At 53.0% G+C, this 56389-nt stretch carries 59 protein-coding genes (2 of these 59 cut by a window edge); 38 read left to right on the forward strand and 21 right to left on the reverse strand.

Annotation, left to right across the window (positions count from 1 at the left end; translation table 11 throughout):
* From IBT47_RS10670 to IBT47_RS10755, 18 genes are all read left to right on the forward strand, one after another.
* Positions 1 to 601 carry the 3' portion of a head maturation protease, ClpP-related gene (locus tag IBT47_RS10670; RefSeq protein ID WP_105595557.1) on the forward strand. It extends 248 nt beyond the left edge of the window, so only the last 601 of its 849 coding nucleotides appear in the window; its start codon lies beyond the left edge, outside the window; it ends in the stop codon at positions 599 to 601.
* A 9-nt stretch (positions 602 to 610) separates the two neighbouring features.
* Complete coding sequence (locus IBT47_RS10675) at positions 611 to 1831, forward strand: phage major capsid protein (protein WP_200560430.1); 1221 nt, start codon at positions 611 to 613, stop codon at positions 1829 to 1831.
* 43 nt (positions 1832 to 1874) lie between these two features.
* Positions 1875 to 2093 (forward strand): hypothetical protein, encoded by a 219-nt coding sequence (locus tag IBT47_RS10680; protein ID WP_200560431.1) that lies wholly within the window; start codon positions 1875 to 1877, stop codon positions 2091 to 2093.
* A 9-nt stretch (positions 2094 to 2102) separates the two neighbouring features.
* On the forward strand, positions 2103 to 2429 hold the full coding sequence (locus tag IBT47_RS10685; RefSeq protein ID WP_200560432.1) for a head-tail connector protein: 327 nt from the start codon (positions 2103 to 2105) through the stop codon (positions 2427 to 2429).
* 63 nt (positions 2430 to 2492) lie between these two features.
* Positions 2493 to 2696 carry a hypothetical protein gene (locus tag IBT47_RS10690; protein WP_200560433.1) on the forward strand — a complete coding sequence of 68 codons (204 nt, stop codon included), beginning with the start codon at positions 2493 to 2495 and terminating at the stop codon, positions 2694 to 2696.
* Between the two features lie 3 nt (positions 2697 to 2699).
* The gene (locus IBT47_RS10695) at positions 2700 to 3032 is read left to right on the forward strand and encodes a phage head closure protein (RefSeq protein WP_200560434.1); all 333 of its coding nucleotides are present in this window, start codon (positions 2700 to 2702) and stop codon (positions 3030 to 3032) included.
* Complete coding sequence (locus IBT47_RS10700) at positions 3025 to 3492, forward strand: HK97-gp10 family putative phage morphogenesis protein (RefSeq protein ID WP_200560435.1); 468 nt, start codon at positions 3025 to 3027, stop codon at positions 3490 to 3492. The genes IBT47_RS10695 and IBT47_RS10700 overlap by 8 nt, the downstream gene beginning before the upstream one ends.
* Before the next feature lies 1 nt (position 3493).
* Complete coding sequence (locus IBT47_RS10705) at positions 3494 to 3859, forward strand: DUF3168 domain-containing protein (protein ID WP_200560436.1); 366 nt, start codon at positions 3494 to 3496, stop codon at positions 3857 to 3859.
* 55 nt (positions 3860 to 3914) lie between these two features.
* Entirely contained in the window at positions 3915 to 4406 is a 492-nt protein-coding gene (locus IBT47_RS10710; RefSeq protein ID WP_200560437.1) for a phage tail tube protein, read from the forward strand.
* A gap of 54 nt (positions 4407 to 4460) precedes the next feature.
* Complete coding sequence (locus IBT47_RS10715; RefSeq protein WP_200560438.1) at positions 4461 to 4844, forward strand: phage tail assembly chaperone family protein, TAC; 384 nt, start codon at positions 4461 to 4463, stop codon at positions 4842 to 4844.
* A 324-nt stretch (positions 4845 to 5168) separates the two neighbouring features.
* Positions 5169 to 5540: an outer membrane protein assembly factor BamE gene (gene bamE / locus IBT47_RS10720; RefSeq protein ID WP_200560439.1), complete on the forward strand. Its 372-nt coding sequence runs from the start codon at positions 5169 to 5171 to the stop codon at positions 5538 to 5540.
* Positions 5541 to 5596: 56 nt separating this feature from the next.
* Positions 5597 to 8029 (forward strand): phage tail tape measure protein, encoded by a 2433-nt coding sequence (locus tag IBT47_RS10725; RefSeq protein ID WP_200560440.1) that lies wholly within the window; start codon positions 5597 to 5599, stop codon positions 8027 to 8029.
* Positions 8029 to 8499 (forward strand): hypothetical protein, encoded by a 471-nt coding sequence (locus IBT47_RS10730; protein WP_200560441.1) that lies wholly within the window; start codon positions 8029 to 8031, stop codon positions 8497 to 8499. The genes IBT47_RS10725 and IBT47_RS10730 overlap by 1 nt, the downstream gene beginning before the upstream one ends.
* Positions 8496 to 8978 (forward strand): DUF1833 family protein, encoded by a 483-nt coding sequence (locus IBT47_RS10735; protein ID WP_200560442.1) that lies wholly within the window; start codon positions 8496 to 8498, stop codon positions 8976 to 8978. The genes IBT47_RS10730 and IBT47_RS10735 overlap by 4 nt, the downstream gene beginning before the upstream one ends.
* Before the next feature lie 9 nt (positions 8979 to 8987).
* On the forward strand, positions 8988 to 9368 hold the full coding sequence (locus tag IBT47_RS10740) for a nitrite transporter (protein WP_200560443.1): 381 nt from the start codon (positions 8988 to 8990) through the stop codon (positions 9366 to 9368).
* A complete protein-coding gene (locus IBT47_RS10745; protein WP_200560444.1) occupies positions 9365 to 12457 on the forward strand; it encodes a host specificity factor TipJ family phage tail protein in 3093 nt (1030 codons plus the stop codon). The genes IBT47_RS10740 and IBT47_RS10745 overlap by 4 nt, the downstream gene beginning before the upstream one ends.
* 53 nt (positions 12458 to 12510) lie before the next feature.
* Positions 12511 to 14715 (forward strand): right-handed parallel beta-helix repeat-containing protein, encoded by a 2205-nt coding sequence (locus IBT47_RS10750; protein ID WP_200560445.1) that lies wholly within the window; start codon positions 12511 to 12513, stop codon positions 14713 to 14715.
* A gap of 1 nt (position 14716) precedes the next feature.
* Positions 14717 to 16063: a hypothetical protein gene (locus tag IBT47_RS10755; RefSeq protein WP_200560446.1), complete on the forward strand. Its 1347-nt coding sequence runs from the start codon at positions 14717 to 14719 to the stop codon at positions 16061 to 16063.
* A gap of 206 nt (positions 16064 to 16269) precedes the next feature.
* On the opposite strand, the gene IBT47_RS10760 is transcribed toward IBT47_RS10755, so the two are convergent.
* Positions 16270 to 16515 carry a DinI family protein gene (locus IBT47_RS10760; protein WP_200547786.1) on the reverse strand — a complete coding sequence of 82 codons (246 nt, stop codon included), beginning with the start codon at positions 16513 to 16515 and terminating at the stop codon, positions 16270 to 16272.
* Positions 16516 to 16586: 71 nt separating this feature from the next.
* Between IBT47_RS10760 and IBT47_RS10765 the strand changes: the two genes are divergently transcribed.
* Positions 16587 to 17006: a translesion error-prone DNA polymerase V autoproteolytic subunit gene (locus IBT47_RS10765; protein WP_105592852.1), complete on the forward strand. Its 420-nt coding sequence runs from the start codon at positions 16587 to 16589 to the stop codon at positions 17004 to 17006.
* A gap of 1 nt (position 17007) precedes the next feature.
* Positions 17008 to 18273 carry a Y-family DNA polymerase gene (locus IBT47_RS10770; protein ID WP_200560447.1) on the forward strand — a complete coding sequence of 422 codons (1266 nt, stop codon included), beginning with the start codon at positions 17008 to 17010 and terminating at the stop codon, positions 18271 to 18273.
* A gap of 518 nt (positions 18274 to 18791) precedes the next feature.
* Here the strand turns inward: IBT47_RS10770 and IBT47_RS10775 are convergent.
* The gene (locus IBT47_RS10775) at positions 18792 to 19052 is read right to left on the reverse strand and encodes a hypothetical protein (RefSeq protein WP_105592869.1); all 261 of its coding nucleotides are present in this window, start codon (positions 19050 to 19052) and stop codon (positions 18792 to 18794) included.
* Positions 19053 to 19367: 315 nt separating this feature from the next.
* Here IBT47_RS10775 and IBT47_RS10780 point away from each other — a divergent pair, with 315 nt between their 5' ends.
* On the forward strand, positions 19368 to 19619 hold the full coding sequence (locus tag IBT47_RS10780; RefSeq protein ID WP_234471835.1) for a hypothetical protein: 252 nt from the start codon (positions 19368 to 19370) through the stop codon (positions 19617 to 19619).
* A gap of 9 nt (positions 19620 to 19628) precedes the next feature.
* Here the strand turns inward: IBT47_RS10780 and IBT47_RS10785 are convergent, their stop codons facing one another.
* From IBT47_RS10785 to ycgZ, 3 genes are all read right to left on the reverse strand, one after another.
* Complete coding sequence (locus tag IBT47_RS10785) at positions 19629 to 19880, reverse strand: biofilm development regulator YmgB/AriR family protein (RefSeq protein ID WP_105592848.1); 252 nt, start codon at positions 19878 to 19880, stop codon at positions 19629 to 19631.
* A gap of 78 nt (positions 19881 to 19958) precedes the next feature.
* Positions 19959 to 20237, reverse strand: a complete 279-nt coding sequence (locus tag IBT47_RS10790) for a hypothetical protein (protein WP_200560448.1) — start codon at positions 20235 to 20237, stop codon at positions 19959 to 19961.
* Between the two features lie 64 nt (positions 20238 to 20301).
* Complete coding sequence (ycgZ, locus tag IBT47_RS10795) at positions 20302 to 20541, reverse strand: regulatory protein YcgZ (RefSeq protein ID WP_200560449.1); 240 nt, start codon at positions 20539 to 20541, stop codon at positions 20302 to 20304.
* A gap of 788 nt (positions 20542 to 21329) precedes the next feature.
* On the opposite strand from ycgZ, the gene IBT47_RS10800 reads away from it, so the two are divergent.
* Entirely contained in the window at positions 21330 to 22043 is a 714-nt protein-coding gene (locus IBT47_RS10800; RefSeq protein ID WP_200560450.1) for a YoaK family protein, read from the forward strand.
* Positions 22044 to 22145: 102 nt separating this feature from the next.
* Here the strand turns inward: IBT47_RS10800 and IBT47_RS10805 are convergent, their stop codons facing one another.
* Positions 22146 to 22730, reverse strand: a complete 585-nt coding sequence (locus tag IBT47_RS10805) for an RraA family protein (protein WP_200560451.1) — start codon at positions 22728 to 22730, stop codon at positions 22146 to 22148.
* Positions 22731 to 22771: 41 nt separating this feature from the next.
* Positions 22772 to 23239: a GNAT family N-acetyltransferase gene (locus tag IBT47_RS10810; RefSeq protein WP_200560452.1), complete on the reverse strand. Its 468-nt coding sequence runs from the start codon at positions 23237 to 23239 to the stop codon at positions 22772 to 22774.
* 154 nt (positions 23240 to 23393) lie between these two features.
* On the opposite strand from IBT47_RS10810, the gene IBT47_RS10815 reads away from it, so the two are divergent.
* Genes IBT47_RS10815 through IBT47_RS10830 form a run of 4 tightly spaced genes read left to right on the forward strand, consistent with a single transcriptional unit; the run spans position 23394 to position 27990 of the window.
* Positions 23394 to 23825: a MarR family winged helix-turn-helix transcriptional regulator gene (locus tag IBT47_RS10815; RefSeq protein WP_200560453.1), complete on the forward strand. Its 432-nt coding sequence runs from the start codon at positions 23394 to 23396 to the stop codon at positions 23823 to 23825.
* 60 nt (positions 23826 to 23885) lie between these two features.
* Positions 23886 to 25523 (forward strand): MFS transporter, encoded by a 1638-nt coding sequence (locus tag IBT47_RS10820; protein ID WP_200560496.1) that lies wholly within the window; start codon positions 23886 to 23888, stop codon positions 25521 to 25523.
* Positions 25523 to 26614, forward strand: a complete 1092-nt coding sequence (locus IBT47_RS10825) for an HlyD family secretion protein (protein ID WP_200560454.1) — start codon at positions 25523 to 25525, stop codon at positions 26612 to 26614. The genes IBT47_RS10820 and IBT47_RS10825 overlap by 1 nt, the downstream gene beginning before the upstream one ends.
* Entirely contained in the window at positions 26614 to 27990 is a 1377-nt protein-coding gene (locus tag IBT47_RS10830) for an efflux transporter outer membrane subunit (RefSeq protein ID WP_200560455.1), read from the forward strand. The genes IBT47_RS10825 and IBT47_RS10830 overlap by 1 nt, the downstream gene beginning before the upstream one ends.
* A 35-nt stretch (positions 27991 to 28025) precedes the next feature.
* Here the strand turns inward: IBT47_RS10830 and IBT47_RS10835 are convergent, their stop codons facing one another.
* Positions 28026 to 30035 (reverse strand): bifunctional diguanylate cyclase/phosphodiesterase, encoded by a 2010-nt coding sequence (locus IBT47_RS10835; protein ID WP_200560456.1) that lies wholly within the window; start codon positions 30033 to 30035, stop codon positions 28026 to 28028.
* Positions 30036 to 30793: 758 nt separating this feature from the next.
* On the opposite strand from IBT47_RS10835, the gene IBT47_RS10840 reads away from it, so the two are divergent.
* Positions 30794 to 30967 carry a hypothetical protein gene (locus tag IBT47_RS10840; protein WP_172606586.1) on the forward strand — a complete coding sequence of 58 codons (174 nt, stop codon included), beginning with the start codon at positions 30794 to 30796 and terminating at the stop codon, positions 30965 to 30967.
* Here IBT47_RS10840 and IBT47_RS10845 read toward each other — a convergent pair.
* Positions 30949 to 32112, reverse strand: coding sequence for a beta-glucosidase (locus IBT47_RS10845; RefSeq protein ID WP_200560457.1), 1164 nt, complete (start codon positions 32110 to 32112; stop codon positions 30949 to 30951). The two genes, IBT47_RS10840 and IBT47_RS10845, sit on opposite strands and share 19 nt — an antisense overlap.
* A 123-nt stretch (positions 32113 to 32235) precedes the next feature.
* Here IBT47_RS10845 and IBT47_RS10850 point away from each other — a divergent pair, with 123 nt between their 5' ends.
* Entirely contained in the window at positions 32236 to 33702 is a 1467-nt protein-coding gene (locus IBT47_RS10850) for a phospholipase D family protein (RefSeq protein ID WP_200560458.1), read from the forward strand.
* Positions 33703 to 33726: 24 nt separating this feature from the next.
* Here the strand turns inward: IBT47_RS10850 and mdoC are convergent, their stop codons facing one another.
* The gene (mdoC, locus tag IBT47_RS10855) at positions 33727 to 34851 is read right to left on the reverse strand and encodes a glucans biosynthesis protein MdoC (RefSeq protein WP_200560459.1); all 1125 of its coding nucleotides are present in this window, start codon (positions 34849 to 34851) and stop codon (positions 33727 to 33729) included.
* A 253-nt stretch (positions 34852 to 35104) separates the two neighbouring features.
* Between mdoC and IBT47_RS10860 the strand changes: the two genes are divergently transcribed.
* From IBT47_RS10860 to IBT47_RS10870, 3 genes are all read left to right on the forward strand, one after another.
* Positions 35105 to 36658: a glucan biosynthesis protein G gene (locus tag IBT47_RS10860; protein WP_234471836.1), complete on the forward strand. Its 1554-nt coding sequence runs from the start codon at positions 35105 to 35107 to the stop codon at positions 36656 to 36658.
* On the forward strand, positions 36651 to 39191 hold the full coding sequence (gene mdoH, locus IBT47_RS10865) for a glucans biosynthesis glucosyltransferase MdoH (RefSeq protein ID WP_200560461.1): 2541 nt from the start codon (positions 36651 to 36653) through the stop codon (positions 39189 to 39191). The genes IBT47_RS10860 and mdoH overlap by 8 nt, the downstream gene beginning before the upstream one ends.
* A gap of 172 nt (positions 39192 to 39363) precedes the next feature.
* Entirely contained in the window at positions 39364 to 39597 is a 234-nt protein-coding gene (locus IBT47_RS10870; RefSeq protein ID WP_105592834.1) for a YceK/YidQ family lipoprotein, read from the forward strand.
* A gap of 26 nt (positions 39598 to 39623) precedes the next feature.
* Here IBT47_RS10870 and IBT47_RS10875 read toward each other — a convergent pair whose 3' ends face one another.
* Positions 39624 to 40022, reverse strand: a complete 399-nt coding sequence (locus IBT47_RS10875) for a MysB family protein (RefSeq protein ID WP_105592833.1) — start codon at positions 40020 to 40022, stop codon at positions 39624 to 39626.
* Between the two features lie 292 nt (positions 40023 to 40314).
* Here IBT47_RS10875 and IBT47_RS10880 point away from each other — a divergent pair, with 292 nt between their 5' ends.
* Positions 40315 to 41664 carry a carbohydrate porin gene (locus tag IBT47_RS10880; protein ID WP_200560462.1) on the forward strand — a complete coding sequence of 450 codons (1350 nt, stop codon included), beginning with the start codon at positions 40315 to 40317 and terminating at the stop codon, positions 41662 to 41664.
* A 65-nt stretch (positions 41665 to 41729) separates the two neighbouring features.
* Here the strand turns inward: IBT47_RS10880 and IBT47_RS10885 are convergent, their stop codons facing one another.
* Complete coding sequence (locus tag IBT47_RS10885; protein ID WP_200546834.1) at positions 41730 to 42650, reverse strand: Kdo(2)-lipid IV(A) acyltransferase; 921 nt, start codon at positions 42648 to 42650, stop codon at positions 41730 to 41732.
* A 444-nt stretch (positions 42651 to 43094) separates the two neighbouring features.
* Between IBT47_RS10885 and IBT47_RS10890 the strand changes: the two genes are divergently transcribed.
* Positions 43095 to 44141 (forward strand): rhodanese-related sulfurtransferase, encoded by a 1047-nt coding sequence (locus tag IBT47_RS10890; protein WP_200560463.1) that lies wholly within the window; start codon positions 43095 to 43097, stop codon positions 44139 to 44141.
* 51 nt (positions 44142 to 44192) lie between these two features.
* Here the strand turns inward: IBT47_RS10890 and IBT47_RS10895 are convergent, their stop codons facing one another.
* The 8 genes from IBT47_RS10895 to IBT47_RS10930 form a co-directional block, all read right to left on the reverse strand.
* Positions 44193 to 44765 (reverse strand): YceI family protein, encoded by a 573-nt coding sequence (locus IBT47_RS10895; RefSeq protein WP_200546887.1) that lies wholly within the window; start codon positions 44763 to 44765, stop codon positions 44193 to 44195.
* 25 nt (positions 44766 to 44790) lie between these two features.
* On the reverse strand, positions 44791 to 45345 hold the full coding sequence (locus IBT47_RS10900; protein WP_200560464.1) for a cytochrome b: 555 nt from the start codon (positions 45343 to 45345) through the stop codon (positions 44791 to 44793).
* Positions 45346 to 45736: 391 nt separating this feature from the next.
* Positions 45737 to 46852 (reverse strand): N-methyl-L-tryptophan oxidase, encoded by a 1116-nt coding sequence (solA, locus tag IBT47_RS10905; protein ID WP_200560465.1) that lies wholly within the window; start codon positions 46850 to 46852, stop codon positions 45737 to 45739.
* A gap of 108 nt (positions 46853 to 46960) precedes the next feature.
* Positions 46961 to 47218, reverse strand: coding sequence for a biofilm formation regulator BssS (bssS, locus tag IBT47_RS10910; protein WP_105592827.1), 258 nt, complete (start codon positions 47216 to 47218; stop codon positions 46961 to 46963).
* Between the two features lie 212 nt (positions 47219 to 47430).
* On the reverse strand, positions 47431 to 47706 hold the full coding sequence (locus IBT47_RS10915; protein WP_105592826.1) for a hypothetical protein: 276 nt from the start codon (positions 47704 to 47706) through the stop codon (positions 47431 to 47433).
* A 121-nt stretch (positions 47707 to 47827) separates the two neighbouring features.
* Positions 47828 to 48073: a DNA damage-inducible protein I gene (dinI, locus tag IBT47_RS10920; protein WP_105592825.1), complete on the reverse strand. Its 246-nt coding sequence runs from the start codon at positions 48071 to 48073 to the stop codon at positions 47828 to 47830.
* A gap of 76 nt (positions 48074 to 48149) precedes the next feature.
* The gene (gene pyrC, locus IBT47_RS10925) at positions 48150 to 49202 is read right to left on the reverse strand and encodes a dihydroorotase (protein ID WP_200560466.1); all 1053 of its coding nucleotides are present in this window, start codon (positions 49200 to 49202) and stop codon (positions 48150 to 48152) included.
* Positions 49203 to 49341: 139 nt separating this feature from the next.
* Positions 49342 to 49905 carry a lipoprotein gene (locus IBT47_RS10930; RefSeq protein ID WP_200560467.1) on the reverse strand — a complete coding sequence of 188 codons (564 nt, stop codon included), beginning with the start codon at positions 49903 to 49905 and terminating at the stop codon, positions 49342 to 49344.
* A gap of 323 nt (positions 49906 to 50228) precedes the next feature.
* Between IBT47_RS10930 and rimJ the strand changes: the two genes are divergently transcribed.
* From rimJ to IBT47_RS10955, 5 genes are all read left to right on the forward strand, one after another.
* A complete protein-coding gene (gene rimJ / locus IBT47_RS10935; protein WP_200560468.1) occupies positions 50229 to 50822 on the forward strand; it encodes a ribosomal protein S5-alanine N-acetyltransferase in 594 nt (197 codons plus the stop codon).
* 7 nt (positions 50823 to 50829) lie between these two features.
* Entirely contained in the window at positions 50830 to 51483 is a 654-nt protein-coding gene (locus IBT47_RS10940; protein WP_200560469.1) for a DUF480 domain-containing protein, read from the forward strand.
* Positions 51484 to 52407, forward strand: coding sequence for a Gfo/Idh/MocA family protein (locus tag IBT47_RS10945; protein ID WP_200560470.1), 924 nt, complete (start codon positions 51484 to 51486; stop codon positions 52405 to 52407). It begins immediately after the preceding gene.
* 147 nt (positions 52408 to 52554) lie between these two features.
* Positions 52555 to 54093, forward strand: a complete 1539-nt coding sequence (gene murJ / locus IBT47_RS10950; protein WP_200546842.1) for a murein biosynthesis integral membrane protein MurJ — start codon at positions 52555 to 52557, stop codon at positions 54091 to 54093.
* A 258-nt stretch (positions 54094 to 54351) separates the two neighbouring features.
* A complete protein-coding gene (locus IBT47_RS10955) occupies positions 54352 to 54552 on the forward strand; it encodes a hypothetical protein (RefSeq protein ID WP_200560471.1) in 201 nt (66 codons plus the stop codon).
* Here IBT47_RS10955 and rne read toward each other — a convergent pair.
* A protein-coding gene (gene rne / locus IBT47_RS10960; protein ID WP_200560472.1) for a ribonuclease E crosses the window boundary here: on the reverse strand, positions 54549 to 56389 show its 3' end. 1921 nt of this gene lie beyond the right edge of the window; the window shows 1841 of its 3762 coding nt (coding positions 1922-3762); its start codon lies beyond the right edge, outside the window — the gene reads right to left on this strand; it ends in the stop codon at positions 54549 to 54551. The two genes, IBT47_RS10955 and rne, sit on opposite strands and share 4 nt — an antisense overlap.

Below are 56389 nucleotides of genomic sequence, written 5' to 3' on the forward strand. Positions count from 1 at the left end.
GGGTGGAGACATGTTTGAAGGCCTGGCGATTTACAACCTGCTGCGTGAGTACGAGGGCAGGGTCACGGTGAAGGTGCTGGGCCTTGCTGCTTCTGCCGCTTCCATCATCGCGATGGCTGGCGATGATATTCAGATTGGCCGGGGTGCCTTCCTGATGATCCACAACTGCTGGGTGTACGCGATGGGTAACCGTCATGACCTGGCGCAGATTGCGGCAGAAATGGAGCCGTTTGATAAAGCAATGGCCGACATCTATTCGCATCGGACCGGGCTGAGTATGGAGGACGTGGCCGCCATGATGGACGGTGAAACCTACATTGGCGGCAGCGATGCCGTTGATAAGGGATTTGCCAATCGCCTGTTGTCTGCTGATGAAATCTCTGACGATGATGACAGCCCGTCTGCAGCGCTTCGCAAGCTTGATGCGTTGCTGGCAAAGACGGGAACGCCACGATCTGAACGTCGAAAACTTCTCAACGCTTTAAAAAGCAGTAAGCCTGGCGCTGCTGCTGATCATGATGGTACGCCGGGCGCTACCGACGAAGTAAACCCTGAAAATATTAAACAACTTGAAGACGCGCTGGCCGCGTTCGGCAAATAAGGAATCGCTATGTCTGAAGTAAATGAAATTCTGAAAAAAGTAACGGCCAGTATCGAAGAGGCCAGCGGTAAGTTCAACGCTAAAGCTGAAGAGGCGCTGAAAGAGGCTAAAAAATCCGGCACTCTCTCAGAAGAAACCAAAGCTGCGGTCGATAAAATGGCGTCAGAGTTTAATGCCCTGCGTGAAGCTGAAAAAACGCTGAAGGCTGCACTGGGCGAGCTGGAACAGCACGTTGCTCAGATGCCGCTAAGTAATGCGGCAAAACTGGTTGAGACCGTCGGCCATCAGGTTATTTCATCCGAAGCACTGAAAGCATTTTCCGCCGGTGTTGAAGGTAATAAACGCCTCAGCATTCCGGTAAGTGCCGCATTGCTGACGGTAGATGTGCCGGGGCAGATTGTGGCACCTGATCGCCTGCCCGGTATCGATGTTCAGCCAAAACAGCGCCTGTTCATTCGCGACCTGATCGCACCTGGCCGTACTGCATCCAACACCATTTACTGGGTGCAGCAGACTGGCTTCACCAACAATGCAAAGGCCGTCGCCGAGAACACCACCAAGCCTTACAGCGATATTCAGTTCGCGGAAAAAATCACCCCGGTACGCACCATTGCTCACCTGTTTAAAGCGGCCAAGCAGATTCTGGACGACATGCCGCAGCTTCAGTCAACGATTGACGCTGAGCTGCGCTACGGCCTGAAGTATGTCGAAGAGCAGGAGATTCTGTTCGGGGACGGAACCGGCGCTCACCTGGAAGGCATCATCCCGCAGGCGTCTGTATATGCAGCCGCGTTTGAAGTGGAACAGCAGAACGGCATTGATGATCTGCGTCTGGCTATGCTGCAGGCGCAGCTGGCGCGTTTCCCTGCTTCAGGCCATGTCCTGCATTTTATTGACTGGGCTAAGATCGAATTGATTAAAGATACGCTGGGCCGCTATATCCTGGCGAATCCAGCCGCGCTGACTGGCCCGACCCTTTGGGGGCTGCCAGTTGTGGCAACTGAAGCGGCGGCGTTCCAGGGTAAATTCCTGACCGGTGCATTCAATGCTGGCGCACAAATCTTCGATCGTGAAGATGCCAACGTGGTGATCTCTACCGAGAACGCCGATGACTTCGAAAAGAACATGATCTCTATTCGTTGTGAAGAGCGTCTTGCGTTGGCGGTCAAGCGCCCTGAGGCTTTCATCTATGGCACCTTCACCCCGCCTGCTGCTGGTGGCGGCGCGTAATTTCTGAGTGGCCTTCGGGCCACTCTTTACCCCGGAGAGACATATGAAACTAACCGCGATTAAGCCTATCAACCATGAAGGCGAGGTGAAAACCGAAGGCACAACCTTTGAAACACTGGAGCAGCACGGGCGGGAATTAATTAAAAAAGGGTATGCAGTGCTGGTGGTTGAAGATAATCCTGCAGAGCAGCCAGAGCAGCCAGAGCAGCCAGAGCAGCCAGAGCAGCCAGAGCAGCCAAAAACAAAGTCTAAAACTAAATAAGGCGGTCCCATGATCGAAATGAGCGTGATTAAGGCTCATTGTCGGCTTGAGCCTGATTTCGTTGAAGACGACACAATTCTGGAAGCTTACAACCGCGCTTCATGGCGGTATATAGAAAAATGGACGCGTCGGAAGCTTTATTCCCTAAATACTGACCCGGGATTTGATACCGACGAGGATCGTTTACTGCTTGATGACGATATCAGGGTTGCCATGCTTCTTCTGATTGGCCACTGGTATGAAAACAGAGAGGGTGTAACTGTCGGCGTTACTGCTACCACAGTTCCCCTTGCCGTTGATGCATTGCTGCAGCCTTATCGTATCTATGGGGTTTAAACATGCCCTGTGCATCCTGCCAACGCCGCCGGGAGTGGCTTAAAAAGTGGATGAAAATAGCCCATGAACGAGCAACTGGTAAACGCGCTGATAGCAGCGCTGACCGCCGAGACGGCGGCGAAGAAAGACCAGACGGCGGCTATAAACCGCCTGGCTGAGTCGAATGAATCGCTGTGCGCGATCCTCATTCAGTCGCTGGCCGAAGATACGGCTGAAGAAGAACAACTCGTCGCTCCGAAATACCTGAGCGGCAAACCAGTGGGGTGATGTATGCAGGCAGGTAAACTTCGGCACCGCGTACGCCTGCAGCAAAAGGTCAGTCAGCAGGACCCGGTAACAGGCGCTGTCGAATCGTCCTGGCTTGATGTGGCAACATTGTGGGCAGAGGTATCACCTTTATCCGTTCGCGAGTTTATTGCCGCGCAGGCGGGGCAGGGAGAAGTAACCACCCGCATTAAAATCCGTTACCGGCCAGGCATTACCCGACACCATCGCATTTTGTATCGTGAGCAGATTTTCAACATCGAAGGTGTTCTGCCCGATCCGAAAAGCGGTCGCGAATACCTGACCCTGCCGTGTTCTGAGGGGGTTAACGATGGCTGATGGTGTTGAATTCTCGCTTACAGGGATGGAGTCACTACTGGCCAAGCTTGAGGTAATCCCTAAAGACCTCAAGAAAAAAGCGGGGCGTGCTGCGCTTCGTAAAGCGGCCAATGTCATTGTTAAAAAGGCCAAAGCAGGAGCGAGAAGGATTGATGATCCGGCCACGGGTCGAAGCATCGCTGACAATATCGCGCTGCGCTGGAACGGGAAACTGTTCAAACGTACTGGAAATTTAGGGTTCAGGATTGGTGTGGTATATGGCGCGAAACTGAAGGACCACCCGGACAAGGCAAAAAACGCACCTACGCCGCACTGGCGCTTAATAGAGTTCGGCACTGAGCACATGGCCGCTCAGCCGTTCATGCGCCCGGCGGCAGAGTCCAGTATTAACGAGGTTGTGGCTACGTTCGGTATTGAGTATGAAAAAGCCATAGACAAGGCTCTGGCGCGGGGTAATTAACATGATGGCACCCATCTTTGAAGTATGTTCCGCCAGTGCCGGGGTTATTGCATTGCTCGGTAATATGCCGGTGCGCCTGTATCCGTTCGGACAGTATGACGGTGAAATAACGTACCCATATGCGGTATGGCAAAACATCGGCGGCGATCCCCCTCAGTATCTGGACCGTGTACCTGATCATGATAACTATTCGCTGCAGGTGGATGTTTACGCGAAAACGGCCAGTGAAGTTCTGGCTGTTACTAAAGCGCTGCGTGATGCGATTGAACCTCACGCATACATAACGCGGTGGGGTGGCCAGACACGCGACACGGAAACTAAAACCTATAGATATTCATTCGACGTTGACTGGATAGTGAAACGTTAGCGCTAATTTCAACAATACCGGCCGAGTGCCGGTTTTTTTATACCCGGAGATAATTATGTCTGTATTAACGCAAGGCACTCAGCTGTACGGTCTCATCAACGGTGCGGTGCATGAAATTGAATGCATTACCGCATTTAACCCCGGCGCTAACCCTGCCGATCAGATTGATGACACCTGTCTTAGCGACAGAAACAGTCGCAAGTATAAAAAGGGCCTGCGCACGCCGGGGCAGGCGTCAGCAACAATTAACGCTGACCCGGAAAATGATTCCCATTATCTGCTATGGCAACTTGCTGAAGAGGATAGTGAAAGCAATGAAGATCAGGCCACTGTTCAGTGGGCGATCGGCTGGGCAGATGGAACAGCAGCGCCGACAGTGGTGAATGGTGGGTTGAGCCTACCGGCAACACGCACATGGTACACCTTCCAGGCTTATGTCAGTGATTTCCCTTTCGACTTCCAGGGCAACACTGTCGTTGCAACCAGCGCGACTATGCAGCGTTCCGGGCCGGGTGTATGGATTCGTAAAGCTCAGGCTGGCGTTTAACCAATTTACGGGGTGTGGTAACACCCCTAACAAAAAACTATAAGCGGGTATTGCATGAAATTAACGATGGATGTTCTTAAAGAATCCGGCGCGTTCACTGGCCGTCCGGTAGAAAAAGAAATCTCCTGGAAGAATAAACTGGGCAAAAAGATTAAAGCGACAGTATTCATTCGCCCAGAGGGTTATCAGACCGCCGTTGGCAACCTTCTGGCGCATAATGCACGAGCTGACGGTGTTGCCGGGCGTATTGCGGCGTCAGTTTGCGACGAAGAAGGGAAGCCCATCTTCACCCCCAAAGATATTACCGGCGAAGCTGATCCGGGACGTGGCGCACTGGATGGCGAACTGACAATCGCATTACTAGTCGCCATCAAAGAAGTGAATGATCTGGGAAAGATGACAGCCTCAGCGCCACCGACGAATTCTGGTGCGAACTAGTCTTGAACGGCATTGGTGGCAGAACAATTGTTGAAGCTCAGGAATTGATAAGCCTAAAGGAATACCGCACCTGGATGAGGTATAGAGCAAAGTATGGCTCGCTAAATCAGATGATGCGAACGGAGTTAGCTGGAGCGACAGTTGCCAGCACTCTTGCGAACATTAATCGGAAAAAAGAAGCACCGCCTTTCACGGTTGCTGATTTCGCCCCTCATATGCACAAGCAGCCGTTAACATTGGAAGAGGCAATGCAGAAGTGGCATTAGACCTTTTATTCGTAAAGATTGACCGTTAGGATGAATCCGAACCATAAAAGGAACTGCGATGAAGAAACTTATTGGTATTATTCTGGGTTGTATTTTGCTGGTCGGATGCGCTAACAAGATTGACTATAACCAAAAATCCATGAGTCTCGCTCTGGGCATGTCAAAGCCACAGGTTTCATCAATCCTCGGTCAGCCACGGCGGACCGATGTTAATGAAGAGCGCGAACGTTGGATTTATTGGAACCCTGTAATGGTGGGCTTTACTCCTGTTGACAATGAGCAACTTGCGGGTGATCGGCTTGTGGTTACCTTTGTTGACGGTAAAGTCTCCCGCTGGGGGCAGCAAACCCTAGCGGATGACATGATGGAAAACACCCAAAAGCTATATAAACAGGGGCTGGATAATGCAAGGCAGGTACAGGCCCAATAATTAAATGAATATCAAACAACCCCGCAATAGCGGGGTTTTTTTTGCCCGGAGTTTATATGGCCAGCAAATCACTCGGAACACTAACCATTGACCTTATAGCAAAAGTTGGTGGCTTTGTTTCAGGAATGGACAGGGCTGAAAGATCGTCTGAAGAATGGCGTCGAAAAGTTGAAGCGAATATGAAAGCCGCTGGGCTGGCTGTAGCTGGAATGGCTGCACTGGCGGCTTCTGCATCGGTTGCTGCGGCTGGTGCCGGTATTTCACTGCTGAAGACAACTTCGGAACAGGTAGTGGAAACCGATCGCTGGGCTAAGTCCCTGAAAATGTCTACTCAAGAGCTTATGGCTTGGCAATATGCTGCTCAACAAGCGGGCCTTACAGGCGATAATATTGCTGACATTTTCAAAGATATTAACGATAAGGTTGGTGATGCTGTCCTGAACAACTCTGGCGAGGCTGCGCAGGCTCTGGATACCTTGAGCTTATCTGCCAAGAAACTGGCAGAGCAATCGCCGGACAAGCAGTTACTGGCGATCAGCAGTGCGCTGGAGAAAATACCTACTCAGGCCGGAAAGACCATGATTCTGGAAAGCCTAGGCAATGACCTGTCAAAATTGCTGCCATTGTTCGACAACAACAATGAAAAACTGAAAAATTTCATCCAGCTTGCAAAAGACTTCGGTGTAGCGCCGCCACAAGAAGATATTGACAATCTTGTTAAAGTGAATCAGTTCTTTCAGGACCTTGAGACACAGGCTAAAGGCCTTAAGATTGAAATTGCATCAGGTCTTGCAAAGGTAGACTTATCTCCGCTGCAGCATGGTCTTGACGACATGAAAGAGGTTTTTACTGATCCAGCGGTTTTAGATGGCCTCACCAAGCTCGTCGGAGGAGTGGCGGAGTTGGTTGGCTGGATGGGCAAAATGGGCTCAGAGACTGGAGCTCTGCTCAGCCGTCTGTCAGAAATACCCGATCGTTTTAGCGCTGGTGGGTGGTATCAGTTTGAACAAAATAAAAAACTGGCTGGGATGGCGAATCTTCTGGCGGGAGATATTAAAGCTGCTACTACACCAAAAAAAGAAGCAAATGTTATCTCAGACTTCACGCTTGGTACTGGTGAAACTAACCAAAAGACCAAGCCTGATGCAGAAGCTAAAAAACTTGAATCTGCTTTTAAGGCAATGGAAACAAGTTATCAGCGTCAGATCGCTTTAATTGATACAACCGGCAAGAAAACAGAAGTTGTTACTGAATTACAAAAACTTCAGTTTGATATGGCGGATGGCAAGCTGGTAGGTATTAATGCTAATCAGAAAAAAAGACTTGAAGGGCTGGCTGAGGAAGTAGACCGTTTAAACGAACTCAAAAAAACCAATCAAGATAATTTAAAAATTTCTGAGTACATTGCTAACCTACATGCAAGTAACGACAATGCCCGAAGTTCTCTCAATTCAGATTTAATAGGCTCGGAGCTTGGTGAGAAAACCCGTAATAGGATGAAGGAACTATCTGACATCCAGCAGGATTACATTAATCAACAAAAGGAATTACAAAAGCAATATCAGTCAGGTGAAATAAAGGATAAGGGCTTTTACGACGCTGAAACTAAGGCTTTGCAGGATGCCTTTAATGAACGAATTGAAATACAGAAAGATTATTATAGTAAAGCTGATGAACTTAAGGATAACTGGTCGGCTGGCATAACTGACTCGTTAGCAGATTTCGCTGAGAGCTCTGGCGACTATTATCAGCAATCAGCCGATGCAATGACTTCTGTCTTGGGTAGTGCGAGTAATTCTGTTTCTGATCATCTTGTAGATTTAATCAATCAGTCCGAATCACTTGGCGATGCTGTGGAAGGTGTTTTCGTCGATCTTGGGCAATCTGTCATAAAGGCTTTAGCAGATATGGCTGCTCAGTGGCTGGTATATCAGGCGGTGCAGTTGTTTGTGGGGAAATCAGCCCAGGCATCTGCCATCTCCGTCATGACAGCTAATGCTCAAGCGATGGCATTGCAAGCTCAAATCGCAGCTTATGCCTCTACGGCAGCGATACCAATTATTGGTCCTGCAATGGCTCCTGCTGCAATGGCGGCTGCGGCGGCTGTAACCGTTCCGCTGGCTACCGCTGTAACTGCAACATCGTTGGCAGGTATGGCTCATGATGGTATCGACGCAGTGCCGGAAACAGGTACCTGGCTTTTACAAAAAGGCGAGCGTGTCACCACGGCTGAAACATCTGCGAAACTGGATGCCACTCTTGACAGAGTAGCCACTCAATCAAATGGAGGTGGTGTTGTCTATGCGCCCAATATTCCCATAACCATTAACGGTAACCCATCTGATGCGACGATCGCGCTCGTGCGCAAAGCGGCAGAAGAAGGTGCAAATAAGGGATATCAAAAGGCGGTCAATTCTGTCGTGACAGGCACCGGTGATTTACACAAAGCTCTATCCACAAAAACGACAGCAGGAAGGAGGAAGGGCTGATGGCTATCACCACAAGCATCAATTATCCGCGTGATTACCTCCCTTTGCCGCTACAGGATGGGTATGGCTTAAAGCCCGTATCACCATTACTCAGAACACCAATGGTGTCTGGTCGTGCCAGACAGCGGCGTCGATATACGTCAACACCCACAGAGGCTTCTGTCAGCTGGTTGTTTACGGATACTCAGGCGCAGGTGTTTGAAGCCTGGTATCGGGATGCGATTAACGATGGCGCATCCTGGTTTAACATGCCGCTTAAAACGCCTGTGGGAACTCGGGATTATGTCTGCAGAGTCCTCGATATCTATGAGGGGCCAACACTTACCGGCGGACGATACTGGCGCTACAGCGCTTCACTTGAACTATGGGAACGCCCGCTGCCACCGCCTGGCTGGGGTAATTATCCTGAGCTTCTGGCTGGCTCTTCGATTATTGATATCGCTATTAACCGGGAGTGGCCAAAAGCATGACGATACTCAACCGGCTTTACGCTTCGAGCGGGTCAGAGGTCATTATCGAAACGCTGCAGATCAATGTTGGCAGCCAGGTCTTTTACCTCTGCCGTGGGTGGGATGATGTGACGGCTAATGATGAGTCGGGAAACTCACTGACCTTCGAGGCGTGTGGCATCGATATCGCTCTGCCGGCGCGTAACGCCGATGGCACGCAGGACCTGAAATTTGCGATCGGGAATATCGACGGCGAGGTTTCAAAAACCATCCGCGACGCCCTCGCTGTTCTCGACCGCGCTTCGCTGACGTTCCGTCATTACGTTTCGACCGACCTTGCCGCGCCCGCATCGTCACCCATTCGCCTGGCTATCAAATCGGGCTACTGGACCGCATCGCAGGTGCAGATTACGGCTGGCTATATGAACATCCTCGACAGCGCATGGCCACGCAAGCGCTACACGCTGAACGAACACCCCGGCCTGCGCTACCTCAGTTAAGGAAATAACATGTTCGATCCTGATAAATACCGTTCAGTCACCTGGCTGAAGGGCGGGAGAGTGTTCCCGCAACTTGACTGTTTTGGCATCGTTAACGAGGTGCGTCGAGACCTGGGTTTAGCTGAATGGCCGGATTTTGCCGGGGTGACAAAAGACGGAGCAGGGCTGAACCGCGAGGCGAAAAAGCTGATGCTGTCACTGCAGCGCTGTGAGCCGGAAGAGGGAGCAGGGGTTGCCTGTTACTCCGGCAGTACAGTGACGCATGTCGGCGTGGTCATTCGCATGGCTGGCCAGCTTTATGTCGCTGAGTGTAATCCCGGAATGAATGTCACCTTTCTTCCTGTTACACGTTTTATCCGGCGTTTTAGCCGCGTGGAGTTCTGGAAATGACAGTCCGAGTTTACCCCTCCCGGTTACCCGGTGAACCGCTTGAAACGCATGAGCATCCGGCGATGACCCTGCACCAGTGGTTTGCAGAAAACGTGAAAGAGTACCGCGGTGATATCGCCTCGCCGGTGGCCGTTGAGCTGAATGGTGTATCAGTACCGTTGAGCGAGTGGCCTCTCTGCCAGTTGCAGGCCGACAGTGATGTAAGGATTTATCCTGTTCCGTATGGCACCGGGCTGGAGATTGCCGCGTGGGCAGCGATTGCCGTTGCTGTAGCGTCAGCAGCCTACTCGCTGATTATGATGTCGCAGATGAAGATGGACGGCAGCTCCACGGCTAACGGCGATACGCTGGACCTGTCACCAACGAAGGCCAACTCGGCAAAACTGGGGAGTCCGATCCGTGAAGTGCTGGGGCGTTACAGAGTGTTCCCGGACTATCTCATGCAGCCGGTCAGCCGCTTTGATAAAGACAACCCGCAAATCTACCGAACCAGCATGTTTCTTTCGCTAAGCGTGGGTAGCTTAGGGTTCAACAATAGCGACATAAAAATTGGCAATACACCAGTTTCGTCGTTCGGGGATGACGTCAGTTTTACGATTTATCCACCGGGTGCGGATGTAAGCGCAGATCCCCGCGCAGATAACTGGTATGCCTCAACAGAGATAGGTGGGACCACATCCGGCACGGCTGGTCTTGACCTGGCATCAACCGGGCCATCGTCTGTCAGCATCTCTGCTGATGCGGTCAGCGTCTCAGGCAACGCCATTTCGATGATCGGCGGAACGTCCAGCGATGAAGATGACGACGATGATTCTGTTATCCCTGAATCGTGGAAAGAGGGCACGGTGATCACAGTGACCGCGCCGGAAACCTTCACTGTGGCCAGTGAAGAAGGGCGATCGGTTATCTACGGTGATATCACTGAGCTGGCTCCCGCAGTTGGCCAGCGTGTTGCACTGACCTGGAATAACACGGATTACGATCTGTATGTGTCGGCGTTTCATGCGGGCACGCCAGCGGTGCCCGGTGTTGGCGGTAATGCTGCGTCCCTAACCGGCAGCGCTGCGCCGGTAACATACGATTTCAGTGAATCACCGGTATCTTTCACACTGAGCTGGGCAGGCGCGAGTTATGTCGTTTCACTGTCTGCAAACTACACGACGATGGCAGGGCTGACGGATGCGATTGAGGACCAGCTGACGGGCAGCGGTCTGTCCGTTTCAGCAGTTGATACCCGTATTCGCATCGGTGAGGCAGACAGCCCCTACAGCGGTAACAGTATTGGTTACTCCCTGCTGCCGGTGGAGCTGTTTGGTGATGATCCTGAAGTTGTGGCTGGTGTGGCATCTTCAGGCGGCACGCCTGCTGTATTGCCGAGCGTGTCACTGGCCTGGAGCAGCGCATCAGGGCAGGCGTTTTCGGGTCTGCCTGTTGGCCAGCAGCGTCTGTCCCTGGCTTTACGCGGACGGCAGTACCGTATCACCGAAATCGACGGCCTGACAATTACCGTGGAACGGCTAATTACGAACAATGATGGCTCTGTGACTACTGATGCCAGCTGGCCGGGATTCACTCCGCGCATTCTGCTTGACGCTGCTGTAACCGGAATGAATGAGGCCAGTGAGTGGATGGGGCCGTTTCTCTGCTGCCCGGCCAGCGAGACAACCACCGAAGTTGAGCTGAACTTTGTTTATCCTCAGGGGCTGGTTGATATCGGCAGTAAAGACGGCGCTATCCACTGGCATGACGTCGAAATCATGGTCCAGTACCGGCTGTCGGGCAGTGAGGCGTGGACCGATTTCAAAATAAAACACGGGAACGATACGGTTAATGAAATCGGCTACACCGAGTCGATCACCTTTCCTGCAGCAGGTAACTACGAAGTCAGAATAAAGCGCATTACGCCCGTCTGGGGCGGCACCACGCGCGATTCTGTCCAGTGGCAGTCTATGCGGGCGAAGCTGTCAGCCCGCCCGGCAAGATATCGGGATATCACCACCATGGCGCTGACGGTGCGTACCGGCAATCGCCTCGCTGCTCAGTCCGATCACCGCGTGAATATCACCGGCACACGGCTGTACGGTAACGGCCTGCAAAATCGCAGTATCTCTGGCGCACTTCATCATGTGCTGACGAGTGCCGGGATGGAGGCAGGGGAAATAGACTCAGCGGCAATCAACGCGATTGAGGCCCAGTACTGGACGCCACGCGGGGAACGGTTCGACTTCTCTGCTGACAGTGACGACATCTCAGTTCTCGATATGGTGCAGAAAATCACGAATGCCGGGATGGGGTACTTCCTGCTCAGCGACGGGCTGGCATCCGCCGGGCGTGAAGGGATTAAGCCGTGGACTGGCATTATCACCCCACAGGAATCAACGGAAGAACTGCAGACGTCATTCACCGCACCGTCGGCAGATGATTATGACGGGGTTGATGTGACCTATATCAACGGCACAACGTGGGCCGAGGAAACCGTGCAGTGCCGGACGAGCGACAATTCGACGCCGGTGAAAATTGAGGATTACAAACTGGACGGCGTTACCGACCCGGACCGTGCATACCGCATCGGGATGCGCCGGTTAATGAAGTACCTGCATCAGCGGCTGGGTCACACGGTCAGCACGGAACTGGACGCACTCTGCTACGACTACGGCGATCGGATTGTGCTGGCCGACGATATCCCCGGCAGCAGCACCATCAGTTGCCTGATTGTGGGCATGAAAACCGCTGGTGGCCTGGTGACGTTAAGCGTCAGTGAACCGCTTGACTGGACCTTCACGAATCCGCGCTGCCTTATCCGGTTCCAGGACGGCAGTGCATCAGCCCTGCTGATACCCACGCGCATTGATGACTACACGCTGACCCTGCCCGAAACGGCAGCGCTCAGGCTTGATGAATGGGAAATGGATGACGGCGCGATTGAGCCACCTCGACTGGTGTTCTGCTCGTCGGAACGAGTGGGCTATGACGCATTGCTGTCTTCGATCGAACCTTCCTCTGACGGCTCGACAGCCGTTAATGCTGTGCAGTATACGCCCCTGCTTTATCAGCACGACGACGCCACGTATCCCGGCGATACCGTTTAACCACATCAATTGACCTTCAACCCGCTCCGGCGGGTTTTTTATGGAGTCCGTAAATGGCGACACCAATGAATAATACCGGGAGCGCGGTGGGTTCTGTCGATCCCCGTGACCTGCTTGATAATGCGCAGGTACTGGATAAATTGCTGAATGGCGATGCTGAAAGCGTCGCAGGAAGGCTTAATAAAGTTCTGAAGTCATGGGCCGGGATAGTCGCTGATGCTACACGGATTATTGAGAGTGCCCGCCAGAATCTTATCCCTCTCAGTCGTCAGTATATGACGCTGGCTGCTGCCCAGGCGGATATCGCCAGTATCCCTGTAGGTTCAACCACATTCGTCAGAAGTCCGGATGATACAGCGCTGGCGCTGGAGTACATCAACGATGGCGGCACGCTCAAGCCTACGGGGCGCAAGATGCCCTCGCAGGAAAGTCTGGATATCGTCAGCGCGTATTATCAAATCTTCGAGAAATACTTCTCTCAGAACGGCAGCGGTAATCTGTACGAGTGGTATGACAAAGAGCAGCAAAACCTGATTGCCTTTATGGACCCGGCAGGGCAGCTTTTCCTCCCCGGCTTCAACAGCCGCCCGGTGCAGGCGCTCCAGTCTGATATTGAGCAGGTTTCCTCTGCCGTAAAGCAGAGCGAAAGTGAAAATCTCCACGAATGGTTTGATAAGGACAAAACTCACCTTGTCGCTTTCCTTGACGCCGCAGGCCAGTTCTATCTGCCGGGCCTGAACAGCCGTCCGGTGCAGTCACTTCAGGACGATATCAGGCAGGTATCTGAAGCAGTCACGCGCGACGCGCCCCCGGCGATATTGCGACTGACGGATGCGCAGAACTCACTGCTGGGGTTTGTTGATGAGATGGGGGAGCACCATATACCAGGCCTCGGCGGAGAAAGCCTGCAGCGGTATATCAGTAAAACCCGCAAAAAGGTTGATGCGCTGTATCAGCACCGGCAGTGTTTCAATGCGGTCACCGATTTTGGTATTGATAACCGCGGGCTTAACGACTGCTCTTCGCGCGTGCAGGCAGCCATCAATTATCTGGCAGGGCTGAAATACGGCGGCGCAGTCTATTTCCCTGACGGCGTGTACCGGTTGCACAACGAAATTGTACCGCGCGATAACGTCACCATCCTGATGGCACCCGGACGCGCCAGGTTCCTCCCCGTCGGCAGCCACGGAGCCATCACCAGGGGGGGCGGGAAGGACAGTTATCTCAAAAATGCGCAGTTTATCGATGTGGAAATTGATGGCTCTGAACAGGCTGTTTATGGCTACTGGGTTAAGGGGTTCTATATCCAGTATTTTACGGACTGCCTTTTCCTGCGCTGCTACACGCATGACATTGCTGCCACCGGCATCGGCATCGACTTCCCGGACAAATCCTTCATCCTGGACTGCCGGACGGATAACTGTGGCCGGTTATCGTCGCTCGGGAGGGCCGGTTCTTCCGGTATCGGTATCGGCACCGGGGCGCGGCAGGATGAATCACTGATTATCAGCCGCACCATCAACCGTGGCAATAAAAACTTCGGCATCTTCTTCGAGCAGCAGACAGCCGACCCGGAACTGATTTACCAGTCGCGTCAGATTATTGTTGCCGACAGCATCATGACGGGCAACGGCTGGGGATTTGGCGACTGCGGCCTGTCTGGTGTCATCCTGAATGCCTGTCAGATTAATGACAATATTCACGAAGGTATTCTCATTGATTCCGGCACGCTCACGGTGAATAACAACCGGCCCCAGTCCGGAAACTACGGTATTGCCACCAACTGTCAGATACAGCGAAACGGCAGCCACGGGATTAACTACTCGTCAACCAAATCACTGGGCGGCGGCGGATATTCTTTTTCCGGAAACAAGGTGAAGGATAACAACGGTAACGGCGTGCATCTTGAAGCAAAAGCCGAATATTCACTGCCTGATATGTGTATTTCAGGTAATGACCTGATTGGTAACGCCGGGGATGCGATAGAAATTAACTCAGGTACATGGACCGACATCGACATTATGAACAACCGGGCAATCCGCAACGGAGGGAATATCAAAATCACCGGCAATATCGATACCGGCAGCATTACGGGAAATAAACTTCGCTCAAAAAATGGCGCACATGCTATCGAGGGGGCGGGCAGTGTGAAGGATATTGATATCACTGAGAATCAGTATACCGACACCAGTTCATCACCGGTCAGCCTGACCGGTACGCAAACCAACGTCACTTACGGCAGAAATCCGGGGTTCTGATATGGCAGTCACGCTTATTTCAAATACGTCTTTCAAGGGCGACGTAAAGTCCTTACCCATTTCGTCCGCGCCAATGCCTGCGGCAGCACTGCTTTACGCTGACTTCATCAACGGCCTTTATATCGACCGGATCGGCGGAACCGTCAGCCGCACAACGGACATTAACTCCCGCATCAATATTTTCCGTGGGTCACATGCGAATTATATTGATGAAAGTGGTGGCCTGGCGGAGGCGAATAACAGCATCTGTGTGATTGACCGGCATCCGCAAACGCTCGCAAAACTGGGGCTCCGTACTGAAAACAGGGTGACGAACTACATGGCGTCGCCGCTGGACTTCACCGCATCGACCTGGGCGAAAACAGGCGTGTCGGCCGCAGCACTTAATGGGTACTGGTACACACTGACGGAGCTGGCGGGTTATTCCCAGCACTGTCTGCGCGACACCACCACGCAGCTTTCCACATCCAATGCGAATGTTATCAGTATTTTCGTGAAGCCGGGCACTGCCGACCGTATCCAGCTGGCGGCCGTGGGGGGCGGAGCCGGAAGCTATGCGAACTTCGACCTGACACGCGGTGCGGTGGTCTTTACGGGAACCGGGCTGCTTTCAGCGCTGATCGAGCCGGGTCATGATAACTCCTGGCGTTGCTCGATTGTTCTGAATAACCCGCCTGCCGCCACGGCGGATTTCCGTGTGTCATTCATTAATTCAGATAACGATGTAATGACGCCGGAGTTTACCGGCACGGGCAGAACGCTGCAGGTGGCGATTGCCCAGGCAGAGCGTGCAATGGTGGTCCCGACCAGCCCGATTACCTTTGTGACCCGATCGCTCGACGTGACAACGCTGCTCCCCGACATCCCGGCGGAGAGTAAGGCTGATTTTTCCCTGTTCATTTCAGGCACCATGCCCGGTTCGCCGCGCGGTGATGATGGCGGCAATAACCTGTTCACGCTGTATAACGCGACCACGAGCGAGTTCGTCTCAGTGGGGCAGGGGTCACGACGGGGTAATTACCGTTACATGCCGCTGATGACGCACAATATCGGCGGAGCATTCACCCCGGTCGGATTTACAGGTAAAGGGTACGAGTCATTCAGACAGTGGCCACTGCTGATTACCGTCAAAGGCGGTACGGTGAAAGTGATGTGTAACGGTGCTGACGGCGTGCAGACGCTGATGACGAATGCCGTAAACGGATTTGAGAAAATCCTGCTGGGGCGCGGGCTGGACTCTGCACTGGCGGCGACAGGCGTATGGGGCGGGTGTATTGCGAAGCTGGCGTTTTTTGACAAGGCGCTGAGTGATACCGAAATGGTCAGCCAGTTCTCCGCTTTATATTAAGTGTTGATCCCTCCCGGATTGATCTATACTGTATTTATATACAGCCATTGTTTGACGGGAGGGCATCATGCCTCGCTACTATGAAGCCCCCGCTGACTCCCCGCGCAAAGTTCAGGCACAAAAAAACCAGCCGTAAGAGGCTGGTTTTCATAACGTCTGTTCGGCATGTGGATCCAAGCGTCGGGGCGCTAAGGCCTGCTGGCTCCTCAGATATCGTTTACCATCCACATATCCGCCTCATCAAACATTTCTTCCAGCATACGATTGAGCTTTTCCTTCTCGGACTTATTGGCATCAGTATTGATACTGCTGTTACCCATCATTGGCTTCACCTTCACCTCTGCGCCTGGAAAAATCCGCTGAACACGCCTTGTCAGCTCATTCAGGATGATTTCGCGAGCACCAGGTAAACCTTCGACATTTCGCTTGTCATAAATCAGTTCAACGAACATTTCCTTGCCCTCTATACTGGATGTAATTACAGTATGCACTGTATAAATAAACAGTGAAAAGGTAAAGAGTAATGGAAATTTACATGCCGACTGAAAGCCCTGAAGCCATGTTGATACCACTATTCAGCGACCTGGTGCCGTGCGGCTTTCCCAGCCCGGCGCAGGACTACGTAGAGCAACGCATCGACCTCAATGAGTTGTTAATAAACCACCCGAGCGCGACGTATTTCGTGAAAGCCGCTGGTGACAGCATGATTGAAGGGGGGATCAGTGAGGGTGATCTTCTTGTCATCGACAGCTCCCGCAAAGCAGATCACGGAGATATTGTTATCGCAGCTGTGGACGGTGAGTTTACCGTGAAAAAATTACAGCTCCGCCCCACTGTGCAGCTGAATCCGATGAACAGCGCTTATTCACCAATCGTCGTTGGCAGCGAAGACACGCTTGATGTGTTCGGTGTCGTGACCTACATCATCAAATCGGCAGGCTGAGATGTTCGCGCTCTGTGATGTGAACTCCTTCTACGCCAGCTGTGAGACGGTGTTTCGTCCTGACCTGAAAGGACGGCCGGTGGTCGTCCTGTCGAACAACGACGGTTGTGTGATTGCGCGCTCTGCTGAAGCAAAGCCCTTCGTTAAGATGGGGGAACCTTACTTCAAACAGAAAGATGCGTTTCGCCAGCATGGGGTTATCTGCTTCAGCAGTAATTACGAGCTCTATGCCGATATGTCCAATCGGGTGATGACAACGCTGGAAGAGCTCTCACCACGCTGTGAAATTTACAGCATTGATGAGGCTTTTTGCGACCTGACCGGCGTTCGTAACTGCCGCGACCTTACCGACTTTGGCAGGGAAATAAGGGAGACTGTACTGAGCAGAACACACCTGACGGTCGGTGTGGGCATTGCCCAGACCAAAACGCTGGCGAAACTTGCAAACCATGCAGCAAAAAAATGGCAGCGACATACCGGTGGTGTGGTGGACCTCTCAAATATTGAGAAACAGCGAAAGCTGATGGCTGTACTGCCGGTTGATGAAGTCTGGGGAGTCGGAAGGCGTATCAGTAAAAAACTGGAAACGCTGGGGATTGATACCGTGCTCAAATTAGCCGATGCCGAGCCCAGTTTCATCAGGAAGCACTTCAATGTCGTTCTTGAGCGAACGGTGAGGGAGTTGCGCGGCGAGTCCTGTCTTGCACTGGAGGAGTTTGCCCCGGTTAAACAGGAAATTGTCTGCAGCAGGTCTTTTGGCGAGAGGGTAACGTCCTGTGATGAAATGCGTCAGGCGATATGCAGTTATGCATCCAGAGCAGCGGAGAAGCTGCGTGGTGAGCATCAGTATTGCCGTTTTATCTCGGCATTCGTCAAAACCAGCCCCTTTGCACCTAACGAGCCGTATTACGGTAAGAGCGCATCAGTAAAGCTTCTCACACCAACTCAGGACAGCAGGGACATTATCTCTGCGGCTACCCGGTGCCTGGATGCAATCTGGCGTGATGGACATCGTTACCAGAAAGCGGGTGTGATGCTTGGCGACTTCTACAGCCAGGGAGTCGCACAGCTTAATCTGTTTGATGACAATGCACCCCGTCAGAACAGTGCAAAACTGATGGAGGTTCTGGACCACCTGAACGCGAAGAACGGAAGAGGGGCTTTGTATTTTGCCGGGCAGGGGATACAGACTAACTGGCAGATGAAACGGGAAATGTTATCTCCGCGCTACACTACGCGCTACGACGATTTGCTTAAGGTGCGTTGATAATTGTAATCAGAAACGTTGAGACAAACAGTGTTTATTATATACGCAGCTTAAATCAAATTGGAATAACTAACCCCTATCAGTTGTTCAATTTGGAATGAACAGAAAATTCTCAGGCTGGAATCCTAAAATCATCAATAATCATATTATAAGTACAAAATTACAGGTGAAAAAATAATTGCCAAACAATAATTCAGACAGAAACGGCCTTATAGGGTGTGCAATAGGCACCGCCGTAATCAGCCTGTTGGCCAATGGGCATACACTCAGCAAGGAGAACATTATCTATGAGTTGGAGCGTTTAAAAGGCGCTTCATCTGATTTGCAGGTCAAGAGTATCAGCAAGGCGGCAGCAGACATTTTGAGGAAGGGAGAGCAATGATTGTCTCATCAAAAGTGCCAGGCTTAAGCGAGGTGTCGTCCTTGACAGTTTCTCCGGCCGGTATACGCTTTACGCAACCGATGAGGTCATCTGATGCTTTCGTCTTCCGGCCGGAGCCGGACTACGTCCTATGGCGTTAATGCTTTACTTCGTTGAGGCCTGCAAGTACTTGCAGGAACGGCTCAGACTGCTGAGTGTTTCCCGGATTAGCAAATTTCTTCAGCCAGTTTAAGGCCTCGTTTAAATCGCTAAGCCGCTTATTACAGGAAACATTAGCAGCCATTTGACCCAGCTCGGCGATGAGAGAGTTAACGTTAATCTCTTTTTCAGCCAGCGCCAAGTGCAGTGCCGCTTCACCAATGATGACGTGACCTTTCTCGTCGTCTTGAATTAACACGGTACATCCTCCTCTAGCACTGAAGTTGATAACCTCAATAGTTACTGTAGTTGTCATGTAAGAAGGACGCACAGGTAATGATTCTGAATTAATCTGGCATGGAAGCCTGCAAGATTGATGAAGGGAATAAGAGAATTTCCTCAACCCCAAACTTGCCAGGCATGCAAGCCATACTTACCGGACTGACAGTGACTGGTTATGGTACCCGATAGCCTGGTGATGAATCAGCATAAGGAGATCATCCGAAGACAGTTGTCCTCCACAGGTTTGTATTACGGGGAAAAATATGTGGCAGAAACCAATGATTAGTTGGTCATGCAAAATGATGATACACTGGATGTACGTACACCAGATGGAGATGAATTGAAAAACAATGCTCATGAGTTTTCAGATGAGGTTCGTGCCTTAATGGGGCAGATAATAACCGAGCTTCTTTCGGATGGTGACGCTGTTACCCCGGAGCGCCTCATCCAGGGGTTACATTTATTCAGTGAAAACACTGATGATGCTGACGATTATCTTGACTGCATGGAACTTATTCAATTTCTGATGAAAAAATTGCACTAAGACACAGGCTTAGTGCGGATTTTTCATGCCCATAAGAATTTCCATACATGTGCGTAGTACATCAAGTCTTACCACGTCCGTGGTCGCATCCATTTCACCAATCAGGTAAAAAAGTACGTCTCTACTGGAAACACTGCCTTTTTCGGAGAGAAGCGTTCTGACCGCCATAGAAAAAATTACTTTTTCCTCAGCGTAAATATCATCGATATCTTCGAAAGCGCTGATCAGTTCTGACCCAGATGAGTTGATAAACTGTTGCATATCAAACAATTAACCTTATTCATAACTGTTGAACATGAGAGTGTAAGGTATAGCCCATTTGATTAAAATGGACAAAAATCAGTGGCGAGTGAGCCTGTTACTACCTTCAAATGAGGTTGTTGAGTGACTGTCATCGTTGTTTTTATCGTCTAGACCGCGCCGCTGCATCTCATTCCTGATGTCACTAATAGCCAACACCAATACTTCAGCTTTTGACTCGTCGTGTTCATCAGCAAGACGGGTTTCAAGTTTACCGAGGATGCCGCTCCACGAAACAGGCGTTTTTTCGTCCAGTAAAGCTAATGCAGCTTCACCTATCAGAATTTCACCAAGGGTTTTATTTGTCTTACTTTTCATAACCAATGCTCTTTAGCCAGTAGTACCTATGCTACACAGGATTCTAAGCCCCTAAACTGATAGTTTATTCAGAAAATAAAAGACTTACCAGTTCGTTAAGTTCAAGCTTTTCTTCCGTGGATGTGGCTTTTTCAAGTCTCATGATCAGATGGTGGCATATAGCTTTACGATTCAGAGTTCTACCCGAAACCAAAACCTCACGAACGATCGCACCCAGCGTTTCCTGCAAGGAAGACGTATGTGCTCGACTGATATAAGCCATTACTTCATTGTTCATGCCACATGCTGGTTTGCTCTTGATCATAGCGAACTCCGATTATAGATTTGTATGAGTGCTGAGCAGCACGGTGCCATAAAGTTATACAAAAATGATTAAGTTGTACAGCGCATTCTTCATTCGCGTCATTTCAGAGCAATGTTCGTATCCAATGAACGTCCTAATTTAGCTGTTTGCTCTAAATGAACAGCGCGGCTGTAACTGGCCATAACAGAGAATTTATCTGGTCAAAACTCCCACAAATATGAATAACTCACCTTCGGGGACTAACCTTTTTTGTCCGTTTACAGTCTGGTTTCTTTCTGAACTTAGTGACTAACTACATGAAAAATCAGGTGCTGTCCTGTCTCGATCGGTGGAGCTGGCGGGAGCTGAACCCGCCGCCGAACCTTCATAAAATGTAGCACAATCAATTCTTAACCATATGATTTATATGCGGTAAAATGATAGTGATTATTATGAAACATCAAATCATCTAAATGATTTATTTAGTAAAAGCACGCAATTTAAAATCCCTCGGCTTATGGCTGTGTGGGTTCAAGTCCCACTCCGGGCACCATATTCGCACTGTCGATTAAAACGAATAAAATCAAAGCAATATGTAGTAATGTCGTGACCGCCTAAGGGCGGTTTTTTTGTTTTTGTCCCGCAGTTTCCTGATAACCTCTCCTGATATTATTCAACTGGGCCCGGTCACTAACGCGTGTCCGCGTATTGCACTCCGCGATTTACAACAACATATGTTCCTCCACTTGTTCTCCGGAACATTTAAGCCGATGATGGCGGCTCCTCCGCCTGAGAATGAGCCATCGCAGATGTTAATCAGTACCGACGAAGCCAGAACCATCAATACCGACAGCCGTCTGGCCTGTACGCTTGCCGCCGTTGCGGGTGCGCTGAATACGGCGGCTTTTGAGATCGTTGGTTTTTTCTCGGCGAATATGACCGGCAACGTTTCGTCACTGTCGGACAATCTGGCGAAAGCAAACCTGAAGGCGGGTGCTCTGTTCCTGACGGTTCTGCTGCTGTTTATTGCCGGATCTGCTTTTTCCACGCTGATCATCAACGCCGGGCGTAGAAGGGGAATTCGTACCATTTTCGCGGCGAATATTCTCGTTGAGGCACTGGCGCTGATTGCGCTGGGCATCGTTGAAATGTGGTGCAATCCATCGTATCCCGGGCTGCTGCTGATTTTTTCATTGAGCTTTTTGATGGGATTACAGAATGCGGTAGTCACGCGGATCTCTAATGCCAGGGTCAGAACCACCCATGTTTCCGGCACCGCCACGGATATTGGCATTGAGGTTGCGATGCTCATCGATGTCTTCCGACGTAAAGAATCGCCCAAGGATGCACCGCTTTACCTGGATCGTCTGGGGCTGCACTCATCAACGCTTTTAGCGTTTTTTGTGGGTGGGATCGCCGGGATCTGGCTGTCTAAGCTGTTTGGCTATATTTTTCTGATAATTATCGGTGCCGGGCTGCTTTATCTTTCGCTGGCAACGATATTCAGAAAACGCTCAGCATAAAAACGCCTGATTCAGGCCGAAATCACCAATACGGCTCTCCCGTAACACCGATTCAGCCCGGCAAGCCACCGGGCAGATATCGACTTAAAAACGGAGAGCGGTTTATCGTGGGAAGCGTTGTTCAAGCCTGGCGGCGACGTCGGCGGCATATTGCAGCGGAATAACGCAAACGCCATTACGATCGGCAAATACAATATCTCCAGGATTGACCACTACGCCACCGCAGCTGATCGCTACGTTGATTTCGCCGGTGCCCGCTTTTCCTGAAGCGCCACAGGTCAGCCCTCGGGCAAAAATCGGCAGGCCAATTTTCTCGCAGTCATCAATATCGCGGAACGCACCGTCAATGATTACTCCGATTGCTCCGTGTTTTACAGCAAGGCTACCGCGCTGATCGCCCCAGTAGGCGCTTTCGGTATTGCCTTTCCCGTCGATCACCACGATATCACCGGGCTGCGCCAGTTCAATGGCGGTGGGAATGATACCACCTTCGCCCGGCGGCACTCTGACGGTCAGGGCCGGTCCAACGATTTTACCGGCGGATACCCACGGTTTGATGCTGCTGGTCATGCAGTCGAAGATACCCGCAACATCACATAAATCCGGTGTGGCATAAACCGCCAGCCGTGCCAGAACCTGAGGATCAGGGCGTTCAAAGGAAGCGTTAATGCGTTTACCGTAGCTCATCGTCATTACCTTTCTTAGTCGTTATGGGTTATCTATCACCTTTATGCCGCCAGGTTCAGCACTATCACCGAAACCCATTCGCCGGAGACTTCACGTTGTTCAATCTCACGCCAGCCAAGCCGCTGATACAAACTCTGCTTATCCGGCGTATAGAGCCACAGACTGTCCATACGATCGTTTCTCGCATACTGGATACAGGCATTGACCAGCGCCGATCCCACGCCCTTACCGCGCCAGGCAACCGGCGTGAAAACTTCTCCCAGCCAGAAGCGGCGCGACGGATCATCGTCGAGTTCGTATTCAATCACACTGGCGGTTCCCATCAGGCTGCCGTCTGCGTGGTCGGCAAGCAGGGTAAAACTGCTGCGGTCCGGGTGATTGCGTAAAAGCAGACGTTCATTAATCCGCGCGATCGAAGACCAGTTTTGCAGCGCTGACCATTCGCTGTGCAGTAGTTGCGCTATCTCCAGGCTTCTTTCAGGCTGCTGGCGCAGGGGCACAATCTCCATTCAATCCTCTCCGATGCGTGAATTCATTTCCACCGCCTGGCGGAAAGTTCAGGAACTATCTAAACTTTTTCCGATCCTCTTCCCATTTTTATCTGAGCGCGTTTATAATTGCCAGGTAATTTAGTTAGAACTCTAATCATCAGGTCTCTATATATTGAACTCCCAGGAACTGAACTTCTCCCGTTTGCTGCATCTTACGGCGCATGCCTGGCGTCAGGCGATCGATCGGCGGATGAAAGATAACGGTCTGAGCATGAGCAGCTGGATGGCGGTAGCCACCATTGCCATTCAGGAAACGCCAATCAGTCAGAAAGAGCTGGCTCAGGCGCTGGGGCTGGAAGATGCCAGCGTGGTGCCATTGATCGACCGACTGGTTAAACAGCAACTGGTGGAGCGCATTCAGCCGGAGGAAGACCGACGTAAACGGCTGCTGCACGTAACGCCTCAGGGCGAAACGCTGTATCAGCGGCTGAAGGTTGAGGCGGATGCACTGCGCAATGAGCTGCTGGCCAACGTTAATAAAGATGACCTGGCGGTCACCCAGCGAGTACTGCAACAGCTACTGATTGCCACCGAGGGTAAGTAAGTGCGCCGCGATAAGCCTAACCCCTATGCGCCGCGGGAGTGGGCTCCCGGTGAAAAGCCGATGCTGCCCGGTTCCCCCTCCACGCCGCTGCACCCCGGCCATAAGCGTATTGCCTTTGGCATTGTTGGCCTGCTGATCTCCATCACCGGGGCATTGAGCAATGCGCTGGTGACGGCCAATCTGACCAATCTTCAGGGCGTCTTTGGCGCATACAGCAATGAAATCGCCTGGCTGCCGGCGGTTTATGTGATGGGCAACATCTCCATCAACCTGCTGCTGGTCAAGTTTCGCCAGCAGTTCGGCCTGCGGGTGTTTACCGAGGCATTCCTGGTCCTGTACGTGCTGGTGGCGTTCTTCCATCTGCTGGTCAACGATCTCAGCTCGGCAATTATCGTGCGTGCGGCGCACGGTATGGTGGGGGCAGCGCTGAGTTCACTGGGGATTTACTATCAGATTCAGGCCTGGCCTGCGAAGCATCGGCTGAAGGCGTTGGCTATCGGGCTGGGCGCATCGCAGCTGGCGATCCCACTGGCGCGGCTGTTCTCTACCGAGCTGCTGCAGCTGGAGGAGTGGCGGGGGCTGTATCTGTTTGAGCTGGGGCTGGCGCTGATGGCGCTGGGCGCGGTGCTGATCCTCAAACTGCCGCCGGGCGAGCGGACCCGCGTGTTTGAGAAAAAAGATTTCCTCACCTTCTTCCTGATGGCGCCTGGCATGGCGCTGTTTTGTGGCGTGCTGTCACTGGGCCGCATTGAATGGTGGACCAGCACGCCGTGGCTGGGTGTCTGCACGGCGCTGGGCCTGGTACTGGTGACGGCCGCCGTGCTGGTGGAGCATAACCGCAGTAACCCGTTAATCAATACGCGGTGGCTGGGCAGCGGGGCGATTATTCGGCTCGGGATCGTGATGATCCTGCTGCGTATCATGCTGGCTGAACAGAACACCGGCGCGGTGGGCTATTTGCAAACGATCGGAATGTTAAACGATCAGATGCAGGGGCTGGCGCTGGCGATCCTGGCCGGCGTTGCGGCAGGCATTATTTTCAGTGCGTTGACCATTAATCCGAAGCATCTGAGCTGGCCGATCGTTGTTTCGCTGATTATTGTGATGGTTGCCTCGCTGATGGATGCGCAATCCAACCCGCTGACGCGTGCGCACAATATGTATTTCAGCCAGTTCCTGCTCGGCTTCAGTACCTCTTTCTGTATCGCACCGGCGATGCTGCTGGGGGTGGGGGGCGTGGTCACCCAGCCTAAAAACCTGGTGAGCTTCGTGGTGCTGTTCGGCATGAGCCAGAACATTGGCGGACTGATGGGATCGGCGCTGCTGGGAACATTTCAGACATGGCGTGAAAAATATCATTCCAGCCTGCTTGGCGACCAGCTTTCGTTGCTCGACCCCAACGTGACCGATCGCCTCGCACAGTATTCCAGCCTGTTCAGCAGCCAGTTGACCGATTCTGTTCTTACCAGTGCGCAGAGCACCACGCAGCTGCAGACGGTTGCCACTCTACAGGCAAACGTCCTGGCTTATAACGATGTCTATCTTCTGACGGCGGGTATTGCCGCCGTGACTTTACTCTGGGTGCTGTGGCGGCTGTCCCGCCTGCGCTATCTCAACTGGCAGCAGGCAAAACGGGAAGCGGAAGCTGAGCAGCGGGCAATGCAACAAACGGCGACAACGATCGCAACGGGGAAATAATGAGCCAACAGGAACAGCAGCAGGCCGAGCGCCAGAGAAACAACAAGCTGCGAATTTTATCGATTGCTCTGGGATCGGGCATTGCCATCGTCGGTGTACTGGTGATCCTCTACGCCTGGCAGCTGCCGCCGTTTACCAGCCAGGTACAGTCGACGGAAAATGCCTACGTGCGTGGACAGGTGACCTTTATCAGCCCGCAGGTCAGTGGTTACGTTACCTCGGTTAAGGTGCTGGATTTGCAGCCGGTTAAGCGCGGCGATCTGCTGATGACTATCGACGATCGTATTTATCGCCAGCGTGTGCATCAGTCTCAGGCGCAGCTGGAGATGAAGAAAGCGGCTCTGGCGAATAACCAGCAGCAGCGGCGCAGTGCAGAGGCAGTCATCAAACGTAATGAAGCCGCTTTGCAAAATGCCAAAGCCCAGGCGGTGAAAAGCGGGCTGGATCTGAAGCGCGTAGAAAATCTGGTGGCGGACGGATCGCTGTCGCTGCGCGAGCGCGACGCTTCACGGGCCAGCAACAGTCAGACGCAGGCGGACGTTCAGCAGGCGCAGGCCACGCTGGAAGTGTCCCGTCAGGATCTTCAGACCACTATTGTTAATCGCGCTTCGCTGGAGGCCGACGTAACCAGCGCGCAGGCAGCGCTGGAGCTGGCGCAGATCGATCTGGGTAACACCCGTATTATTGCCCCGGATGACGGCCAGCTTGGCCAGATTTCGGTGCGCCAGGGTGCATACGTGACCGCCGGCACCCGGTTAACGTCGCTGGTGCCGAAGCAGAAGTGGGTGATCGCCAATATGAAAGAAACACAGATGGCACGCATCCGCCCTGGGCTACCGGTCAGCTTTACCGTCGATGCGCTGAACAACACGCGCTATGACGGAGAAGTGGAGTTTATCTCTCCGGCGGCAGGCTCTGAGTTCAGTGCGATTTCACCGGATAACGCCACCGGTAACTTCGTAAAAATCGCCCAGCGTATTCCGGTGCGTATTCGCATTACCAGCGAGAACACGGAACAGCTGCGCCCCGGTATGTCGGTGGAGGTGAACATCGATACCACAGGGGATGATAACGGCAGGGAGAAACGCTGATGCCGGCTCAAAAAGCCCTGCTGGCCCTGCTGCTGGCATCCATGCTGTCGGCCTGCGCCACACAAGTAGACCTGGCTCCCGCTTCGCTGCCGATCCCTGATGGCTGGCGCAGCCAGGTCGGGCCGGGAGCCGCCGTTGAGGCGAACTGGTGGCGTGCGTTTGGCGATCCGCAGCTGAATCAGCTGGTGGAGCAGGCGCTGCGCAATAATCCGGACATCCTGATCGCCCGTTCACGCGTGGATCAGTACCGTGCCCAGCTGCGTGGGGCGCAGGGCGACAACTTCCCGACGCTGGACGCCGGTGTGGCCGCGACCCGCGCGCGGGCAATTTCGGCCGTCACCGGGCAGCCGTATCAGTATTCGGTGTTCCAGGGTTTGCTGCAGGCAAACTATAACGTTGATCTCTGGGGGGCGCGCAGCAGTAGTATTGACGCGGCAAAAGCCTCGCTGGCAGCACAGCAGGCCGCCGCCAGTGCTGCGGAGCTGACCATCGCCGCGTCGGTCGCTTCTGGCTATATGACACTGGTCTCGCTGGATGAACAGCTTCGTGTTACCGAGGCAACGCTGGCAACCCGGCAGAACTCACTGAATCTGGCTAAACGTCAGTTTGAAACCGGCTATACCTCGAAGCTGGAATGGGTACAGTCCGAGTCGGAATATCAGACGGCAAAGGCACAGATCCCGCTGTTGCAGCATCAAATATCCCAGCAGGAGAATGCGCTGAGTATTCTGGTCGGTATGAACCCACGTCAGATCGCCCGGCAGAACAACTTTGACCATCTGGCTCCGCAATCGCTGCCTGCGGTGATGCCATCGCAGCTGCTGCAGCGACGGCCGGATATTGTGCAGGCCGAACGCCAGCTGCTGGCGGCGGATGCCTCTTTACAGTCTTCCCGCGCCAGTTTGCTGCCGTCGCTGAATCTGACCGCCAGCGGCACGCTGCAAAGTTCCGTTCTGCATGAGCTGGCGGCCAATCCCTTCCGACTCTGGAGCATCGGTGGCAGCGTGCTGGCTCCGCTGCTCAACCGTGAAGCGCTGACCGCGCAGGTGGATGTCTCAATGGCGTCGCGAAATCAGGCACTCTACACCTATGAAAAGGTGGTGCGCAGCGCGTTCGGTGAGGTGAATGACGATCTTGATGCGATTACGCGCTACCAGCAGCAGCTGGTCGAACTGGAAAAACAGCAGCAGGTGGTGAGCGAAGCGCTGCATATTGCCAGCAATCGCTATCGCAACGGCTACGCGTCTTATCTGGATGAACTGGATGCTCAGCGCACGCTGTTCAGTACCCAGCTGAGCGTGGTACAGGCAAAAAATAATCTGCTGCTGGCGCAGATCGATCTCTACCGTGCACTGGGCGGAGGCTGGCAGCAGTAAATATCTGCCAGCAGGATTTTTGCCCCGATCCCGCTTTAGTTAAACAGATGGACCAGTCGATCGGGGGTCTGAGAGCGGGAAAAATACCAGCCCTGAAAGCGATGACATCCCATTTCGCACAGGGCTGAAAACTGTGTTTCTTCTTCCACGCCTTCGGCAACAATGTTGATCCCCAAAGCCTGGCACATGGCGATCATCGCGCGGATCGCCATCAGATGATCTGGATTACGTTCCATATCCATCACAAAGGAACGATCGATTTTGACCTCGCCGATCCCCAGCTTACGCAGCCCGGTCAGCGATGCCATGCCCGTACCGAAGTTATCCAGCGCGATATTAATGCGCATGTCCCGCAGTGCGGAGAGCTTACGCTGAACGTCATCGATATCGCTGGCCAGCGCTGATTCCAGTATTTCAAAACTCAGCCGCTGAGGATCAACGCCGCTGCGGCTCACAATGCGCTCCGTTTGCCGAATAAAGTCACTGCGTTTCAGCTGTCGCGGGCTGATATTGACCGAGACACGCACCGTTTCCATTCCGGGCTGAGTCTGCCACTGCTTGAGCTGTGCGCAGGTTCTCTCCAGCACCCACTCGCTGATATTGAGAATCAGCCCACTGTTTTCCGCTACGGGTATAAAGGTGGCTGGAGAGATCAATCGACCATCCGGCGTTCGCCAGCGCAGCAGTGCCTCCAGGCCGGTAACGCTGCCACAGCGGGAAAACTGCGGCTGATATTCAAGGAAAAATTCGTCTTCTTTTAGCGCGCGCCGCAAACCGTTTTCGATAGTATCCCGCTGGCGCTGTTCTTCACGCAGGCGCGTTGACCAGAACATCCACTTGCGATGATTCTTTTTGGAGTAGTACTGCGCCATATCGGCCTTGTGCATCATTTCGGCGATAGGAGCGAGATCGTGGCGGTAGAGGTAAATACCGATGCTACTGGTGATATTGAGCTGGTTATCGCCAATAATGGCATCCTGCTCAAGATTCTGGAGTAAGCGTTCGGCGAGAAGGGTGAGTTTATTTCGCGCTTCCTGATAGCTGTCACCGAGATCGGTGACCAGCACGGCGAATTCGTCCCCGCCGAGGCGGGAGATTGCATCATGACTGCGCAGAGTGCTGCGCAGGCGCTGAGCGATAATTTTTAGCAGTTCGTCCCCGGCATTATGGCCGAGTGTGTCGTTAACCTCTTTAAACCGAGTGAGATCGAGATAAAGTAAGGCCGAAAACTGGTGACGATCCATTTGACCGCGCGCCTGTTCAACCTTGTCGTAAAACCGATTGCGGTTATCGAGTTGGGTTAACGGATCCTGCCACGCCAGCTGAAGCATCTCACGCTCGCGGCGCTTTTTTTCGGTAATGTCTTTTGCTTTACCCAGCATCTCCAGCACCGTACCCGAATCGCTGTGACGTACTGCCTTGCCGTGATTGAGGATCCAGCGCTGTCGTCCAACCCGATCGACAACGCGGTATTCACAGTGAAAAAGTGGGGTCTGACCGGAGAGATGATTCTGGAAATGTTGTCTGGTGGCTGCGATATCGTCAGGATGGATCAGGTTAAACATCGCATCCTGGTGATGCGTCAGCCGATTATCATCAAAGCCAAAAAGTCGGTTCCAGTCCTGATTATGGGAAATAATCCCGCTGCTGACGTCCCATAACCAGAATCCCTCTTCCGTCAGCTCCAGCGTCTGTTCCAGGCGCCAGCGTGAAAGCGACTCTTCGCGCTGAGCCTGAACCTCACCGGTAATATCCGTGGCGATCAGCAGTTGGCCGGGCGTGCCCTGGGGCTTGCTGATGTCGACACAGCGGGTGCGCAACCAAAGAGGCGCATCGGCCGTGGACAGGTCAAGCTGAGGGCAGTCCTCGGTTAGCGTTTTAGCCAATTGTCCGGTTGCCAGCAAATGATGATAGAGCCGTTCGCCCGGATGGTTGGCGAAGGTCAGCGTCAAACCACCGTCAACGATAAAAATCGCATTGCTACTGTGTTCAATAATCTGTTCAAAAATTAAAAAACTTTCTTCAGGAAGGCGATATCGATGCATGATAAACCTGGTCGCGCAGCAGGATAAATTGGCGATGCCGTTGAATGAGCGCCAGCATTATTCAGTCTTTTTTCACGCAAGTCTATCGGGGTGGCGAGAAAAGAAGCACCTGGATAGCCTGCCGAAAGAATTCCCTATTTTATCTCTTAAATTGCTTAAAATTGGTCGAATAATTCAGGGTCAACGGTATTCACCGGATTTATCAATTGTGCTAATGTTTTTTATAGGTGCCGGATTTTGCCACCATAGCTGATTTTAAGGTGTGATGACAAAAAGGAATATCTTATAGCCAATCGGGCCAGTGTTAACTGATTTGTCATGTTAATATGTTTATTCGCCATGTTATCATTGTTTTTAAACTTATTTTAGCGGTATCTGGTGTGAACAGACTGATTAAAACAGGCTGTTAATGATTTTTTCAGGTTAATTATTCTTTATTTAATCGCCGATAACATCAAAGCAAAGATACGTTTTCTTAAAATTTTTGAAAAGGATTTCGCACAGTTTTCTGGCTATAAAACAGGGTTGTTTTGCTCAAACGCTGCGGCTTAACATGAAAAAAAGTTCTGAATCTGGCTCCGAATCTGAAGTCGAAAAACATGCGCGGGTGCCGCTTGATGATGCCCCATTTGCGATTGTGGTACTTGCAGTCACCTCTTTTACTCTTATAATCTTTGTCCTCACCATAACATTGTTGATGTCGTAATTTTTCCGAGCGACATCCTGACGTGTTGATTATCCTAAGGATTGAGGATTATATGGAATCCAGAGACGATAAATTACTGGCGCTGGTCGGACTGCTTTCCGCTGGACTGATTACTGTAACGGTACTGTTTACCCTGACCTGGCTTTCCGATGTGCGGTATCCCGCAGAGCAGCCGCTGGATACCCGAACCTGTCCCTCATCTTTGCATCATTCTTCCCGGTCCTGATTCTGCTTAAATTTAATTTGCTGGCTGCGCAGTGCCAGGGCGCAGGCTTCATTGACCGTGCGATTGCCGTTGGCATCGGGCAGCCCAAACAGCCCCGCCGGTAAGCGACGGTCATCGTCCCAGCTGGGATAATCAACCAGCGGATAGAGTGAAATGCCTTCAACCGCAACGCCCATATCGAGTGCCGATCGGACTTCTTCACATACCCGATTCAGCCACTCCGCACATCTGATTGCTTCGGCACCGGTTTCTGCCAGCAAAAGGGGACGCTGGTAGCGTGTGGCGATATCCCGCAGCAGCAGATGGAGCGGGCGATAATCGGGGTGATGAGGCTCCAGAGGATCGCCATTGTGAAACCACTGGTGGTCCGGGTACCAGGTCAGGCCAATAATATCCAGCAATTCTTCACTGCCCCCCAGCTCGGGAAGGCTACGCCCCGATATCCAGTCCCACACTTCAAACTGTGCTTCATGCTGCTGCTGTGCGGCATTTTTTGCGGTGCTGGAATAGCCGGACGCAGCGACGTGTACCAGCGGATCGGTAATAACAAATCGGGCTTCCGGCAGTTCGTTACGTATCGCATACATTGCCGCGATCGCTGCCTTAGTGAGCTGCTGCTTAAGTTCGTATCCCCGGCCCGTATCAAACGGGTTAAACCAGGCGATTTCAGCCCCGGCCCATGACCAGAATGAAATCTGATTCATTGGCGAGATCAGCGGCTGAGTTTCGCCTTGTTCGCGCAGAAGGCGGGCAAATGCCGCTCCGAAGGCCGCGAAACGGTCAACAAACTCAGGCTGCCAGATATCCATCCCATCCGGCCAGCCAAAATGCGCCAGCTCCCATATCATCTGAATATGGTACTTTCTTGCCGCTTCGAGCTGTGGCAGAAAGCTTTCCCAGCAGTACTTTCCAGGCTCTTTTTCAATCAGATACCAGCGAACACCGTCACGTGCGCTTAGTAGCTGATGCTCAGCCAGCAGGGCATAATCTTTATCCACAAGCGTGTCGTGGCCGCTGTTGATCATCAGGTCGGCGCGCTTTCCCGGCGATCGGCAGGCACTTGAACCGGGGAAACTGCCCTGGAAAAAACTCTGGAACAAACGCGGATGGTGCCGGGAGCGGGAGGAATCGGTGTCATTACACATGATGCTCTCCTGTTTGCAGAACTGAGCGGAACAATGGGATAAGTCTAGACTAAAAGAGCGACCAGACCGTGGATGAGGGGCGCTGATGAATATGATCTACCGAAACTCCGTTAAGGACAGATGATGAGTGAAGTTACTGAATTAAACCAACCGAGTGTCGGCGGTTTTACGCGACTGGCTCAGGCCATCAGACCGCTGGTGTCCGGGCATCCTCAGGACAGCGGTATCTATCCTCTTGCTGAAGGGCTGGATGCGTTTGCCGCCCGCTATCTGCTGATCGCCATGGCAGAAAAAACGCTGGATATACAATATTATATCTGGGAAAACGATATGTCAGGGCAGCTGCTCTTCAGCGCTGTGCTGGAAGCCGCCCGGCGTGGCGTGCGCGTTCGTCTGCTGCTGGATGACAACAATACCCTGGGGCTGGACAAGACGCTCAGTGCGCTTAACAGCCACCCTAATATTGACGTTCGTCTGTTTAATCCCTTTTCATTTCGCACGCTGCGCCTGTTGGGATATCTCACCGATTTCGCCCGGCTTAACCGCCGAATGCACAACAAAAGCTTCACCGTGGATGGAGAAGCCAGCATCGTCGGCGGGCGGAACGTAGGTGATAAATACTTTGGTGCGGGTGATGAACCGCTGTTCTCCGACCTGGATGTGCTGGCGGTGGGGTCCGTAGTCGAGGAAGTTGGGGATGATTTCGAGCGCTACTGGCAGTGTCGTTCGGTTGCGCCGTTCAGTACGGTAGTTGATATGGAGCCAGGCTCAGAAGCAGATATCGGTCTGCAAGAGGGGTGGCGGGAAAATGAACAGGTGAAGCACTATTTCACGCGCTTGCAGGAGTCAACGTTTATCACCCGGCTGGAAAGCCGCACGCTGCCGTTTATCTGGGCCAGCAGCCGACTGCTCAGCGACGACCCACGTAAAGGGCTGGGGCGAGCCAGAACGAAAAATCTGCTGCCTCAACGCTTACTCTCTGTGATTGGCCGCCCGCAGGAGCAACTGGACATTATCTCTGCCTACTTCGTTCCGACCCGTGCCGGGGTGGCCCAGCTGCTGGCGCTGGTACGCAGGGGCGTAAAAATTGCCATCCTGACCAATTCTCTGGCGGCCAACGATGTCTCTGTGGTGCATGCCGGCTACGCAAAGTGGCGTAAGAAACTGCTGCGTCACGGTATCGCACTCTACGAACTGAAGCCAACCACTACGCCTCCGGGCGGCGTGCTGCACGACCGTGGCCTGACCGGGAACTCCGGCTCCAGCCTGCATGCGAAAACCTTCAGCGTGGATCAAAAAACGGTGTTTATCGGTTCGTTTAATTTCGATCCGCGTTCGGCGGTACTGAACACCGAAATGGGGTTGGTGATCGAAAGCGGTGAGCTGGCGAACAGCATCCATCAAAACCTGCTGGTCAACCTGCGTGAACACGCGTGGACGCTGAGGCTTGATGAGCGGGGAAAAATCAACTGGGTGGAATATCCGGGGGAAGCTGAGGAGGTTGTGCACCGGCATGAGCCACGTACGCGATTTATCCAACGACTGCTGGTCAGGCTGGTGTGGCGTCTGCCGATTGAGTGGTTGCTGTAGCCCGGCTGATGCCGGGCATAAGGATCAGCGCTGGGGCTTACCGGAAAACAGGAAGCGCAGCAGCGGGATACGCAGATGGATCTCATACAGCAGGAATGCGATGCTGAAAACCATCACCAGGCCGACGAAGAAGCCCAGCGTGCTGCTGCCAATCAGCGGCACAACAAAAATACCGTACAGAATGGTCAGCGGATGGTGCACCAGATAGATAAATAACGATGAATTCACCAGATAGGTGACACGAGGCGAATGGGAATTCAGCATGTGGTGGCCGAATGAGAACACTACGTTAACCATCCACAGCCCCATGAGCATGGAAGTGATCGCGTCCAGCTCGTATAGCCAGCCTTCGCCTGAACTCCATGTCAGATTCGCCACATAGGCAGCAAACGCCAGAGCGGCTCCAAGAAACGTCCACGGATTCGGCTTTACAAACAGGGCTTTGATTGCCGGGTATTTCCAGGCCATCGCGCCGAGCATAAAGAACGGCAGATACATCAGCGATTGCATTACCGCCATATTGAACAGGCCATCAGCAGTGACTTGAGGTGCAATGAACAGAATCAGCCGGCGGAACGCCCCCCATCCCAATGCACAAAGCAGGATAACGACGGTTAATTTTCCCCAGGTCAGGTCGGAATAGTCTGCTTTTTCCCTTTTACCATCGCGCAGCAAGCGGAAAAGCCAGAATCCGGCAACGGTCAGAACCAGCAGTACCAGCAGGAACCAGAGGTGAGAAATCAGATCCCAGACCAGCGCATTGTACTTCTGGTAGGGGCTCATTTTGCTCCAGTCGCCAATCTTATTCGTCAGCTCCTTCAAAATGAAGAACTGAGGTACGGTAATCAGCGGAATAGCGGCCAGCATCGGGATGCCGACACGCTCAACGCGCACCTTCAACCAGTGGCCGGGTGTGTAACGCAGGAAGAGCATATAAGAGAAATAGCCGGATATGACAAAGAACACCTGCATGCGAAAAGCATGAATAAACTCATTGAGCAATGTCAGCCACTCAGACGGAGCAGGACTGTTTACTGACCAGTTTTGTGAAGAATAAATCAGAGACAGATGAAAGGGGACGCCCAATAACATCAGCCAGGCGCGAATCGAATCCAGGAAATATTCTCGTTGTGGTGATTTTTTAGTCATATATGTCCAATTTTCAATGCGTTACAATGCTGGTTCACCCTGAACCGGCCTAAAGCTTGCTGCTTACTTTAATAGAGTAAACACAGGTATACTATCAGTCGAATCTGTATCCGCTAACCACTTGAGAATCCGGCGCTTGCGCGTTCGGAATAGTGGAACAAAAACGCGGTCATGCTGTCGGAATGCTTAATTATCCATTAAGATGTTTAGGATTGATTTTCGCACCCGTAAAGGGGGGGATGTGCTGATTAAAATGAACAAAAAACCAAAACTTATGCAGCTACGTTGGGTTGGTGCTGCGGTTTTGCTTGCGATGTATGCCAATTCGGGATGGGCGTTTAGCATTGACGATGTTGCAAAACAGGCAAAGGATTTGGCCGGTAAAGGTTACGAAGCGCCGAAGAGTAATCTGCCTTCTCAGCTGCGCGATATGAAATATGCCGACTATCAGCAGATTCAGTTCAATCATGATAAAGCCTACTGGGGTAAGCTGAAGACACCATTTAAGCTTGAATTCTATCACCAGGGCATGTATTTCGATTTGCCGGTCAAACTCAATGAAGTGACCGCCAACAGCGTTCGCGCCATTAAATATTCCCCGGACTATTTCAATTTTGGCAATGTGCCGCACGATTCGGATACGGTGAAAAATCTCGGGTTTGCCGGATTTAAGGTTCTGTATCCGTTAAACAGTAAAGATAAGAAAGACGAGATCAGCAGTTTCCTCGGCGCGAGCTATTTCCGTGTTATCGGCGCGGGCCAGGTCTATGGCCTGTCCGCACGCGGTCTGGCGATTGATACCGCACTGCCTTCCGGTGAAGAGTTCCCGCGCTTTAAGGAGTTCTGGATTGAGCGTCCTAAACCGCAGGACAAGCATCTGGTTATCTATGCGCTGCTGGACTCACCGCGTGCGACCGGTGCTTATCGTTTCCTGATCTCTCCAGGTAAAGACAGCACTGTTGATGTCACTTCCAAAGTCTATCTGCGCGACAAAGTGGGTAAACTGGGCATTGCGCCGCTGACCAGCATGTACCTCTTCGGTGCAAATCAGCCGTCGCCGGTGACCAACTATCGTAAAGAGCTGCACGACTCGAACGGCCTGTCGATTCATGCCGGTAATGGTGAATGGATCTGGCGTCCGCTGAACAATCCTCGTCACCTTGCCGTCAGCACCTTCACCGTGGAGAATCCTCGCGGATTCGGTCTGCTGCAGCGTGGGCGTGATTTCAACCTGTACCAGGATCTGGACGATCGCTACGATCTGCGCCCAAGCGGCTGGATTGAGCCAAAAGGCGACTGGGGTAAAGGCCGCATCGAGCTGGTGGAGATCCCAACCACCGATGAAACGAACGACAACATCGTGGCGTTCTGGAGCCCGGAAAGCCTGCCGGAAGCGGGTAAAGAGATGAATTTCTCCTACCGCCTGCACTTCACCCGCGATGAAAATCTTCTGCATTCGCCGGAAACGGCCTACGTGAAAGATACGCTGCGCTCTACTGGCGATGTTAAGCAGTCTAATCTGGTACGCCAGCCGGACGGCACCCTGGCCTTTATCGTTGACTTTGTCGGCCCGGAAATGAGCAAACTGGCTCAGGATACACCGGTCTCTCCGCAGGTGAGTATCGGTAATAACGGTGAGCTGGTTGAGAACAGCGTCCGCTATAACCCGGTCACCAAAGGCTGGCGCCTGGTGATGCGTCTGCGAGTGAAAGACAATAAACAGCCGACTGAAATGCGTGCTGCACTGGTTAACGGTGATAAGACGCTGACAGAAACCTGGAGCTATCAGCTGCCTGCCAATGAATAAGACAACTGTGATACCCGTTGAATACATTGACGCGCTGCCGCTTCCCCCTGAACGGCAGGGGGAACTGCGTGGTGAAGAGAGCTTCAGCCAGCTGCATTTTGATCTGGCGGGTGAAGCTCCGTCTGAAATCCGTCCCGACGACGCACCTCAGCAGTCGGTAAAGGCACGTGTTGAGATGAGCTGGCCGGAGTCAATTGATGAAGGCCGTCAGTTCGATCAGGATGCCCTTAACCGTACTACGCTCAAGGCGATGCCGCCGCATACTCGCTCGTCGATGTATCCTGAGGAGTGGCGTACTAACCCGGTTGCCAGAGCGTGGGACTCGCTGCGCGGGCGCAAAAGTACCCATCGCTATGCCACTAAAGAAGAGCAGAAGAGCGAAGATAACTGGCGCTATGTCGGTTCCATTCGTCGTTACATTTTGCTGTTCCTCACCGTTTTCCAGACGGTGATTGCGACCTGGTATATGAAGACCATTCTGCCTTACCAGGGCTGGGCGCTGATCGATCCTATGGATATGATCAATCAGAACTGGCAGCAGTCTCTGCTGCAGATCCTGCCGTATGTGCTGCAAACCGGGATTCTGTTCCTGTTTGCCATCCTGTTCTGTTGGGTTTCGGCAGGTTTCTGGACCGCATTGATGGGCTTCCTGCAGCTGTTAATCGGCAAGGACAAGTACAGTATTTCGTACAAGACCACCGGCGACGAACCGATCAACCCGGAACACCGTACCGCGCTGATTATGCCGATTTGTAATGAGGATGTGGAACGCGTCTTCGCCGGTCTGCGCGCGACCTGGGAATCGGTGGTGCGTTCCGGAGAACAGCAGCATTACGACGTCTACATTCTGAGCGACAGCTACAATCCGGACATTTGCATGGCCGAGCAAAAGGCGTGGATGGAACTGGTGCGTGACGTCGGAGGGGAGGGGCGTATTTTCTATCGCCGCCGCCGCCGCCGTGTGAAGCGCAAATCCGGTAACATCGATGACTTCTGCCGCCGCTGGGGCAGCCAGTACAGCTACATGGTCGTACTGGACGCCGACAGTGTGATGAGTGGCGAGTGCCTTAATGGCCTGGTGCGGATGATGGAAGCTAACCCGAACGCCGGTATTATCCAGTCTTCGCCGAAGGCTTCCGGCATGGATACGCTCTATGCGCGCTGCCAGCAGTTTGCTACCCGTGTTTACGGTCCGCTGTTTACTGCCGGTCTGCACTTCTGGCAGCTGGGTGAGTCGCACTATTGGGGCCATAACGCCATCATCCGCGTTAAGCCGTTTATCGAACACTGTGCGCTGGCTCCCCTGCCGGGCGAGGGGTCTTTCGCCGGTTCGATCCTGTCCCATGACTTCGTTGAAGCTGCGTTGATGCGCCGTGCGGGATGGGGAGTCTGGATCGCTTACGATCTCCCGGGTTCTTATGAAGAGCTGCCGCCAAACCTGCTTGATGAGCTGAAGCGTGACCGCCGCTGGTGCCACGGTAACCTGATGAACTTCCGCCTGTTCCTGGTTAAAGGTATGCACCCGGTACACCGTGCGGTATTCCTGACCGGTGTGATGTCCTATCTCTCCGCACCGCTGTGGTTTATGTTCCTTGCACTGTCAACGGCGCTTCAGGTGGTTCACACACTGATGGAACCGCAGTACTTCCTGCAGCCAAGGCAGCTATTCCCTGTCTGGCCGCAGTGGCGTCCTGAGCTGGCCATCGCGCTATTCTCGACCACGCTGGTGCTACTGTTCCTGCCGAAGCTGCTGAGCGTAGTGCTGGTGTGGTGCAAGGGCGCGAAACCTTACGGTGGAGCCCTGCGCGTGCTGGTCTCGCTGTTCCTGGAGATGCTGTTCTCTGTGCTGCTGGCACCGGTGCGTATGCTGTTCCATACGGTGTTTGTGGTCAGTGCATTCCTCGGCTGGGAAGTGGTGTGGAATTCACCGCAGCGTGATGATGATGCAACGCCGTGGAGCGAAGCCTTTAAGCGCCATGGTTCGCAGATGCTGCTCGGCCTGGTTTGGGCCGGTGGTATGGGCTGGCTGGATCTGAACTTCCTTTGGTGGCTGTCTCCGATTGTCTTCTCGCTGATCCTGTCGCCGTTTGTTTCAGTATGGTCCAGCCGTCGTACGCTTGGTCAGGCGTCGAAGCGCGGTAAACTGTTCCTTATTCCGGAAGAGTATCAGCCGCCGCAGGAACTGCTGGATACCGATCGCTACGTGGAGCTTAATCGCGAGCGTGCGCTGGATAACGGCTTTATGCATGCGATGTTCCACCCGTCGTTTAACGCACTGGCTAGTGCGATGGCAACGTCTCGCCACCTGAAAAGCGATATCCTCGACTATGCCCGTGACCGTCGCGTTGAGCAGGCACTCAGCCAGTCGCCGGCTAAGTTGGATCGCGACAGCCGCCTTGCGCTGCTGAGTGACCCGGTTACGCTTTCGCGTATGCACTATCGTCTGTGGCAGAACGCGGATAAGTATCACGACTGGCTGGATCATTACCACTCGCTGCCGCTCAATCCACTGGCGTTAAATAATGCGAAGTAAGTGATTTTATTGCGCCTTAACGGGTGCGGCATCAGAAGGCCGGGACAGTGTCCCGGCTTTTTTTCGCTGGCTATCCGAGTATTTACGCATAATTTTCACTGTCGGCTATGGTGTGGCGCAGAACTGCGGGTAGAATAGTGCGTTTTTTACCCTAAAGTGTGATGTGATAAGTATGTTCTTACGTAGTTTAACGGTTGGTTTTTGCGTGCTGCTACTGAGCGGCTGCGGCAGCATTATCAGCAGAGCCGTGCCCGGACAGGGACACGGCAATCAGTACTATCCGGGTGTACAGTGGGACGTTCGGGATACGCCCTGGCGATTTCTGACTATTATCGATCTGCCGCTGTCGCTGGTTGTGGATACGCTATTGCTGCCGGTAGATGCTAAGCACGGACCTTACGAATAAAAATCACCCTCCGGCTGAATCGGGGTTTATGCCCAGCGGTCGGACTCACTGTTATCATCCTCCCACTCATCGGCAGCGGCGTCGGCTTCTTCACTGCCTTCCGGCGGCACCAGCTGAAATTCACCTTCATCCCATTCGTGCAGGGTATTTTCAGCCAGCCACTCCTGACGTAGTTCGATTTCGTCGAAGTCACCGTCAAAAATTGCCTGCGCCGCTTCACCGCTGCGCAGCGGCAGGCATTCTCCTTCATCACCTTCGTTGGTGAAAAATTCCACCTGCCACATGATGTCGCCATCCTGCATCACGTATTTCTGCATCGCAAACTGTTCAACGGACGCTTCTTCCTCAATCACTTCAGGATTCGCGGCAAGATACTCTTCGCGAGCGGCATCAATGGCTTCTTCCAGGGTTGCATAAAGGGTCATGTACTTCTCCTTGCTGGCGTTTAGATAAAAACATCGTTAAGTGTTGTCGCTGTGCTTCAAGATGCAAGGAGCCGGCGAGGAAATTTTTGCCAGATGTGCTGATGGCGTTGCTGTAACGCAGCTATCTGCATTCGCAGGCAGCGATGTCTACGCGACTCTGTGCGGTTTATCCACGAAGCGCACGATTTAAATAAAGGAAAATGCCTGAGAAGTGGTTAATTAGCGCCGCGCACAGTGATGTGCCGCCAGGCGGTCTGCCGCCCCGAACTTTCACTATTTAAGGATGACTGATATGGCAAGGAATTTAAACACGTGTAAACCCTGGCAAAAGAAAAAGGCCGGACTGCTACCTCTGGGACTGGTACTGGTTTCATTTTCCGCACTTGCTGATACCCCGCCATTTTCGCTGGACTCTCCCTGGCTCATGGGGGACTGGGGCGGCTATCGCCAGAAACTGGCCGATGACGGCGTCGATTTTCAGGTGGGCTATACCATGCAATCCGCCGCGAACCTGGCGGGGGGATATCGTACGGCAACCACCATGCGTTATGCCGATCAGTGGACCTTTGGCAGCACGCTCGATCTGGATAAGTTATTGAACTGGCAGGGGGGAACCTTCCAGGCCACAATCACCAATCGCACCGGACAAAATTTAACCTCTCATATTAACGATCCGCGCACCGGCGGTTTATCCAACGTGCAGGGTATCTCCGCGCGTGGTGATTATCTGCGCCTGACGCAGTTCTGGTTAAATCAAAGCTTGTTTAATAACTGGCTGGACGTAAAACTGGGGCGTGTCACCACCAACGAAGACTTTGATACGGCAAAACTGGGGATGTTCCAGAACTGGGCAATGGGGAGCGGACAGCCGGGTCACTGGCGTAACGACCGCTGGTTTAACGCCCCGATATCACAGTGGGGCGGAAGGGTGAAACTGAACCTGCCAGAAGACCTTTACCTGCAGGTAGGTATTTATAATCAGAACAAGGTCAACAATACCAAAGCCAACGGCTTCCGTTTCGATATGCGCCACGGCGAGGGAAATCTGGTGCCGATGGAGCTCGGCTGGCAGCCAAAACTGGGTGCTGACGGACTCCAGGGTAACTATCGTCTGGGGGGCTATTACAGCTCAACCAGCGGCGGTAATTACAGCAGCTGGCATGACGGAAAATACGGCAAGCGAAATCATGCCTACGGCGGCTATCTGCTCGCTGAACAACGGCTTACCGCGACCGGCGGCGATAATACTCGTGGTCTCGGCATTAACTTCCAGTACATCATGAACGATCACCGAACCTCAAAACTGGATAACTACCAGTCGCTCGCCTTAACCTGGGCCGGGCCATTCGATGCGCGTCCGAAGGATGAAATTGGTATCGGCATGGCACGTATCCACGTTAACCACGATTACGCGAAGATGCGCAATGAGCAGAACCAGGACAAGGGCGTCAGCGACTACCACGATATGTCCTATATGCCGCTGCAGAAAGGATCGGAGTGGAACTATGAGGTCTATTACAATGTGAAAGCAACGCGCTGGCTTAGCATTCGGCCTAACTTACAGCTGATTACTAAACCGGGCGGTGTTGATCAGGTGCAGGACGCGTTTGTTGGCGGTATTGCCGGGGACATTACGTTCTAAATCGATAACGGTTGAGGAGTTCCTGCCAGCCCGGCAACGCGGTCTGGCAGGAATAACGCGACAGGTCAGTAAAGTGAAGGCTCGCCTTCCGGGCGAGTTTTAAAACGGCGGTGCAGCCACATATACTGCTCGGGTGCCATCAGCACACCGTGTTCCACAATCTTGTTCATTCTTGCGGCAGTGGCGCTTTCATTTTCCAGGGGAATATCCAGCTCTTCCGGGAGGATCACCATCTCATAACCTTTCCCGGACGGCAGACGGCGAGGTACGAAAGGAATAACCGCCGGATTACCGCTGCGGATTAACAGATAGCTGCCTTTCGTTGAGGCGGCCTGCTCCACGGCAAAAAAGGGAACAAACACGCTGCTTTTGGGGCCGTAATCGTGGTCCGGTGCATACCAGATGATGTCGCCATTTTTCAGCGCGCGAATCATTCCCTTAAGATCTTTGCGGTCCAGCATGCTCTTGTTTGAACGCATACGTCCCCAGGTTTGCAACCAGTCCAGCAGCGCGTTGTCATTCGGGCGATAAACACCAATGCCGGGGTTATGGATACCGAAAATGCGCGCGCCCAGCTCCAGCGTCAGGAAATGCATGCCGATCAGCAGCACCCCTTTTTTGTCGGTTGCGGCTTTCGCGATGTGTTCAAGCCCGCTGACCTGAAACCAGCGGCTTACCCGCCAGTCCGGCCAGAACCAGGCCATGCCGGTCTCTATCAGCCCCATTCCCAGTGACTCAAAATTACGAACCACCATCGCTTCGCGTTCAGCTACGGGCATCTCCGGGAAGCAAAGTTCAAGATTACGTCTGGCGACGCTTACGCGGCGTTTAAGAAAGCGCATTGAAAGTCGCCCAAGGCCGCAGCCGATATAATAGAGCACCGGGTAGGGTAACAGGACCAGAAGATAAAGCAGGGCAATACCCAACCAGGTAAACCAATAACGAGGATGCAGCAATGCGCGGCTAAATTGGGGCAGCTGAGTCATGAGTTTCCAGATCGTAAAGGGGGAAATGTTATCCTGTCCATAGGGGTTTATTTATGGCCTATTGTGCCATTTATTGTATATCCTGCGAAATAACGCGCCGTTTGGGTGATTTTTATTCGAAAAACCAGTCACTAACCCCGTTAATGATAGTTGATATTTTCCAGTAATCTCACTCCGAATGGCTGAGTTACACGATTTCCCACAGGCCGAAAATGGCTGACACCATCCCCGCCTGAATGAGATCATAGCATGTGTCTGCCGTTTTTTCCTGGTACTGAATTTTCCGTCACAGGTTTTTATCCGACTGAATAGGCTTAGAAAGTCGATGAGGTATCGGGAACCTGAGAGCTGTACAGGGGCAACAGCGGGAAGTGCAATTCGCTATAATTCAGGTATGATAGCGCCGCAAAAATTTCTCTCATTCAGAATTCAGGAACGAACACCATGCCAGTGTTACATAACCTTGTTTCCAATGAAGAGCTGAAGGCACGCATGCTGGCTGAAACCGAGCCGCGTACCACAGTATCTTTCTATAAGTATTTCAACATTGACGATCCAAAAGCCTTCCGCGACGCACTTTATGTTGCGCTGACCAAACTGAAGGTTTTTGGTCGTGTTTATGTCGCCGCTGAAGGCATTAACGCCCAGATCAGCGTTCCGGCCAGCCAGTACGAAACCATGAAATCCATGCTGTATGCGTTCCATGCACAGCTGAATAACCTGCGCATGAACATTGCACTGGATGACGACGGTAAATCCTTCTGGGTACTGCGTCTTAAAGTCCGCGAGCGCATTGTTGCCGATGGTATTACCGATGATACTTTTGACGCCAGCGACGTGGGCGCCTATCTGAAAGCGGCGGAAGTGAATGCCATGCTTGACGATCCGGAAGCCGTTTTCGTTGATATGCGTAACCATTATGAATACGAAGTGGGTCACTTCGACAACGCGATGGAAATCCCGGCGGATACCTTCCGCGATCAGTTGCCGATGGCCGTGGATATGCTGCAGCAGGACAAAGACAAAAAAATCGTGATGTACTGCACGGGCGGAATTCGCTGTGAAAAGGCCAGTGCTTGGATGCGCCACAACGGCTTTGAGAACGTTTATCACATTGAAGGCGGTATCATTGAGTACGCGCGTCGAGCCCGTGAGCAGGGGCTACCGGTTCGTTTTAAGGGCAAAAACTTTGTCTTTGACGAGCGTATGGGGGAGCGTATCTCAGAAGATGTGATTGCCAACTGCCACCAGTGCGGCGCACCGTGCGATACGCACGTGAACTGCCTGAACGACGGATGTCATCTGCTGTTTATCCAGTGCCCGAGCTGCGCAGAGAAATTTAATCACTGCTGTAGCCCGATTTGCATGGAAGAGCTGGTGCTGTCGCCGGAAGAGCAGCGTTCCCGCCGTGCCGGCCGTGAGAATGGCAATAAAATCTTTAATAAATCGCGTGGTCTGCTCAGTACTACGATGCATATTCCTGAAGAGTAATATTCAGTGAAACACCACCTTCCCCGGCGGGGAAGGTGGCGATCTCCGTGCTTACTGACGCACGCCCTCAACGGAAATAATCAACTCAACTTCCTGCGAAGCCGGGCCTAAATCGGATTTGATATTAAAATCTTTCAGCGCAAATTTGCCGGTTGCCTCAAAGCCTGCTCGCTCGCCGCCCCACGGATCTTTACCTTCTCCAGTCAGCTTCGCTTCAAGCTTCACCGGTTTAGTCACGCCGTTCAGCGTCAGATTACCGTCCACGTTCAAGGCATCGCCGTTTTTCGTTACGCCGGTTGAGGTGAAGGTAGCCTGCGGGAATTTACTGGCGTTAAGGAAATCGGCGCTGCGCAGGTGTTTATCGCGCTCGGCATGGTTGGTATCGACGCTGCCGGTATTGATCGTTACGTTGACTTTATCTTTGGACGGATCGGCCTGATCGTAGGTGAATCCCCCGTCGAAATCTTTAAAGCTGCCGTACAGCCAGCTGTAGCCAAGGTGCTTAATGCGGAACTGAACGAAGGCGTGCTGGCCTTCTTTATCAATTTTATAATCAGCCGCTGCGGCAGTACCGGCGGTCATCAGCAGTGCGGCGGTGGTTAATCCCAGAATAGTATTCTTCAACACGAGACTTCTCCTTTTCCAAAGGTTAATCGATGCGGGAACCCAGCATCCGTTTCAACGTAATATCTTTATCAATAAAGTGGTGCTTAAGTGCGGCAAACCCGTGAAGCCCTGACAGGATAACCACCCCCCAGGCCAGCCAAAGATGGATATCTCCGGCCAGGTCCGCCTGTTCACCGAGGTCGGAAAACGCAGCAGGGACGGGAACCACGCCGAAGACGTTAATCGGTTTTCCTTCAGCGGTAGAGATCAGATAGCCGCTAAACAAAATAGCAAACAGCACACCATACAGAAGGAGGTGCGCTGCAATCGCGCTATAGCGAGTGAGGGGCGAGTAGCTGCTGAGTGGTTTTGGCGGTGGGGAGACAAAACGCCACACGACGCGGACCAGCATTACGGCGAACAGCACCATACCGATACTTTTATGCAGCTCAGGTGCTTTGTGATACCAGGTATCGTAATAGCCGAGCGTCACCATCCAGAGTCCGAGGGCGAACATGCCATAGACAGCGATGGCCACCAGCCAGTGCAGACTGATGCTCAAAGAGCCATAACGGGTAACGCTATTTTTCCACTGCATAATTCACCGGTTGTCATTTTTTTGTTAAGACTGGCCAGGTGAAAGGTTAAAATCAATAGCTAATTTCGCTTAAGAACAAAAAAGTAATCTATGTGAAATTATTTGAATACAGATAGCACAAAATGCTCAGTAAATCAGGTGGTGTTAACAGTGGGATGATGTGTAATTGGCTTGTGGTCTGAATTTGTTCATTACCGCAGGGGAAAAAGATATTCTATTTTTTTGTTTGTTTTATAAGTTATCGTCAATTTATTGTCATTTTTTGTCAGTATTTATCAATTAAAATTGATTAATAAATCTAATATCTTAGATTGTCCGATCATTTTATACCTCGGTAATGCCAGCCGATTTTTTAACGGGCTGGCATTACTTTCATAACGTGGCTGCTTTGTCAGGAAAAACGGGAAAGGCTGAATGGTGTTAAATCAAACTCGCTGCTTTTGCCTGCGGCAAACTGTGCTGCAATCTCGCCTAGCACGCTGACGAACTTAAAGCCGTGCCCGCTCAGGCCGGTGATAATCATCCGGTCAGGGTGAGCAGAGAAGGTATCAATGATGAAATCCTCATCCGGCGAGTTGTCATAGGTACAGGACTCTCCGCGCAGGCAAACGCCAACGCCCGGCAGGAACTGGCGTAAAAAGCCAAACAGTTCGCTGCCGTCTTCCGCTACGCTGCCAAAGGGTTTGCGCTGTTCAGGAGTATCAATCGGCTGTCCACCTTCGTGTTTGCCAATTTTGATGGCATTGTTGTCTGCCGGGAAGCCGTAATAGTGAATGCCGTCCGGCATTTCGGCGGTAAACGCCGGGAACTTGTTGTTCTCACTGTACCGGCCATCTGCCTGGTGCCAGGCAAACACTTTACGTACCGGGGTCACTGGCAGAGAAGGATAGAGCGTTTTGACCCAGGTTCCCGCGCTCAACAGCAGCTTACGCGCCTGATAGACGCCTTCAGGCGTCGTCACCGTCTGCAAGCCATCCTGCTCATCGATCGCGCTGACTTCACAGTTAAACAGCTGGGCGCAGCCCGCTTCTTTTGCCAGACGGATATAGTTTTTAATGGCGAGTTCGGATTTCAGATAGCCGGAACGCGGCTCAAATACGCCAATATAGCCCTCAGGCACGCTGATCTGCGGCCAGCGGGAGCTTATCTCTTCACCCTTCAGGATCTGCACTTCAAGGTTAAACTCGTGTGCGCTGCTGATCACGTTCTGGATGAACTCGGCGTTTTCCGGGCCAAGATTCAGCACGCCGCTGCGATGCATAATCTGTTCGCCACACTCTTTCTCCAGCGCCTCCCACAACTGCTGGGCGCGAAGCACCATCGGCACATAGCGAGCGCCTTCGCCATAGGCATGGCGAATCAGACGGGTTTCTCCATGGTGGCTTCCTGCCGTGTGGGGGGGATGGGCACGGTCAATCATTAGCACTTTCAGTCCGGCACGTGTTGCATACCACCCGGCGGCGGCCCCAACGGAACCACTGCCCACCACAATTAAATCGTAAACCATTTTTACCCGGCCTCTGGTTGGAACACTATTCCGTGCAGAATAACAAATTATTGCGGGCATGAAAAAGGCACCCAATGGGGTGCCTGTCGATGTGGAACAGATTGAAGATCAGTGTTTCTTGTAATCGCGGTCCTGGTAATCGGTCGCTTCGATCTTGGCAATGCCAGCTTCAAGGATAGAAATAAACTGGCGAGCGACATCTGTGGTCAGCCAATAGGTCTGGCCGACTTCTGCTTCATCACTGTGTTGCTCGTTGGAGGACAGGGAATGCAGGCGAATCATCATTGCATCGTAGCTGTCTACTGTACTGATATCCCACCCGATGAGGGGATGTGTCTGGATGACATCTTTATTGTTTCTGTCCATTATAACCCCCTTTTTACTCGTGTTAATGATGACAACGAAGTTATTTATCGAGGTTCAATGCGGCTTCTTTATTACAGCTTTGTAATTATAACAGCACTTTTTAGTATGACAGAATTATATTTTTTACCGGTAAACAGCAGAGTGTAATTTGAGCGTTAATTGTACAGTTGTGGGTGAAAAATAGTCACTCCGGTTATTAAACCAGAATTTTCTCACTCGTGGGTGTCCGGTGGTGTCGCAGAAAAACCGAGCCGTTTTTCGATATCATCGGCAAAGCTGATAAAGTGCTTTTGCAGCTGCTCGTCGCGATTCTGATTTTGCCCTTCCAGCCGCAGACTGTGTATTAACAGCTGGTTAGCCTTGTCATCCAGACAGAAAGTCAGCCAGGAGAAGGCGTTTTCCAACACGGTAAGGCGGCGCTGCTGCTCGCCTATCACTTCCAGAAGCTCACCAAAAGTCATTGCCTGTTCAGGATGGTCATGGGGCATGAGCGACACCTCGGTAATAAACAACGGCGGTATGAGTGATTCAGAGTAGGGGATAATTCGAAAGTCGTCTATCCCCTGGATGGCTACGATCGCGCGGAAAGGCAATATTAAAGGGCAAGGCTTAGTCGGTAATAAACCAGTCGTCGGCGCTTTCCCAGGTTTCCTGTAAAATTTCGCTAATGAGATCTTTAGCTTCTTTACCGCCGCCCATCACCGTCAGGTTATTGGCACCGGCGTAGCGCACCGAAATAGTATTGGTGCCGTCTGGAAACTGTTTATCAATTCTTTTGCTGAGTTCCTGCGTCAGCGCTTCAATCGCGCCAGCAGGGAGTGAGGTGGTTTTTGCTACAGTGACTTCTACACGCATGAGAGCCTCCGGTTTATTTACTGTGAATATATACAGTAATTCAACCGAAGGCAATCATCAGATCGGCAAAAAATGCTTACGACTTAACGCGCCAGTTCAGGGTTTCGCCGGCAAGGAACGGAATGACGGTGTGGCCATCGTTACCCACGGCAACGCTTTCGGCCACGGTCCACGGCTGGCGCTCCAGCGTGATGGTGCCCTCGTTCAGCGGCAGGCCGTAGAAGTTCGGGCCATTTTCAGAGCAAAATGCCTCGAAGTGCTCCAGCGCGCCAATTTCTTCAAACACCGTCGCGTAGGCCGACAGCATGGATGGCGCATTGAATACCCCGGCACAGCCGCAGCTGGCTTCTTTGCGATCGCGGGTGTGCGGAGCGGTATCGGTACCGAGGAAGAAACGACGGTTGCCGCTGGCGACCGCATCACGCAGAGCCTGCTGGTGAATATTGCGCTTCAGAATCGGCAGACAGTAAAGGTGTGGGCGAACGCCACCGACCAGCATGTGATTGCGGTTAAACATCAGATGTTGCGGGGTAATGGTGGCGCCAAGGAACTCGTTGCCTTCCAGAACAAAAGCGGCAGCTTCTTTGGTGGTGATGTGTTCACACACTACTTTCAGCTCGGGGAACTGCTTGCGCAGCGGTTGCAGCACGGTTTCGATAAAGCGCGCTTCGCGGTCGAAGATATCAATATGGGCATCGGTCACTTCACCGTGGATCAGCAGCGGCATGCCGATTTTTTGCATCCGCTCCAGCACGGTCGCAATGGTGGCGATGCTGGTCACGCCGTGCGCCGAGTTAGTGGTGGCATGCGCAGGATAAAGTTTCGCGGCGGTAAATACGCCCTCGCGGAAACCTTTTTCAATTTCATCAGGATCGAGGCCATCGGTGAGATAGCACGTCATCAGCGGGGTAAATGCGTGCCCGGCAGGAACCGCAGCCAGAATACGCTCACGGTAGGCACGGGCGGCGTCGACGCTGGTCACCGGCGGCACCAGGTTTGGCATCACAATCGCGCGGCCACAGACCTCACTGGTAAAGGGCACTACCGCTTCCAGCATATCTCCATCGCGCAGATGGATGTGCCAGTCGTCAGGGCGGCGAATAATTAACTGCTGAGGTTGTGCGGTCATGCGATGTGCTCCGGCAAAAGAGAAAGGTAATGGCAGGTTTTGGCCGGGTACTAAGGATAGGGATAAAGCGAAGGGAATGCACCAGGTTTATGACGGATAAGTGAAAAACGGTACGGAAAACCTCCGTACCGTCATGGCATCAGTCAGTGAACGGGATCACCAGCTCGCCGGGCTTCACTTCCAGCCCTTTGGCAAAGCGTTTGGCCAGCGATTCCGCTTTACTGCGGTCGGTACTTAACACATAAGCCGGTTTCTGATTGAAGTAGTTTTTCAGCGATTCATTAAGATAAGGCGTGAGTGTTTTTAGCACACCCTGCATTTTTTCCGGCTGCACCTCAACGTCAACCAGCTCCATATCCTTCAGATAGATGGCACCCGCAGCGGCATCAAAGGTAGGCTGCGCTTTCATTTGCAGCTTCATATCCGCCTGCTGTGGGCCGAAAAGCGAGCTGATGTTCACTTTGGCATTTCCCGTCAGTGTGACTTTATTGGGTTCTTCACGACCAATCTGGCTGTTCAGATCGTTGAGAACAATATGCGCATCAACCAGGCCAGGAACGCCGATCTGTTTTTCATAGTTATTGTGCTTAACCAGCGCCTGATTAATTTCCTGCTCGCTGATACTGTACTGTGCAATCTGATTACAACCGGTGAGCAAGCCTGCTAACAGCAGGGCACACAGACCAAAATAACGTTTCTTCATAATTATCCTCTGTTATTACACCGGCAGTTTCCAATCCGGCCAGAAGGATAGCATGCACCACGTGGCCTGATTCGTCACCAGGACAAAGCCGATTACCCTCAGGGAAAATCACAACTGAATATGTCGGACTATTTGAAAATGCTACGTGAAACCGGTCCTTATTCGTCTGTATTTTTCATGTTTGTTTCACACATTTTTTGTTGTCAGTATTTTCCCGGGATTCTGATGGCAGGTATAGTGGCAGACAGCGAGGCCAGCACCTTAAGATGCAACCGGCCTGATAAGTGAGAATATTGACCCGGCCACGGATTTCAGGAGAAAAGATGTTTGGCTATCGTACCGCTGCGCCGAAAGTGCGCCTGACTACTGACCGGCTGGTCGTACGGCTGGTCCATGAGCGTGATGCCTGGCGCCTGGCTGATTACTATTCTGAGAACCGGGTTTTCCTTAAACCGTGGGAGCCGGTTCGGGACGACAGCCATTGTTACCCCTCCGGCTGGCAGGCGCGGCTGGGACTCATCGCGGAAATGCAAAAGCAGGGTAGCGCCTTCTATTTCGCGGTGATGGACCCGGATGAAAATGAAATCCGCGGCGTGGCTAACTTTAGCAATGTACTGCGCGGATCGTTTCACGCCTGTTATCTCGGTTACTCTCTGGGTGAAAAGTGGCAGGGGCAGGGAATGATGTTCGAAGCGCTGCAGACCGCTATTCGCTATATGCAGCGTCAGCAGCGTATGCACCGCATTATGGCGAACTATATGCCGCACAATCAGCGTAGCGGCGATTTACTGGCGCGCCTCGGCTTTGAAAAAGAAGGCTATGCCAAAGACTATCTGTTAATTGACGGACGCTGGCAGGATCATGTCCTGACGGCGTTGACCTGGCACGAATGGCTGCCTGAACGGCGTGGAGCGTAACGTTATCATGATTAAAAGCCCTTTCAGCGCGATTGAAGCGCGAGTTGTTGGCTGCCTGCTGGAGAAGCAGGTCACTACCCCTGACCAGTATCCGATGTCGTTAAACGGCGTGGTTACCGCCTGCAATCAGAAATCTAACCGTGAACCGGTAATGACGCTCAGCGACAGCGAGGTGCAAAACACCCTGGATCTGCTGGTTAAAAAACATCAGCTTACGGCCACCAGTGGTTTTGGCAGCCGGGTGGTGAAATATGAGCAGCGTTTCTGTAACTCTGAGTTTGGTCAGCTTAAATTCAGCTCGGCGGAAGTGGCGCTGATTACCACGTTACTGCTGCGCGGGGCGCAGACGCCCGGTGAGCTGCGCACTCGCAGTTCGCGGATGCATGACTTTAGCGATATGGCGGAAGTTGAACAGACGCTGGAAGGGCTGAGCAAGCGCGAAAGCGGTGCGCTGGTGGTTCGCCTGGCGCGGGAACCCGGCAAGCGTGAAAGCCGCTATATGCATCTTTTCAGCGGAGAGCCGGATGAGGCCAGCCTGGCAGTTGGCGACAGTGAGGTTGCCGATGAAGGGCTGAGTACGCGCGTGGATCAACTGGAACGGGATGTGGCACAGCTGAAACAGCAGCTGGCTGCACTGCTTGAAAACCGGGACGGTGAATAAATGGCCGCGCTAACAGTAGGTATTGTCGGCCTTGGCGGCATTGCGCAGAAAGCCTGGCTACCGGTGGTTACTCGTACTGACGGCTGGACGATTTCAGGCGCGTATTCGCCCAATCAACAAAAGGCGCGGCCGGTCTGCGACGCTTATCGCATTCCGCTGCTGGCTTCCCTTAACGATCTGGCCGCGGTCAGCGATGCCGTTTTTGTACACAGCAGTACCGCCAGCCATTTTGGCATTGTTGATATGCTGCTACGTGCCGGGGTGGACGTCTGCGTTGATAAACCGCTGGCGGCCACCTATGACGAAGCAGAACAGTTGGTAGAACTTGCCGCGTCGAGAGGCCGTAAGCTGATGGTGGCCTTTAACCGTCGATTTGCACCGCGCTACCTGCAGCTGCGCGCTGCACTCTCTCAGCCTGCCTCATTACGCATGGATAAACATCGCAGCGACAGCGTAGGACCGCAGGATGCGCTGTTCACCCTGCTGGATGACTACCTGCACGTGGTGGATACGGCGCTCTGGCTGGGGGGCGGGGATGGCGATCTGCAAAGCGGCGTACTGCAAATCAATCCGCAGGGGCAGCTGCTGTATGCCGAGCATCATTTCCGCGTTGGCAATGTCCAGGTGACGACCAGTATGCATCGCCGCGCCGGCAGCCAGATGGAAACGGTACAGGCGGTGGACGACGGGGCGGTATTCCGCATCGGCGATATGCGCGACTGGCTGCAGGAGAGCGGGGGGCGTATCGTCATCGATCCGGTTCCGGGCTGGCAGAGCACGCTGGAACAGCGCGGCTTTGCCGGTGCTGCGCATCATTTCATCCGCAGCATTGAAAATCAGACAATGCCGGAGATTAGCGGTGAACAGGCCCTGGTCGCGCAGCGCTTAGTGGAAAAACTCTGGCGTGACGCGGATCGCGGCTGATTAGCTTAACCCTGCACCCATCCCAACAAAGGCGATGGGTTTATAGGATGTAACAATCGTGAGTGGTTATTTCCTTTCATTTCCGTAGACTATCCCCCACCTTATTCCGGCCACTCCGATGGCCGGAAAACCCAAATCAGGAAACACATGAACCTGTTGAAATCACTCGCAGCGGTCAGCTCTATGACCCTGTTTTCTCGCGTGCTGGGATTTGCACGCGACGCGATTGTGGCGCGAATCTTTGGCGCAGGCATGGCCACCGACGCTTTTTTTGTGGCGTTCAAATTACCTAATCTGCTGCGAAGGATCTTTGCGGAAGGCGCATTCTCTCAGGCTTTTGTGCCGATCCTTGCCGAATATAAAAGCAAGCAGGGTGAAGAAGCTACGCGGATATTCGTGGCCTATGTATCGGGTCTGTTGACCCTGGCGCTGGCGGTTATCACTCTTTTGGGTATGTTTGCCGCGCCCTGGGTTATTCTGATCACGGCACCCGGATTCGCCGATACGGCCGATAAGTTTGCGCTGACTTCATCCCTGTTGCGGGTGACTTTCCCTTACATCCTGCTGATTTCGCTGGCGTCGCTGGCCGGGGCGATCCTCAATACGTGGAACCGCTTCTCAGTGCCCGCCTTTGCCCCGACGCTGCTTAACGTCAGTATGATCGGCTTTGCGCTGTTTGCCGCACCGCACTTTAATCCTCCTGTCATGGCGCTGGCCTGGGCGGTGGTTGCGGGTGGTGTGCTGCAGCTGGGTTATCAGCTGCCGCATCTGAAAAAAATCGGCATGCTGGTGCTGCCCCGGCTGAACCTGAAAGATGCCGGCGTCTGGCGGGTAATGCGTCAAATGGGGCCGGCGATCCTCGGTGTTTCCGTCAGCCAGATCTCGCTGATCATCAATACCATTTTCGCCTCTTTCCTCGCCTCCGGTTCGGTTTCCTGGATGTATTACGCCGACCGCCTGATGGAGTTTCCGTCCGGTGTTCTGGGCGTGGCGTTGGGCACTATTCTGCTGCCGTCGCTGGCGAAAAGCTTTGCCAGCGGTAACCAGGACGAATATTCGCGCCTGATGGACTGGGGCCTGCGCCTGTGCTTCCTGCTGGCGTTACCGAGTGCGGTGGCTTTGGGCATTCTGGCTAAACCCCTGACCGTGGCGCTGTTCCAGTACGGCAAATTCACCGCATTCGACGCGGCGATGACCCAGCGCGCGCTGATTGCCTATTCGGTTGGTTTGATGGGGCTAATCGTGGTTAAGGTACTGGCCCCCGGTTTTTACTCACGTCAGGACATTAAAACTCCGGTAAAAATCGCCATGGTGACGCTGGTAATGACCCAGGTAATGAACCTGGCATTTATTGGCCCGCTGAAGCACGCCGGACTGTCGCTGTCGATTGGCCTTGCAGCCTGCCTTAATGCGGCACTGCTTTACTGGCAGCTCCGCAAGCAGGATATCTTCCAGCCGCAGCCGGGCTGGCGCAGCTTCCTGGTACGTCTGCTGTTCGCCGTGGTGGCGATGGCCGCTGCGTTACTGGGTGTGCTGTACGTGATGCCTGACTGGGCGACGGGCAATATGCTGTGGCGTCTGATCCGACTGGCGGCGGTTTGTGCGGTGGGTGGGGGAGTATACTTCGCCGTGCTGATGCTGCTGGGCTTCCGGCTGCGTGACTTTGCCCGCCGGACTGTGGCTTAACGTCGTGCGTTGAACGATACGGATCAACACTGAATAAGAATCGCCTTCGGGCGATTTTTTTTCGCCTGAAAACGGGATTGAAGCACAGTCTGTTCGATGACTGATTTATTGCTTAATGATTTCAACCTCAGAGAATAGCCTGCCGCTTTTGCTGCATTAATCGATGAAGAGGGCAGCTTTAACACCAGTCTGTGACGCTATCGTTAGCTATCGTCCTTTTAAATTTAGGTCACCATTAGCAAAAGCTGAGAATATACGATGCTGATGCTGATGCTGATGCTGATGCTGATGCTGATGCTGATGCTGATGCGGCGGGTAAACTCTGAGTCGTCGTTCGCAGCGTTCAGGGAAGTGCGTCTTGCAGGGATTGAAGGGAAAATACTTATCCCACAGGCTAAAAAAAGCCCCGGCACGTTGGCCGGGGCTGGATTTCACTTCAGCGTAAAGAATAACGCTTAAGGACGGGTCGCCGGAGCGGTAGCCTGATGAGAGGCAGAATGACCGCCCGCTGCACCTTTGCCTTCAAAGTTGAAGTCAGGGCGCACCCAGTCGCTCTGCGGTGCTGGTTCTGGCTGATATGCCGGAGCTGGAGCACTGGTCATTGGTGCGCTGGCATGATGCTTAAAGCTACCGTGGGCGACTGCATCACTCACTGGCTTATCGCGTGCCGGTACCGGTGCATGCGGTTCGCTAACGATCGGCGCATCTTCACTCACCGCGGTGCTCACGTTCAGCACTTCAGCGACCTGCTGAGTGGTTTCCGCGCTGATGCTTGTTGGAGCCTGCTCTGCCAGTTCGCTCGCTACTTCAGCAATCTGCTGCTGCTCAACGATATCCGCAACGGCATCAACCGGGGCGAATTGAGCCTGAGGCTCTTCGGCAGCCGATACGGCTTCAGCGACTGTCTCAGCGGCAACGCTCTCTTTTGCCGGAGGAATGACCGATGGAACTTCCGCTGCTGGCGCTTCGATTGCAGCGGTATCATCGGTGTTCACCACGGTAACCTGTGGCTGTTGCTCTTCCGGCAGCGGTTCAGAGATATGAACCGGCTGAACTTCTGGCTGAACTTCTTCGGCGACGGTGACTGGTGCCGCGGCAATCGGTGTTTCGATTACTGGAGCAGATTCCACAACTTCTTCGGTCGGGATCGCTACAGCCGGGGCGACGTCAGCCGTTACAGCATCTTCCTGCACTGACGTGGTTTCAGCCTGAACCGGTGTTGCTTCAACAGATGATGCTTCAACCTGTACAGGAGCAGCTTCAGCCTGCGGAGCTTCTACTGCCGCTGGAGTAGTTTCTACCTGTGAAGTTTCTGCCGACACTGGCGCAGATTCAACCGATGCGGCTTCTACCTGAGGTGCGACAGGTGCTGCCGGTGCCTCAACGGCTGGAGACACCGATGCCACAGTAGCAGAAGCAACGGCTACGCTTGCTGCTGCCGCTACTTCAACTGCTGCCGGAACTTCAGCGATGTCGTTGTCGACATCAGCGTGACCGTAAGCCGGAACAACGGACTGTTCATGCTCTACTTCATCGCTTGCCTGAGCAACAGGGTAGGAGATCCACACTTTGCCTGACGCCATTTCTGGCGATGCAGCAGCACTGGCCAGCGGCATTGGCGACTGTGTTGGGTAACGCTCATCGCGGTAGCGACGACGACGCTGGCCGCTAACGCGCAGATGGCGTGGCGAACGGCGTGAACGACGTGGCATGTTGTTGCTGTCACGATCGTCATTATCGAAGCCCTCGCTGGACGTTTCTACCGCGGCAGGCTGGGCAGCTGGAGCTGGTGCTGCTTCAGTCTCTTCCGGGCGGAAGGTACGGGCTGCCGTTTGCTCTGCGGTTTCAATGCGCACTTTCTGGTTCAGCTGGCGCGGCTTACGGCGCGGCATTACCTGCACATTTTCTTCCTGAGCATCCGCATTCTCATCAACGGCAGTAGCCTGCTCGATGATTTTCTCTTCCTGTACCGCAGGACGTTTGTCTTCCTGACGACGACGCTGACGATCCGCACGAGGTTCACGGCGCGGCTGCTGCTCAGCGCGGTTCTCTTCGTTCAGATTCTGACGATCGTCTGCCTGTTCAACCTGCGTGGCAGCATTACGCTTGTTGCGGCGATTGTCATCACGGCCTTCACGGACTTCGCTGTTGCGGTCGCGAGAACTATTGCGGTCATTACGATCGTTGCGGTCGGTGTTGCGTTCAGAACGCTCATTACGATCGTTGTAACGGTCATTGCTACGCTCCGGACGCTCGGCATTACGGTCGTTCCGTTCATTGCGATCGCTACGTTCAT

The organism is Erwinia sp. S43, assembly GCF_016624745.1.
GTDB classification, from domain to species: Bacteria; Pseudomonadota; Gammaproteobacteria; order Enterobacterales; family Enterobacteriaceae; genus Erwinia; species Erwinia coffeiphila.

Bases quoted from the DNA above. Each gene is read 5' to 3' on its own strand.
- IBT47_RS10675 (WP_200560430.1), top strand. From the start codon at position 611: ATGTCTGAAGTAAATGAAATTCTGAAAAAAGTAACGGCCAGTATCGAA.
- IBT47_RS10680 (WP_200560431.1), top strand. From the start codon at position 1,875: ATGAAACTAACCGCGATTAAGCCTATCAACCATGAAGGCGAGGTGAAA.
- IBT47_RS10685 (WP_200560432.1), top strand. From the start codon at position 2,103: ATGATCGAAATGAGCGTGATTAAGGCTCATTGTCGGCTTGAGCCTGAT.
- IBT47_RS10690 (WP_200560433.1), top strand. From the start codon at position 2,493: ATGAACGAGCAACTGGTAAACGCGCTGATAGCAGCGCTGACCGCCGAG.
- IBT47_RS10695 (WP_200560434.1), top strand. From the start codon at position 2,700: ATGCAGGCAGGTAAACTTCGGCACCGCGTACGCCTGCAGCAAAAGGTC.
- IBT47_RS10700 (WP_200560435.1), top strand. From the start codon at position 3,025: ATGGCTGATGGTGTTGAATTCTCGCTTACAGGGATGGAGTCACTACTG.
- IBT47_RS10705 (WP_200560436.1), top strand. From the start codon at position 3,494: ATGATGGCACCCATCTTTGAAGTATGTTCCGCCAGTGCCGGGGTTATT.
- IBT47_RS10710 (WP_200560437.1), top strand. From the start codon at position 3,915: ATGTCTGTATTAACGCAAGGCACTCAGCTGTACGGTCTCATCAACGGT.
- IBT47_RS10715 (WP_200560438.1), top strand. From the start codon at position 4,461: ATGAAATTAACGATGGATGTTCTTAAAGAATCCGGCGCGTTCACTGGC.
- bamE (WP_200560439.1), top strand. From the start codon at position 5,169: ATGAAGAAACTTATTGGTATTATTCTGGGTTGTATTTTGCTGGTCGGA.
- IBT47_RS10725 (WP_200560440.1), top strand. From the start codon at position 5,597: ATGGCCAGCAAATCACTCGGAACACTAACCATTGACCTTATAGCAAAA.
- IBT47_RS10730 (WP_200560441.1), top strand. From the start codon at position 8,029: ATGGCTATCACCACAAGCATCAATTATCCGCGTGATTACCTCCCTTTG.
- IBT47_RS10735 (WP_200560442.1), top strand. From the start codon at position 8,496: ATGACGATACTCAACCGGCTTTACGCTTCGAGCGGGTCAGAGGTCATT.
- IBT47_RS10740 (WP_200560443.1), top strand. From the start codon at position 8,988: ATGTTCGATCCTGATAAATACCGTTCAGTCACCTGGCTGAAGGGCGGG.
- IBT47_RS10745 (WP_200560444.1), top strand. From the start codon at position 9,365: ATGACAGTCCGAGTTTACCCCTCCCGGTTACCCGGTGAACCGCTTGAA.
- IBT47_RS10750 (WP_200560445.1), top strand. From the start codon at position 12,511: ATGGCGACACCAATGAATAATACCGGGAGCGCGGTGGGTTCTGTCGAT.
- IBT47_RS10755 (WP_200560446.1), top strand. From the start codon at position 14,717: ATGGCAGTCACGCTTATTTCAAATACGTCTTTCAAGGGCGACGTAAAG.
- IBT47_RS10760 (WP_200547786.1), bottom strand. From the start codon at position 16,515: ATGTTCGTTGAACTGATTTATGACAAGCGAAATGTCGAAGGTTTACCT.
- IBT47_RS10765 (WP_105592852.1), top strand. From the start codon at position 16,587: ATGGAAATTTACATGCCGACTGAAAGCCCTGAAGCCATGTTGATACCA.
- IBT47_RS10770 (WP_200560447.1), top strand. From the start codon at position 17,008: ATGTTCGCGCTCTGTGATGTGAACTCCTTCTACGCCAGCTGTGAGACG.
- IBT47_RS10780 (WP_234471835.1), top strand. From the start codon at position 19,368: ATGCAAAATGATGATACACTGGATGTACGTACACCAGATGGAGATGAA.
- IBT47_RS10785 (WP_105592848.1), bottom strand. From the start codon at position 19,880: ATGCAACAGTTTATCAACTCATCTGGGTCAGAACTGATCAGCGCTTTC.
- IBT47_RS10790 (WP_200560448.1), bottom strand. From the start codon at position 20,237: ATGAAAAGTAAGACAAATAAAACCCTTGGTGAAATTCTGATAGGTGAA.
- ycgZ (WP_200560449.1), bottom strand. From the start codon at position 20,541: ATGATCAAGAGCAAACCAGCATGTGGCATGAACAATGAAGTAATGGCT.
- IBT47_RS10800 (WP_200560450.1), top strand. From the start codon at position 21,330: ATGTTAATCAGTACCGACGAAGCCAGAACCATCAATACCGACAGCCGT.
- IBT47_RS10805 (WP_200560451.1), bottom strand. From the start codon at position 22,730: ATGAGCTACGGTAAACGCATTAACGCTTCCTTTGAACGCCCTGATCCT.
- IBT47_RS10810 (WP_200560452.1), bottom strand. From the start codon at position 23,239: ATGGAGATTGTGCCCCTGCGCCAGCAGCCTGAAAGAAGCCTGGAGATA.
- IBT47_RS10820 (WP_200560496.1), top strand. From the start codon at position 23,886: ATGCTGCCCGGTTCCCCCTCCACGCCGCTGCACCCCGGCCATAAGCGT.
- IBT47_RS10825 (WP_200560454.1), top strand. From the start codon at position 25,523: ATGAGCCAACAGGAACAGCAGCAGGCCGAGCGCCAGAGAAACAACAAG.
- IBT47_RS10830 (WP_200560455.1), top strand. From the start codon at position 26,614: ATGCCGGCTCAAAAAGCCCTGCTGGCCCTGCTGCTGGCATCCATGCTG.
- IBT47_RS10835 (WP_200560456.1), bottom strand. From the start codon at position 30,035: ATGCATCGATATCGCCTTCCTGAAGAAAGTTTTTTAATTTTTGAACAG.
- IBT47_RS10840 (WP_172606586.1), top strand. From the start codon at position 30,794: ATGGAATCCAGAGACGATAAATTACTGGCGCTGGTCGGACTGCTTTCC.
- IBT47_RS10845 (WP_200560457.1), bottom strand. From the start codon at position 32,112: ATGTGTAATGACACCGATTCCTCCCGCTCCCGGCACCATCCGCGTTTG.
- IBT47_RS10850 (WP_200560458.1), top strand. From the start codon at position 32,236: ATGAGTGAAGTTACTGAATTAAACCAACCGAGTGTCGGCGGTTTTACG.
- mdoC (WP_200560459.1), bottom strand. From the start codon at position 34,851: ATGACTAAAAAATCACCACAACGAGAATATTTCCTGGATTCGATTCGC.
- IBT47_RS10860 (WP_234471836.1), top strand. From the start codon at position 35,105: ATGAACAAAAAACCAAAACTTATGCAGCTACGTTGGGTTGGTGCTGCG.
- mdoH (WP_200560461.1), top strand. From the start codon at position 36,651: ATGAATAAGACAACTGTGATACCCGTTGAATACATTGACGCGCTGCCG.
- IBT47_RS10870 (WP_105592834.1), top strand. From the start codon at position 39,364: ATGTTCTTACGTAGTTTAACGGTTGGTTTTTGCGTGCTGCTACTGAGC.
- IBT47_RS10875 (WP_105592833.1), bottom strand. From the start codon at position 40,022: ATGACCCTTTATGCAACCCTGGAAGAAGCCATTGATGCCGCTCGCGAA.
- IBT47_RS10880 (WP_200560462.1), top strand. From the start codon at position 40,315: ATGGCAAGGAATTTAAACACGTGTAAACCCTGGCAAAAGAAAAAGGCC.
- IBT47_RS10885 (WP_200546834.1), bottom strand. From the start codon at position 42,650: ATGACTCAGCTGCCCCAATTTAGCCGCGCATTGCTGCATCCTCGTTAT.
- IBT47_RS10890 (WP_200560463.1), top strand. From the start codon at position 43,095: ATGCCAGTGTTACATAACCTTGTTTCCAATGAAGAGCTGAAGGCACGC.
- IBT47_RS10900 (WP_200560464.1), bottom strand. From the start codon at position 45,345: ATGCAGTGGAAAAATAGCGTTACCCGTTATGGCTCTTTGAGCATCAGT.
- solA (WP_200560465.1), bottom strand. From the start codon at position 46,852: ATGGTTTACGATTTAATTGTGGTGGGCAGTGGTTCCGTTGGGGCCGCC.
- bssS (WP_105592827.1), bottom strand. From the start codon at position 47,218: ATGGACAGAAACAATAAAGATGTCATCCAGACACATCCCCTCATCGGG.
- IBT47_RS10915 (WP_105592826.1), bottom strand. From the start codon at position 47,706: ATGCCCCATGACCATCCTGAACAGGCAATGACTTTTGGTGAGCTTCTG.
- dinI (WP_105592825.1), bottom strand. From the start codon at position 48,073: ATGCGTGTAGAAGTCACTGTAGCAAAAACCACCTCACTCCCTGCTGGC.
- pyrC (WP_200560466.1), bottom strand. From the start codon at position 49,202: ATGACCGCACAACCTCAGCAGTTAATTATTCGCCGCCCTGACGACTGG.
- IBT47_RS10930 (WP_200560467.1), bottom strand. From the start codon at position 49,905: ATGAAGAAACGTTATTTTGGTCTGTGTGCCCTGCTGTTAGCAGGCTTG.
- rimJ (WP_200560468.1), top strand. From the start codon at position 50,229: ATGTTTGGCTATCGTACCGCTGCGCCGAAAGTGCGCCTGACTACTGAC.
- IBT47_RS10940 (WP_200560469.1), top strand. From the start codon at position 50,830: ATGATTAAAAGCCCTTTCAGCGCGATTGAAGCGCGAGTTGTTGGCTGC.
- IBT47_RS10945 (WP_200560470.1), top strand. From the start codon at position 51,484: ATGGCCGCGCTAACAGTAGGTATTGTCGGCCTTGGCGGCATTGCGCAG.
- murJ (WP_200546842.1), top strand. From the start codon at position 52,555: ATGAACCTGTTGAAATCACTCGCAGCGGTCAGCTCTATGACCCTGTTT.
- IBT47_RS10955 (WP_200560471.1), top strand. From the start codon at position 54,352: ATGCTGATGCTGATGCTGATGCTGATGCTGATGCTGATGCTGATGCTG.